We start from the raw sequence: 57,671 nt of genomic DNA on the forward strand, positions 1-57,671 counted from the left end.
AATCAGATTACAATAATGTCAATGAACATAATACTAACCAGCTGGTTTTCAACTTATTTTAAGTGGACACTAGTGATAACTTTTAAAAAAAAAATATGAAAACTAGAAAATTTTTATCAATTGCATTAATGACATTAGTATTTGGAGCTACATCTTTCGCTCAAAAAAGTGTAATGGTTGGAGGAGCAGCGATGTATCCAACTAAAAATATTGTTGAAAATGCGGTAAACTCTAAAGACCATACTACTTTAGTTGCAGCTGTAACAGCAGCTGGTTTAGTTGAAACATTACAAAGTACAGGACCATTCACCGTTTTTGCCCCAACAAATGCTGCGTTTGATAATTTACCAGCAGGAACTGTAACTACATTGTTAAAACCAGAAAACTTAAAGATGTTACAAACAATACTTACGTACCATGTTGTAGCTGGAAAAATGAATGCTTCAGATATTGCTAAAGCAATTAAAATGGGAAAAGGAAAAGCAACCTTAAAAACAGTTAGTGGCGGAAACTTAACTGCTTGGATGAAAGGTAAAGATTTATATATCTCGGATGAAAATGGAGGAAAATCTAAAGTAACAATTGCTGATGTGAACCAATCTAATGGTGTGATTCACGTTATTGATGCAGTTGTATTACCTAAACAATAATTTTTGATTAGAGGTTGATATTTTGTTAGTCTTAAGAGCCCTGCAATTTGCAGGGCTTTTTTGTTATAAAAAAACCCCGATACTAAGTTTTTTAGCATCGGGATTATATTTTACTTAGATAAAATTGAACTTATCTCAAAGTGGCTCCGAGTTCAGTTATAAAATTATTTTGCAACTTGCTCATAATTTTGTCAATTTGCGCATCCGTCAGTGTTTTAGAACAGTCTTGAATAGCGAAACTTAAAGCGTATGATTTTTTCCCTTCAGGAAGATTTTGACCTTGATATACATCAAATAAATTAATGTCTTTTAAAAGTGTTTTTTCTGTCTGACGTGCAATGTTATAAATACTTTCATAAGTTATGTTTTGATCTATAAGCAAAGCCAAATCCCTGCGCACTTCCGGATATTTTGGAATCTCGGTATATTTTATCTTCGCAGAAATTAATTTTAAAATTAGAGCCCAATTAAAATCTGCAAAAAATACTTCTTGTTTGATTCCAAAATGCTTCAATATTGATTTTTTTACCACCCCAAATTCTACCAAAGTATCTTTGTGACATCCAATTGCAATTCCTTCAGAAAAAATATCAGATGTAACAGGTAAATTTTGTGTTTTTTGAATCCCTAATCTTGAAAGGATCCCATGGACATAGCCTTTGAACAAAAAGAAATCAGAGGGTTTTTGAGCGTTAGTCCAATTTTCTTGATTTCTGTTTCCGGAAAGAAATAAAGTCAAATGTTTTTTCTCTTCATAACCAGCAAGATAGTTGTGGTATGATTTTCCAAATTCAAATAATTTTAAATCGGAATTTTTACGATTAATATTATAGGAAACAGCCTCTAATCCGGAGAATAACAGGGATTGTCGCATTGTTGATAAATCAGCACTTAACGGATTCAGCATTGTTACGTTATGTTCTTCTTTAAGTATTTCACTCAGCGCTACATAAGAAGCGGTCGTCAGCGAATTAGCCATCATCTCATTAAATCCTTGAGAATTTAATTGTGTGGCAATCAGATTTTGTATCTTATAGTCTTCGTTTCTGGGAGAATTAGAAACAGTAGCATTCAATTTTTTTGAAAATTTAATGTTATTGTAACCGTAAACCCTTAATATTTCTTCAATTACATCAATTTCTCTTTGTACATCAACCCGGTAAGCCGGAATGGTTAAACCTAAACCTGCGTCAGAAACACTATTGATTTTAATTTCTAATGACGCTAATATTTGTTTGATCGTATCTTTTGGTAATTCCTGACCAATTATTTTAGCGACTTTACTAAAATTTAAAAACACTGAAAAGTCTTCCAATTTTTTTGGATACATATCCACAACATCAGATGTTATTTCGCCTCCTGCTACTTCTTGTATTAATAGAGCTGCTCTTTTTAGGGCGTATGCGGTAATGGTTGGGTCAATTCCTCTTTCAAATCGAAAGGAAGCATCCGTATTCAATTGATGTCTTTTCGCTGTTTTACGAATACTTACGGGATTAAAATAAGCACTTTCCAGAAAAATAGAATTGGTATGTTCACCTACTCCTGATTTTTTTCCGCCAAAAACACCGGCAATACATAAAGGTCCTTTTTCATCACAAATCATTAAATCTTCTTCGTGTAAGGTTCGTTCTACATCATCAAGAGTAATGAATTTAGTTCCGGCAGGAAGTGTTTGTACGAGTATCTTTCCATTAATTTTTGCAGCATCAAAGGCATGAAGTGGTTGACCCAGCTCATGTAAAACATAATTGGTTACATCTACAATATTATTTTTAGGATTGATTCCAATAGCTTTCAATCGGTTTTGCAACCAAGCTGGTGATGGTTTTACCTCTATACCAGAAATGGTTACACCACAATATCTAGGAGCCAGTTTAGACTCTTTGACATCAATATCAATTTTTAAGGTTCTTTTATCTACTCTAAAATTACTTACCGAAGGGGTGATCAGTTCTACATTGACACCGCTTTGCAGCATTCCTGCTCTCAAATCCCGAGCAGTTCCCAAATGGCTCATGGCATCAGCACGATTGGGTGTCAATCCAATTTCGAAAACTTCGTCATTTTCAATTTTAAAAACGGTGGATGCAGGAGTTCCTGCTGCTAAAGCATCGTCCAGTATCATAATTCCGTCATGGCTATCGCCTAGTCCTAGTTCATCTTCTGCACAAATCATTCCGTGACTTTCCTGTCCGCGAATTTTTCCTTTTTTTATTATAAAAGCAATTCCCGAGGCGTCATATAATGTGGTTCCAATAGTAGCAACCGGCACTTTTTGTCCTGCAGCAACATTAGTGGCACCACATACAATCTGTACAGGAACGCCATTTCCTAAATCGACTGTGGTAATTTTTAATCGGTCAGCATCCGGATGTTGGATGCACGTAAGCACGTGTCCCACAACAATGCCTTCTAATCCGCCTTTTACGGATTGGTATTTATCAACAATTTCTACTTCTAACCCTAAATCAGTTAGTAATGCTGCAGTTTCCTCGGATTTCCAGTCTATTTTAATAAATTGTTTTAACCAGTTGTAAGATATTTTCATCTTTTAATTTTAATGAGACTGCAAATATAAGGATTGCAGTTTGGAGTAAGAAACAATTTTTTTGGTTTTTTACAACTCATTTATATGGATTGACTACGTACCAAAAATACAGATAAAGGAATCTTAAATATAATTATATGTGAATTAAACAATAAAATTAGGTTAAAAAAACACATATTTAAATTTAATGCTATTACTTGACTGAATTGTGCTATTCTAAAGAGAAATAGGTAACTATTTTTGATAAAATATAAACAGATAACAATATGGATAACGTAGCACAAAGACCAGAATTTAAGGCAAAATATGATAATTATATTGGGGGAAAGTTTGTTGTACCAATTAAATACTCATGCATTCTTTGATTAATTTATTGATGGTAGCTGCCAGTTCTACATTGTTGTAGAAAAAATAATTTTGGTAGTTTAATTGCCAAAATTGGTCGTTTCCGTCTTTAGGATACCGTTCGTTCAAAAACTGTAAGGTATCTATAATCTTAGTTTGCTCTATGGCCAAAGCCAAACACTGTGTTGGATTTTTTCTTGTAGCCTCCGGGAAATCAATTTTCATTTCTACATTTGAGGGAATCACTACTGTTTCTCCTGGTAAGTACACAAAGCTCGGATCATCAAAAAGATGCATCACTTTTTTACCTCTGAGCATGCTAGTCACTACAAAATCATTAAATTTTAGAGGAACTAATGCCGATGATTCATAAGTTTCAAAAAGATTTAGTTCGCAATGGTTCAAAGAGTAAACCGTTCGGTTCTCCACTAATGTTTTTAACGATTTCTCGTTTGATAAATGCGGTGGGTTGATGAAGGTACGATTACTATTCATAAATTTAAACTTTAAAAAAGGAAAAGTCTAAATTTAAAGTAAATAACTTAAATTTTAGTGCTATTTATGGAATATTTAAATTAATTCTTCGACGTGTTTTTTTATGTTTTCCGCCATTTTTTTAGTGGGCAGATCATTGGCATCCATGCCAAAAGGATCTTCAATTTCTTCGGCAATCAGCTCTAAACTTGCTAAAACATAAAAGATAAATACCACAACCGGAATTACATAATATCCCAAACTGAACACGTATCCAAAAGGCAAAGTCAGTACATAAATAAAAATAAATTTTTTGATAAAAGCACTGTATGAATAGGGGATAGGAGTGTTTTTTATACGTTCACAAGCACCACAAATATCTGTAAACGAATGAACTTCAGTATTTAAAATCAAGAGTTGGTCGCCTGTTATTTTTTTAGAAACATACAAATCATTGATTTTTTGAAACATCATTTTTGCGACCTGATTGGGCTTGTGTTTGTGATGATCAATGTCTAAATCCAGATCGTCAAAAAGTTGCAGGCTGGTGTCACGGTCGTTTAAATGTTTATGTAAAATTGAGGCATACCCGGGAATTATTTTGCGAAAGAAATTACGATCTTTTTCGTCCTGCAACATTGCAGACAATTTAATAGATAAATTACGACTGTTATTTACCAATGATCCCCATAATTTTCTTCCTTCCCACCAGCGATCATAAGCTGTATTGGTTCGGTAGGCTAATAATAATGAAATTACAAAACCCAACATTCCGTGCATTATTGAAATGTTTTTTACGGGACTGTTATCCGGCAAATGCCAATATTCAATTTCCAAATACCCTATTATACCGGAATAAACACCAATAAGTAGCATCATTGGTATCAATTTCCGAAAAGTATCGGCTTTGCTTAAATGGAAAATAAAACTAATCCAATCTTTAGGGTTATACGAAGTCATTCAGATTTTTTATTTGCAAAAATAAACTAAAATGAACTTTCTGGTTCTAAATAAGGAATCAAAATTTTTGACTGTAAACTACCATTCGTTTTGCCTTTAAAATTCGAAAATTGAGCCATGGAAAAAAGAACAAAATTGTGAATTATTGTCAAATTAAAAAATAAGATTTCCCGCCAATTCTCGAAGTGCAATTTCAGATAATTTGCCTTGAAATTGGGCGTTACTATAGCGAACCTTTGCATTAACATAATTCAATTGTGCGGTTCTGAATTCTAGAGTGGTAATGGTTCCAATGCGAAATTTATCTAAAGTTATAGTCAAATTCTGTTGGGCTATTGCTTGATTTTTTTCTTCCAATGTTATCAATTCTAAATTGGTCAAATAGGTTTGATAGGAGGTTGCCAATTGAGCATTTAGTATCAAATTTTGTTGCTGAATTGATATTTTGGAATTTTCAATTTGAATTTTCGCTATTTTTTCATTTCTATTTTGAGAAAAGCCATCAAACAGGTTTAATGTTGCTGTAAAGCCATAATTAAAACCTCTGGATTGCGATTGTGTGACGAAACCAAGACTGGATTGACTTTCTGAAAAGTTATAGGCCGTATTAACTCTGATTGTAGGATAACGTCCTGCTTTGATTTGCTTCAATTGCAATTCAGCTACTCTTTTATTGATGACCTGAGCTTCTAATTGTGGATTTTGCTTTTCGGCCAGCACAGTAAGTTCCGGAAGAAATAACAGTCGGTCTACTGCAAGTACATCGATTACTTTAAAATTAATTTTAAGATCTCTGGCCATAATTTGATTCAGCAGGATTTTGCTGTTAGCATAGAGTTCTTTTTGTCTTAAAAGTGCGACTTGGTCAGTATTTAAATCTACCTGAGCATTCAAAACCTCTAATTTAGATGCTTTTCCGATTGTAAATCGGTTTTGTGCCAAAATTAGTCGCTGATTTGAAATAACAATTGTCGTATCCAGAGCGGCCAATTGTTGTTGTTGCTGCACTAAATCATAATAAGCAGCATTTACGTCACTAATTTTAGTAATTAAGGTCAGCTTTAATTGGGCTTCCCCAAGTTTTTGTAACTCTTTGAGCTGGTTCATTCGGGCAAACATTCGGAATCCGTCAAAAATGGTCCAGTTCAGACCTACACCATAACTCAAACTGTTATTTTTAGCATTGTCTAATTTCGTTTCTGCTCCGTCTTGCCTGGTTTGGGAACTATTTTGAACGCTGTTATTATCCACTACAGAAGCTGTTACGGTGGGTAGCATTCCTGCATTTCCAACCGCTACGTTTGTTTTTTCTATTTTTAAATTATTGGCTGCAATTTTTATTTCGTAATTGTTTTCCAATGCTATCTTTATGGCACTTTCCAATGTTAGCACTTCTTGTGCTTGGGTATTTAAAATACAAAAGAAAATTAAAATTAAACTGCGAAAGAGTATTTTAGTGTTTGTCATAATTGTTTTTTTTGTCACAGATAAATCCTTGTCATTTGTAGCTCCGTTCAAATTATCGAACTTCTTTTTCATATTCTTCAATATGATCAAATTCAGGATAATGTTTTCGAGCTTTAGACCACATTAAGTACATGGCAGGGATTACAAATAAAGTTAGAATTAAAGAGAAAATTGTTCCGCCAACAATGACAACTCCCATTCCAATTCTACTGGTAGATGCTTCTCCTAAAGATAAGGCAATAGGCAAAGCTCCCAATGAAATAGCTAAACTAGTCATTAAAATAGGACGAAGTCTGGATTCAGAAGCTTCTAAAATAGCCTCCAGTTTTGGTTTTCCTTCTTCTCTCAGTTTATTGGCAAACTCAACTATCAAAATCCCATTCTTCGTGACTAATCCAATAAGCATTACCGTTCCAATTTGGCTAAAAATATTCCACGTCTGATCAAACAACCAAAGGGAGAATAAAGCACCTGCAACAGCCATTGGAACTGTCAAAATAATAATTAAAGGATCGATAAAACTCTCAAATTGTGCTGCCAGAATCAAAAATATTAACAGTAAAGCCAATCCAAAAGCAAAAGAGGTATTAGAACTACTCTCTACATAATCCCTGGATTCGCCCCCTAAATCAGTGGTAAAAGTGTCGTCAAGTACTTTCGCTTTAATTTCATTCATAGCATCAATTCCATCACTGATACTTTTTCCCGGTGCTAATCCGGCAGTTACAGTGGCTGACATGTATCGGTTATTGTGGTACAATTGTGGCGGATTGCTCTGTTCTTGAATACTAACAACATTATCCATTTGGATTAATTCTCCACTACTATTTTTTACATACATAGAAGTTAAATCCAAAGGTTTGGATCGATCTTCTTGTTCAAATTGTCCAATGACCTGATATTGTTTTCCATTGCGCATAAAATAACCAAAACGCTGTCCGCTCAAAGAAAGTTGTAAGGTTTGTGCAATATCCATAACAGATATACCTAAACTTTTCGCTTTTTCCCGATCAATAGTAACATTGATTTCGGGTTTGTTAAATTTTAGGTTTACATCGGTAACCGAAAACGTAGGGTTTTTGGCAGCCTCATCCATAAATTCAGGAATCTTTTTTTCTAATTGTTTAAAATTAGGTGCCTGAATAATGTATTCAATCGGTAGACCTCCACGTCTGTTTACTGCAATAGTAGGTTCCTCAATAACTGAAGTCTTAATTTCGGGATATTTTTTTGTTAATCTGTTTAATTTTTCTGCAATTTCCTTTTGAGATTTTTCTCGTTCCCCTGTTTCTGAGAGTGCCATTCGAATCATTCCACTATTTACAGAGGAGGAACCCCAACCCGGTGATGTAATTACTAAAGCAACCTTTTTTTCCGGAATAGAATCATCTACTAATTGTGATAATTCTTGCATAAACCGGTCCGTGTATTCGTAGGACGAACCCTCAGGAGTTGTCATTCTCATAACAAGAGCACTACGGTCATCGTAAGGTGCAGTTTCTTTTTGCAATAAATTAAAAAATACATATATTAATCCAAAACAAGCTATAAGAATGGGAAAACTGATCCATTTTCGTTTCATAAAAGCACTTAATGCACTGGCATAACCACTATTCAATCTTTGGTAAAATGGTTCCGAATAAATATAGAATTTTGATTTTTTTTGTTCCCCGCCTTTCATCAAATAGGCATTTAACATCGGTGTTAATGTTAATGAGACAAAAGCCGAAATTAATACTGCGGCTCCTATGACAACGCCAAACTCCCGAAATAGCCGCCCAACAAATCCTTCCAGAAAAATTACCGGTAAAAATACGGCTGCTAAAGTAATTGAAATCGAGATTACAGCAAAAAAGATCTCATTAGAGCCTTTTATAGCTGCCTCAATTGGAGACATCCCTTCTTCGACCTTCTTAAAAATATTTTCCGTGACAACAATTCCATCATCAACGACCAGGCCTGTAGCAAGAACAATAGCTAATAAAGTCAGTACATTTATCGAGAAACCAAAAAGATACATGATGAAGAACGTTGCAATTAGCGAAACCGGTATGTCAATTAAGGGTCTAATGGCAATAGCCCAATCTCTAAAGAATAAATAAATGATCAGAATTACCAGAATGATAGAAATTAATAAGGTTTCAGCCACTTCAATAACGGATTTTTTTACAAAAATAGTGCTGTCAATAACAATGTTTAATTTAATATCTTTGGGTAAATCCTTTTTTAATTTATCATATTCTTTGTAGAATTCTTTAGAAATATCTAAATAATTTGCACCAGGAAGCGGAACTATAGCTATACCCACTAACGGTAAACCGGATTGCGTCATTTTTGTTTCCAGATTTTCAGGTCCTAAAACCGCTGTACCTATATCACTAAAAAGAACCGTTTTTGCTCCTTCGGAACGAATGATAATATTATTGAACTCTTCGGCTGTAGATAAATTTCCAACTGTTTTTACTGTTAATTCCGTATTATTGCCCGTTATTTTTCCAGAAGGGAGTTCTACATTTTGTTGATTTAAGGCATCTCTAACTTCGGCTACGGAACATCCGTAAGCGGCTAATTTGACAGGATCAATCCATAAACGCATGGCAAATCTCTGTTGTCCCCAAATTTGAACTCCACTGACTCCAGGGATTGTTTCTAATCTTTGGGCAATAACATTTTCAGCATAATCACTTAATTCTAGGGAATTTCTGGAATCACTTTGAACTGTCATCGAAATAATGGCACGACTATCGGCATCTGCTTTAGAGACAACAGGAGGGGAATCAATGTCTTCTGGCAAATTTCGTACTGCCTGAGATACTTTATCCCGAACATCATTGGCGGCAGCTTCAAGATCCTTACCTAAATTAAATTCAATGGTTATGCTGCTGTTTCCTTGGGTACTCGACGAAGTAATATTTCGAATTCCTTCAATAGAATTGATTGCTTTTTCTATAGGCTCGGTAATTTGTGACTCAATAATATCCGCATTTGCTCCGGCATAATTGGTTCGAATCGAAATTTGCGCAGGATCAATAGAAGGAAATTCCCGGACTCCCAAAAAACTATATCCAATTATTCCAAATAACACAATGGAAAGGTTCATTACTATAGTTAATACAGGTCTTTTGATACTTAAAGTTGATAAACTCATTGTTTTAATTTAGTTTTTAATCCCAATAAACAAAGGGATTTAATTTTAAGGGTATTGACCTTAAATATTATTTTTAGCGACAGTTACTTTTACAGGAACATCATTTTTTAAGGACATAATACCACTGGTCAATAAAGTATCACCCGCCTTAAGTCCTGAAAGTACTAAGATGGAAGCATCCGTTCTGGTGGCGGTTTCGACCATCACTTGCTTTGCTTTTCCTCCACTGGAAATAAAAACTTTTTTACCGTTTTGAACCGGAATGATCGCTTCTGTTGGTACTAAGATCGCATCTTTGATAATATCCAAAGGCATTTCTACATCGGCAAAAAGTCCCGGTAATAAGTTACCGTCTTTGTTTTCTGCTAATGCTCGTACTTGTATGGTTCTGGTAGCTACAGACACTCTTGGCTCAATAGCATAAATCATAGCGCTATATTTTTTATTAGATCCGGCTACTGTAAAGTGTAAAGAGGTGTTTTTCTTAATTTGTGTAGCATATTTTTCAGGAATCGAAAAAGTTATTTTTAGCTTGCTGGTGTTCACAAGATTTGCAATCAACATGGAAGGTGTAATATAAATTCCCGGAGAAATAGAACGCAAACCAATTTTTCCTGAGAAGGGCGCTCGTACAGATGTTTTGGCAATTTGAACTTGAATCAACTGGGTTTGGGCTTCTGCTGATTTTAGATCCGCTCGGGCTAAATCATATTCTTCCTGGCTAATGGCTTCTTTTTGAAGTAATAATTGTGCTCTTCTTGCATTTTCTGAAGCTAATCCTTCTCGAGTAGATGCTTGTCTCAATTGGGCTCTTAACTCTAAATCATTCACTTTAAAAAGTACTTGACCTTTGCTAACGCTACTTCCTTCCTCAAAATAAATTCGTTCAACAATTCCTGAAACTTCACTCCGGATTTCAACCTGTTCATTGGCTTCAATAGAACCAGATAACGATAAATTATTATCAAACGTTTGTGGCTCTACAATAATTCCACTGACATTCATTGATTTGATGTTTCCTGATTGATCTTTTGAATCGCCACTTTTACTTTTGTTTTCTTTTATTCGGTAACCAATAAATCCAATGATTCCAATTGTTAGCAAGGCATAAACTAGGTATTTAATTTTCATAGTTATTAAGTAAGATTAGGTCTCAGTTTTTTTAGTTAAAGACAAATTTAGGTTTTAGAAATGAATTAATTGAGGTGTTAATTTTTATTTAACGTTTGTACATACAAATGTCTTGTCCGTAAAAAATACGTTTCTGAATTCTAAATATTTTAGAAATATAGCATTAAAAAAAATGTTTTCGGAAACTCATTAGATTGTAGGACTACAAAAAACGGAAATGGTTTAATTGATAATAGAAAAAATAGTATTTAACGAAACTAAATTAAAAAGTACATACGATCAAAAATTACGTTAGCAAGATAAAATATCAACTTCTCGCCGTTTTAGTTTTAATCAAAAACAAAAGTTGAACATTATTCTCAAAATAAGAATTTAGGTTAGCTAATATAATTCCAGATGTTTTTCTTTTTTGTCATTTCTAAGAAAACAACTCTCAAAGCGGTATGCTCCGGTTTTTGCATCCCTGCATCTTCTTTCAGAAGTTTTAAAGCATAATTTCTGGCTAAAGCCAAAGTATCTCTGTCTCGAACTAAATCGGCAATTTGAAGATTCAGTACGCCGCTTTGTTGTGTTCCCATCAAATCACCCGGACCACGAAGCTTCAAGTCGACTTCCGCAATTTCGAAACCATCGTTTGTTTGCACCATCGTTTCCATTCGGGTTTTACTGTCAGAACTCAATTTGTGACTTGTCATCAGGATGCAATAACTTTGCTCCGCACCACGACCCACGCGACCTCGAAGCTGATGGAGTTGCGACAATCCAAAACGTTCCGCACTTTCAATAATCATCACGCTGGCATTAGGAACATTCACGCCAACTTCAATTACAGTTGTAGCAACCATAATATTGGTTTTCCCTTCTGAAAAGCGTTTCATTTCTGCATCCTTTTCCGCTGGTTTCATCTTTCCGTGCAAAATTGAAATCGAATACTGTGGCAATGGGAAATCTCTGGAAACACTTTCGTAACCGTCCATTAAATCCTTGAAATCCATTTTCTCCGATTCCTGGATGAGCGGATACACAATATAGATTTGGCGACCCAAAGCGATTTCGTCCCGAAGGAATTTCCAAACCTTCAAACGGTTGCTGTCAAAACGATGTACGGTCTGAATCGGTTTTCGTCCCGGAGGCAGTTCATCAATTACTGAAATGTCTAAATCGCCATACAAACTCATTGCCAAAGTGCGGGGAATAGGCGTGGCGGTCATTACCAGAACGTGTGGCGGAATCACATTTTTCTTCCATAATTTAGAGCGTTGCTCTACGCCAAAACGATGTTGCTCATCAATTACAGCCAGTCCTAAATTCTTGAATTTTACTTTATCTTCTAGTAAAGCATGCGTTCCGATGAGGATATGTAACGTACCGTTTTCCAGTTCTTCATGGATAATTCGGCGTTGTGCTATTTTGGTAGAACCTGTTAGGATTCGGATATTTATATTTAAAGTTTCGGCCAATTCGGATAAACCGATAAAATGCTGATTGGCGAGGATTTCTGTTGGTGCCATCAAGCAGGCTTGGAAGCCATTATCAAGCGCCAAAAGCATGCTCATAAAAGCCACAATTGTTTTTCCGGAACCTACATCGCCTTGCAGCAATCGGTTCATTTGGGCGTTGCTTCCCATATCGGTTCGGATTTCTTTTATCACTCTTTTTTGAGCATTTGTCAGTTGAAAAGGCAAATGATGCTGATAAAAATCATTAAAGTTTTCGCCTACAGTTGTAAACGGATGTCCTTTTATTTTATGTTTTCGGATGAGATTCTTCGTGATTAATTGCAACTGAATAAAGAACAATTCTTCGAATATTAATCGGAATTTCGCTTTAGCTAAAACATCAGCACTTTTTGGAAAATGAATGTTGAATAAAGCCGCTTTTTTAGGAATCAGCTTCAATTCGTTAATCAAATAATCCGGTAAAGTTTCCGTGAATAACGCTTGTGTTTCCAGAAACAATTGCTGCATCAGTTTATTAATCACCCGGTTTGAAATTCCGCGATTAGTCAAAGTTTCTGTCGAAGGATACACGGGTTGCATCGCTGAACGCAGACTTTGTTCATGCTCTGTCATCAATTCAATTTCGGGATGCGCCATGTTGAACGCATTTCCAAAAGAGGTGCATTTCCCAAAAACAACACACATTTCATTGAGCTTTAAACTTTCCCGAATCCATTTGTGACCTTGAAACCAAACAAGTTCCATTTGTCCTGTATCATCTACAAAAGTCGCTACCAATCGTTTTTGGTTTTTGCCAAATTCTACAGTTTTGATGTTGATGATTTTACCGATAATCTGAACTTCGGCACTATTATTTTGCAGTTCGTTAATCTTGTAATATCGCGTTCTGTCTATGTATCTATTTGGAAAAAAATTAACCAAATCCACGTACTTATAAATTCCCAATTCCTTACGAAGCAATTCGCCCCGATTGGGACCAACGCCTTTCAAGTATTCGATGGGAGTGAGTAGGAGGTTTTGTTGCATAGTGCGAAGATAGTTTTTTGTTTGGAAATTTGGAAAGTGTAATTGATTCTAAAATGCTTTATTAAAAATGTAAAGTTAAAACTTAACTTAATTGTGAAATTAACACCAAACGCAATACCTTCGTAAAAAAAAGTAATAAATGACAACTCATCTCGCATTACTCCGTGGCATAAATGTTTCCGGTCACAGTATGATAAAAATGGAGGCGCTAAAAACAACTTTGGAAGCCATTGGTTTTCAAAATGTACAAACGTATATTCAATCGGGCAATGTTTTTGTAGATACAGAAGAAGAAAGTTCAGCTGCTGTTGGATTCAAAATAAAACAGGAAATTTTCAAGGCTTTTGGTCATGAAGTGCCGGTTGTAGTCATTAGCTCTGCAGATTTAGAAGCATGTTTCAAGAACAATCCTTTCTTGAAGGAAAAAGATATTGATACTAAGAAGTTATATGTGGCTTTTATTTCGACTACGTTACAAAGTAGCAGTATGAATGATTTGAGAATAAGTCAGTTCAAACCGGATGAAGCCAGTATTGACGGCAGCAGAATTTTTATTAAATACGCTGTTGGCGCCGGAAAAACCCGATTCGATCAAAAATACATCGAGAAGAAGCTAAATGTTATTGCAACAATCCGCAATTGGAATACTGTGACGCAATTACTGAAACTTTACGAGGAAAGATAATAAGACTTTAAAATCTAGTATAACCGCTAATTCGCTAATTTTCAAATGTTATCATCCATTTGAAATTTGCGAATTAGCGGTATTTTTTTAGAGTCAAAACAAGGATGTTTCAGAATCTATTTTTAACTTTAGAAATAAAATATTTATAATTTGACGCAATCTTTTACAGGTAGAATCATTTTAAAAATATCTGTGTAAGCGAAGTCAAATACAATTTTAGTTAAAAAAGTAATTTATAAGTTCTTATTGAACATTTTTATAAGGTTTAGTTTTGGTTAATTTAGGATTATGAAGCATTTTTGCGAAAGAGATCTCAGGAGTTGAAAAATTTTTGGTACTTTTTTTAAAACCTTAATTATAAAAATGAAGCCTATCCGAAAGTACTGAATTTATTAACCATTAAATAGATTATTTTTCAACCAGATCACAATACCAAAAACCAAAATCAAATGCATCAGAAGCGCTCGTGTCACAAGCAGTATCAGATGAATCTTCCTTTTCTGGTTTTTCGTATTTTCTATAAACAACTTCGCCAATTTCGAAATTGATAGGTTTCGAGAAAATGGGACCGTCAAAAGTGAAGGTGTGAAATTCTCCGTTTTCTCCGCAAACATCTACATTTTCAGGTAATTCATTGATGAAATTTTGATCAATCACGCGACCAACGAAGCTTTTATCTAAAAAGCGTTCATTGACGCAAACCACAATTGTTTTAAAACCTAAATTGATAAATTCTTGAATTAAATCATGTGTTGGGATTTTCCAAAGCGGAAAAATACCTTCAAAACCTATTTCGGCTAGTTTGTCTTCTCTGTATTTACGTAAATCTTCTAGGAAAATATCTCCGAAAATAGAATGGGTTACACCTTGGTTTTTAAGTTTTGCCAATGTTTCGCGCATTACCTTTTCGTAGACTTCCATCGTGGGCATTTCGGGAATTAGCATAATTTCAAGCGGTAATCCAATACTTTCGGCTTGTTGCTGCAATAATCCAACTCTTACACCGTGCATTGAAATACGCTGATATTGTTGGTTTACACTTGTGAGTAAACAAGCAATTTCAATTTCGGGATTTTGTAATGTTTTGTACAAGGCGAGAGCCGAATCTTTACCGCTGCTCCAGTTAAATAGTGCTATCTTTTTCAATGTATTTTCATGTTTTTTCTGGAGTCAAACTTACAAAATTTGGCGGTTTAGTTTGCAAAACCTTTGTAACTTTGAAAATTACAGTATTAAATGTATCATAATGAAATACCTATTCTTTTTTATTTCCACGTTCACATTCGCCCAACAAACCCAATTTGTTGATTTTAAATCAGTTTTAGGGAAAATTGTAATAAATCCAATTGAAAGAACTGTTTCTGGTGATGTTAATTATGATTTTAATGTTTTGAAATCTATAGATACCATTAAAATTGATGCCCAAAACATAGAATTTTCAGATGTAAAACTGAACGGAAAACCGATTAATTTTCGCAATACTGAGACACAATTACAAATTATATTTCCGTTCACAAATGGAAAAAACAACCTGACTTTTCAGTATTTTGCAAAGCCAAAACAAACGATGTATTTCGTGGGTTCAGAAGCAAATGATAATTTACAAATTTGGACGCAAGGACAAGGAAAATATACCAGTCATTGGTTTCCGAGTTTTGATGATGTGAATGAAAAAGTGGTTTTCAATTTGAATATTATATTCAAAAAAGAGTATCAGGTAATTTCAAATGGAACTTTGAGATTTAAATCTGGATTTGATGGACTTTCGGTTTGGCAATACCAAATGCAAAAACCAATGAGTTCGTATTTATTGATGCTTACCATCGGTAAATTTGAAAAAAAAATCGAGAAATCAAATTCTGGAATTCCTTTAGAAATGTATTTGGGACTAAAAGACGTTTCCAAATTTGAACCAACCTATCGCAACTCTAAAAAAATGTTTGATTTCTTAGAAAAAGAAATAGGAGTGAAGTATCCTTGGGAAATTTACAAACAAGCACCTGTTCGAGATTTCTTGTATGCCGGAATGGAAAATACATCAGCAACGCTTTTCAACATGCGTTATGTGGTGGATTCTACAGGTTTTGAAGACAGAAGTTACACGAATGTCAATGCGCATGAATTAGCGCATCAGTGGTTTGGGAATTTAGTCACTGCCGAAAGCAGCAAGCATCATTGGTTACAAGAAGGTTTTGCAACGTATTATGCACTTTTAGCCGAAAAAGAAATTTTTGGTGAGGATTATTTTTATTCCAAATTATATGAGTCGGCATCACAATTAAAATACGCTTCCAGAACGGATAGCATTCCGGTTTTGAATGCCAAAGCCAGTTCATTGACTTTTTATCAAAAAGGAGCTTGGGCACTTTTTGTTTTACACAAAGAAATAGGGGATAAGGCGTTTAAAAAAGCGGTAAAAAGTTATTTAGAAAAAAATGCATTTCAAAATGTGAATACAACAGATTTTTTTGCTGAAATCAAAAAAGTATCTAGTTATGATTTAGATAATTTTAGTGAAGTATGGCTTGAAACTACTATTTTCAATACACAACAAGCCAATAGTTTATTGCTTAAAAACAAATCAATTCAGGCGTTGTTTGAAGTCGATAAATTAAAAAACAAACCGTTGTCAGAGAAAAAGGATTTTCTTGAAAAAACAATGCAATCTGACGTCTGTTTTTTGGTAAAAGAAGTTATTTTAAATCAATTAAAAAATGAAAAATGGGAAGATAAAAAAGAACTTCTGGCATTGGCTTTAACAACTGAAAATCTCCAAGTGCGTCAGGCAGTAGCTAGTACTTTGACTAAAATACCCGAAGATTTCCGTTTGCAATATGAGACTTTACTCGATGATCATTCCTATCAAACCCAAGAAATAGCGTTGTATCATTTATGGAATAATTTCCCCGAATATCGCTCTCTTTATTTGGATAAATCCAAAGACTGGATTGGTTTTAATGATTATAATCTTAAAACCTTGTGGCTTAGCTTAGCCTTGTCAAGTCCAGATTATGCATCAGACAAAACGGATTTAATCACGGAATTGGTGAATTATTCTTCTTCAATTTATGAAGCGACAACACGCCAAAATGCTTTGGAAAATCTTCTTACTTTTGGAATAATAAACGACACGGTTTTGAAAAACTTGATCAATGCATCAACACATCAAATGTGGCAGTTTTCAAAATTTGCGAGAGACAACATTAGAACCTTGCTAAAAAACAAAGAAATGCAGCTTTCATTCGAAAGGATTTTACCAAATTTGATTGAAAAGGAGCAATTTCAATTGAAAAGATTGATTTTTTAATTACTTTAACGAGATAATAATATAAGATTTATTATTTCAATATAAAATAGATGAAAGCATTAGTCATTTCAGGGGGTGGTAGTAAAGGAGCATTTGCAGGCGGGGTAGCAGAATTTCTTTTAGAAAAAGAAGCCGATAAATATGATCTTTTCGTCGGAACTTCAACTGGAAGTTTGCTGATTCCTCATTTGGCTTTAAATAAAATTGAAAAAATAAAAGAAATTTTTACCTCTGTAAATCAGTCCAGTATTTTTAGTAGACGTCCTTTTTTTGTAAAAAATAAAAATGGGGTATTTGTTATTTCGATAAACCATTTTAATGTACTAATCAATCTCATCAGAGGGAGTAAGACTTTTGGAGAAAGTCATAGTTTGAGAAAATTAATTCGAAAATCCATTACTCGTGAAGAGTTTAAAGAATTAAAAGCCGGGAGCAAAGATGTTATCATTACCGTTTCCAATTTGAGCACTAATGAAGTGGAGTACAAGTCAATTAAAGATTTTGAATATTCTGAGTTTTGTGATTGGATCTGGATTTCATGTAATTATCTTCCCTTCATGAGTTTGGTTAATAAAAAAGGAAGTGATTATGGCGATGGTGGATTTACCAATTTAGTACCAATTCGAGAAGCCATAAATCGAGGAGCAACAGAAATTGATGTTATTATCTTGCAAACAGAAACCCAAATTAGTAAAAAAATTATCAGTAGAAACCCTTTCTCTTTATTGGTAAATTTATTTGGGACTGTTCTCGAACAGGTAAAGAAAAAGGACATTGCCATTGGTCTTTTGGCAGCAAAGAATAATAATGTAACCATAAATTTTTATTATACTCCAACGCATTTGACTGATAATGCGCTTTTTTTTAACAAAACAGAAATGAAAAAATGGTGGAAACAAGGTTACGAATACGCATTGACTAAAAGTGAAATTATGAGTGATATAAAATAACTCTTACCACAATTGTCCCACTTCGTTTTTAATATAAGCCAATGCTGCAGTGCTTGGAGAAGGTTTCTCTAATAAATCTTCAATGATAATTTCCCGCAAACTATTTGCGTCTTTTACTCTTTCATTAGTTGTTGCCAAACGAATCATTTGAATGGTTGCATTTTTGGCTGTAACAATAATGGACCAACACTCATCCGAAATGTAGATTTGCTGTGCTAAATTGTGTTCATACTCTTGTTCGATTTGTGCAATTACAAAATTGCGATACTCGTTTTTATCTTCTGAAAGAGGGGTAATTCGAACTAAAAGTTTTGAAGGATTGATCCGTTCCATAAACAAAGCCATACGCTCATAAGCCTGCAAGCGCAGAGGCAATAAGTCTTTTTGAGCGTCTTTTTGTAATAACCAGCGTCTTGTATTTTGTTGGTCTTTGAAATAAGCGTTAAATAAATAATAAGCAACACCTCCAGTAATTAGTGAAGGTATTGTGTAGCCCAGAATTTCTATGATTTTTGTAGAATCCATTTTGATGTGAAAATTATTTAGCAAAAATATACTTTTTTGAGTATAAATCAATTTCTATTTAATAGCAATAAATGAAACCGAATGCTATTTTTGTTGTTCGTAATAAGAATATTTTAATTGAATACTATGATGGAGACTTACGTTTTGGCTTTACTTTGTATTGCGGCCTTTGCTGCTGGATTTATTGATGCAATTGTTGGAGGTGGCGGATTGATACAAACGCCTATGGGATTGATTTTATTACCGAATCTTCCTGTTGCAACCGTAATTGGAACCTTGAAAGTTCCTGCTTTTAGTGGTACTTCCTTTGCAGCGTATCAATATCTGAAAAAGGTAGATATGAACTGGAAACTATTGTCGATTATGATGCTTTTGGCCTTTCCATCGGCATTTTTGGGTTCTACTTTATTGACGTATGTGAGCAATGATTTCATGAAACCGTTATTATTGGTGGTTCTTTCTTTTTTAGTTGTTTACACGTACGCCAAGAAAAATTTTGGACAACATATTGAAAAAAATCATTCCCCAAGAACTCAAATTTGTAATGCTATCGGAATCAGTTTTGTAGTTGGTTTATATGATGGATTTATCGGACCGGGAACCGGAAGTTTTTTGGTTGTGGCTTTTATCGCCATTATGGGTTTCGATTTTTTGCACGCTTCCGCAAATGCGAAAATGGTGAATCTGGCGACAAACTTTGGTTCTATATGTTTGTTTATTTTAAAAGGAAAAATTATTTGGGCAATTGCACTACCCATGGCTGCCAGCAATGCGTTAGGCGGATGGATTGGAGCAAAAATAGCCATTAACAAGGGAAATAGTTTTATTCGGATTTTTTTTTTGGTTGTAGTAATCGGGACTTTAATCCGTTTTGCGTACGATGTATTTTTGAGATAATAAATACAAGAATATCTTATTAAGAAGAGTCGCAAAATGAATTAGCCAATTGTTGTTTTTTGGTACTGAAAACCTCATTCAAAATCGCTATTTTTGCATAATAAAACTTAAAATTTTCCATGCACAAATATATCGATCAACTTAATGAAGCCCAACGTGAACCCGTTTTGCAAAAAGACGGACCCATGATAATTATTGCGGGTGCAGGTTCCGGTAAAACGAGGGTGTTGACTATCAGAATTGCTTATTTGATGAGTCAGGGTGTTGATGCGTTTAGTATCTTATCGCTTACTTTTACCAATAAAGCGGCCCGAGAAATGAAAAAAAGAATTTCGGATATCGTGGGAGCCGGAGAGGCAAAAAATCTTTGGATGGGAACATTTCACTCGGTTTTTGCTCGAATTTTACGCTCAGAAGCAGAACATCTTGGTTATCCTTCAAACTTTACCATATATGATTCTCAGGATTCATTGCGTGCCATTTCCGGAATAATCAAGGAAATGCAACTGGATCGTGATGTGTACAAACCCAAACAGGTTTTAAGCCGAATTTCAAATTTCAAAAACAGTTTGATTACGGTAAAAGCATATTTTAATGATCCTGATTTGCAAGAAGCGGATGCAATGTCTAAAAAACCTCGAATGGGCGAAATTTATCAAAATTATGTGGACCGATGTTTCAAAGCAGGCGCCATGGATTTTGATGATTTGTTATTAAAAACCAATGAATTACTGACTCGTTTTCCGGAAGTTCTGGCCAAATATCAAAACCGTTTTCGCTATATTTTGGTAGATGAGTACCAAGATACAAATCACTCGCAATATCTTATTGTTCGGGCTTTATCCGATAAATTTCAGAATATTTGTGTGGTCGGCGATGATGCACAAAGTATTTATGCGTTTCGTGGTGCAAACATCAATAATATACTGAATTTCCAGAAAGATTATGAAGGCGTAAAAACCTTCAGACTAGAACAAAATTACCGTTCGACAAAGAATATTGTTGAAGCAGCAAACACTATTATTGATAAAAATAAAGTAAAACTGGACAAAATCGTTTGGACCGCCAATGATTTTGGTCCCAAAATAAAGGTTCACCGCAGTTTAACAGACAACGAAGAAGGCCGTTTTGTAGCCGGTACGATTTGGGAGCAAAAAATGCAAAATCAAATGCCTAACGGTGCGTTTGCCATTTTGTACCGGACCAATGCACAATCCCGGGCTATGGAAGATGCGCTTAGAAAAAGAGATATTCCGTACCGGATTTATGGTGGACTTTCTTTCTATCAAAGAAAAGAAGTCAAGGATGTTTTGTGTTATTTACGATTGGTTATTAATCCAAAAGATGAAGAAGCTTTAGTTCGGGTAATTAATTATCCGGCACGTGGGATTGGGAATACAACAATCGAAAAACTAACCATTGCAGCCAATCACTACAAACGTTCGATGTTTGAAGTGATGCAAAACATAGAGCGAATTGATTTAAAACTGAATTCCGGAACCAAGCAAAAGCTATTAGATTTTGTTACGATGATTCAGAGTTTTCAGGCTATAAATGAAAATCAGGATGCGTTTTATTTAGCGGATCATGTTGCCAAAAAAACAGGATTAATTCAGGAATTAAAAAAAGATGCTACACCGGAAGGAATGGCTAAAATTCAGAATATTGAGGAATTACTAAACGGTATTAAGGATTTTACAGATGGCCAAAAAGAAGTGGATGGAGCCCGTGGCGCTTTGTCTGAATTTATGGAAGATGTGGCTCTGGCAACTGATTTAGACAAAGACACCAGTGATGAAGACCGCGTGGCGTTGATGACCATTCACTTAGCTAAAGGATTAGAATTTCCTCATGTTTTTGTAGTGGGAATGGAAGAAGATTTGTTTCCGAGTGCCATGAGTATGAGCACGAGAAGCGAACTAGAAGAAGAACGCCGCTTGTTTTATGTGGCTTTGACCCGTGCAGAGCACCAGGCGTATTTGACCTATGCACAATCACGATACCGTTGGGGAAAATTGACTGATAGTGAACCGTCGCGTTTTATTGAGGAAATCGATAGTCAATATCTGGAATACATGACACCTCCTGAAAATAATTACAGGTATAAACCAATGATTGATAGCGATATTTTTGGTGATGTAGATAAATCTAGATTGCGTCTGGCAAAACCAGCTAACGGAACCCCGCCGACCAAATATAATACAGATAATGAACCTAAATCGGATATAAATATTCGTAAATTGAAACCTGTTAGTAATAATGCTGCTTCAGGAAGTGCTAATTTATTCGATAATAAACTGGTTGCTGGTAATATAGTGATGCACGAACGTTTTGGGAAAGGCGAAGTGTTAAACCTTGAAGGAGTGGGAGCCGACAAAAAAGCCGAAATCAAATTTGAAGTAGGCGGAATAAAGAAATTACTGTTGCGTTTTGCTAAACTGGATATTATTGGATGAAAAACTAAAAAAAAATGGCTCAATTTATAAAAATATACGAAGACAAACCTAACGAAGCAGCAATTGCCAAAGTAGTTAAGGTTTTAAAAGAAGGTGGTTTAGTGATCTATCCCACGGATACTGTTTATGGTTTGGGTTGTGATATTACCAATACCAAAGCATTGGAACGCATAGCGAGAATAAAAGGAGTAAAGCTGGATAAAGCTAATTTTTCTTTTGTTTGCCATGATCTAAGCAACATATCGGATTATGTGAGGCAGATAGACACAGCAACTTTCAAATTATTAAAAAGAGCGTTGCCAGGGCCGTATACTTTTATTTTACCTGGAAATAATAGCTTGCCTAAAGAATTTAAAAAGAAAACAACCGTTGGAATTCGGGTTCCAGACAATGCGATTGCTCTAGAAATAGTTAAAGTATTAGGGAATCCTATTGTTTCTACCTCAATTCATGATGAAGATGATGTGATAGAATATACCACGGATCCGGAACTAATTTTTGAGAAATGGCAAAACCTGGTTGATTTAGTTATTGATGGAGGTAATGGAGACAATATAGGATCCACCATTATTGATTTATCGGGTGATGAGCCAGTTGTAGTTAGAGAAGGCAAAGGAAGTTTAGATATTTTATAAGATTTAAATTTTTGGCAAAATAGTTGCCGATTTACCATAAATTTTTGTGTTTCCCAAGAAGTTACAAATCTATAGGCACCAACTTCAAAAAGCCATAATACAAAAACCCTACAAATTTATAAGTAAAAAATCCTTAAACCACTGATTATCAGTGTGTTTAAGGATTTTTGAAGTGACCTTGACTGGATTCAAACCAGTAACCTCTTGAGCCGTAATCAAGTGCGCTATTCAGTTGCGCCACAAGGCCTTTTTTTGCTATTGATGTCTTAATTAAGGCGTCTTAGCGGGTGCAAATATAAGTATAAATGTGTAATTTGCAAGTCTAAAATTGTAAAAAAACAAAAAAATATGCCATTAAAAAAGTATATACGTGATATTCAGGGATTTCCTAAAGAAGGAATTTTGTTTAAAGACATCACTCCGTTACTAATTAATCCCGAAGCAAGGAATAAATGTCTTGAAATACTGGTTGAATCCTTGAAAGATAAAAAAATTGACAAGGTAATAGGAGTAGAAAGTCGTGGATTTTTCTTTGGAATGTTGATTGCACAAGAATTAAATGTTGGTTTTATTCCGGTTCGTAAGCCGAACAAGTTGCCTTACGAAACTATCTCGGCAACGTATGATTTAGAATATGGAACGGATACTTTAGAAATCCATATTGATGCAATTCAAAAAGGAGACCGAATTCTGATTCACGATGATGTATTGGCAACCGGAGGAACCGCAAGAGCAGTTTGTGAATTGGTGGAACAATTAGGTGGTGAAATCGTGCAATGCAATTTCCTGATGGAATTAGCTTTCTTGAATGGAAGGACAAAAATCAAAGGAAATGAAATTTTTGTAGCAATTACATACTAATTTAAGGTTCGTGTGATTACGTAATACTTAAAGCAATAATCGCGATTTGCAATTTCTTGGCTTTAGCCAAATCCAATCCCTGTTTGGTGAAACTCTGTAAAATGATTTTGTTGAGTTGGCCCAAGATTTTATACATATCGTTTTGTTTTGTAAAAAGATAAAAATAAAGAAAGAGGGTAAAGAGGGCTTTGATTGGGTGATGCTTTTTTATCTCTAAAGCACACTATGTTTATATTATAATTAAAAAAGCTATTTTACATAATATAAATTATAGCGCAAAAAAGACACAGTACATTTAGACCAAAAAACTCACCCTGTTTAGTTACATTAAACGATTACAATCCTTCCTTAAATTATTTAACATGAAGGATATCATTTTTACAGTCTTTTGCTATAAATAATTTTACGATTGGCTGACACCATTTCCGATTTCAGACAAATACGTCTCAAAAGCTTAAAATCACATTATTTTGTTATAATTTATGCTGTTTTAATCTAAATATAGGCCATTTTAATGGTTTTAAAGTATTTCTTTGTGTTACGACGCTTTACCTTGGTTTTGGCGGCTAACGTAAAACTAAACTATTAATAGTAACGGAATAATTTTTGATTTAAGAAACAGACGATCCTATATTATTTTTTTAAATCAGATAAAATCAAGTGAGTTGTAGGCTCTCCATAAACTAAAAGCCGATCAATAAATTGTTGTAGGTGCATTTGATCAACTAGAACGACGTTCATAATAATGTTTTGGGGTCCAGTAATTCTAAAAACCTCATTTATCTCTGGAAAATCTTTCAGCTGATCACAAAACAGCTGTAGTTTTCCACTAAATAACTTGAACAGAATAAAAACCTCTAATCCAAATCCCAGTTTTTGGTTGTTCAGCTGAAGTTTATATCCCTGTATAATAGCAGCATCCTCCAGTTTTTGAATGCGTTCTCTTACGGAAGAAGGTGAAAGTCCAATTTGTTTCCCAATTTCTACATAGGAAGCTCTTGAGTTTATTTCTAATTGCTTTATTATTTTTAAATCTAGAGTATCAACCATTAAAAAAGTTTTAAATGCTTAAAATTACAACTTTTTAACGGAAAATTACTTGTTTATTGATGGATTAAATTTAGATATTTATAGTGCTAATAGTACTTTTGAACCATGGATAACACTTTATTACTACTTATAATTGGAATTTTCACAGGATTTTTTATTCAAACTATGATCGGTTTCGGCGGTGCTTTAATAGCTTTACCTTTTTTGTTGTTAGTCATGCCTTTATCTGAAGCAGTTTCGTATCTTTCTATTTTTTATTTGGTCTCCTCTCCTATTTATGTGTATAAAGAATGGGAACATATAGACAAAAGCTTATTAAAAAAAATTGCTTTTTCTTCCTTTTTTGGAGTGCTTACCGGAATAGTGGTTCTAGTTTATGGAAAACCGCTGATCTTAAAGCAGGCGTTGGGTGTTTTTATTATCCTATTTGTATTAAATAGTCTTCGTGTCAAAAAAAAAGTAGTGATTTTAAAAAAAACGAAACACTTTTTGGGTTTTCTAGGAGGTTTCTTCTCTGGTTTATTTTCTACCGGAGGTCCTTTATATGTAATAATTGTTCAGAATGAAACTAACGATATAAAGACATTTAGGGCTACCATGTTTGGTACTTTAGGCCTGGTTACGCTGATGCGAATGCCTGTTTTGGTTTTAGGTGGCGTGATTACTATGAACCAAATTTACAATTCCCTCTATGTTGTGCCTTTTCTTATTCTTGCTTTATTTCTGGGCAAAAAAGTCTATTTAAAACTTAATGAAGCGCTTATAAAAAGAATCATTTTAGGACTATTATTTCTATCAGGAGTATTGCTGGTTTTTAAAGTATAATTATAGAAATTGTATTGACTCTGCTTTTATCACATTACTGGTCAATGACGGTGCTAAATTTATTTTATTTAGCAGCTCTTTGTCCATTATCATAAATCACATTAGTGTGGAAAGTGGTTTGATTCGCATCTTAATTATTTACCTTTGCAAAAAATTAAAAATTGCGACTTAAATGAATAATACCGAAATGAACAAAAAAAAATACATTAAATTAATCCTCATTTTAGGTTCTCTTACCGCACTTGGCCCATTTTCAATTGATATGTATTTACCTGGTTTTGCCGGAATTGCTAAAGATTTGAATACTTCTGTTGCCAATGTGTCCATGACATTATCCAGTTATTTTATTGGAATTTCTGCTGGACAATTGCTTTATGGTCCGTTATTAGATCGTTTTGGCCGAAAAAAACCGCTCTTTATTGGATTATTGGTTTACATATTAGCCTCTTTGGGCTGCGCATTTGTCACTGATATTGATACTTTTATAGGGCTGAGATTCATTCAGGCTGTTGGGAGCTGTGCTGCTACGGTAGCCTCAGTGTCAATGGTTCGGGATTTATTTCCTGTAAAAGAGATACCTAAAGTCTTTTCTTTATTGATGTTGGTTGTAGGGCTTTCGCCAATGCTGGCACCCACTGTAGGCGGTTATGTTACTACTTATTACGGTTGGCATACTGTATTTTTTATACTGATGTGCATGGGAATTGTAATTCTTGTAGCGGCTCAAATTATTTTGCCTAATACTTTCAAACCGGACACTTCTATATCATTAAAGCCAAAACCAATTATTTCTAATTTTATACGCATTGTTAAAGTGCCTCAATTTTACACCTATGCGTTTACAGGAGCAATCGCTTTTTCTGGTTTATTCACGTATGTGGCAGCCTCTCCTATTTTATTTATGGATATTTTCAAAGTAGATGGTACAACGTATGGCTGGATTTTTGCCTTTATGTCTTTGAGTTTTATAAGCGCCAGTCAGCTTAATTCTTTTTTATTGCGGAAATTTACCAGTGAACAAATGATTTTTGGGGCCTTAATTACACAGTCGGTAATCAGTGTTTTATTTCTGACATTAGCAATCAATGATCTTTTAGGTTTGTATGAAACAATCGCCATGCTGTTTTTATTCTTGGCGTGTTTAGGAATCTCTAATCCTAATACAGCAGGACTGACTCTTGCTCCTTTTTCAAGAAATGCAGGAAGCGCGTCTGCCTTGATGGGTGCGATTCAATTGGGATTAGGTGCTTTGGCCTCTTTTGCGGTTGGTGTTTTTGTAAAAAGCTCTATGTTACCAATGGTTTTGATTATGACAACATCAACAATACTGGCATTGATTATTTTAATTATCGGAAAACGAAACATAAAAAAAACCATTACAACTTCAGGTGATGAAATTGTAATAGCTCATTAACAGTTTATGAAAAAGAATGAATTAATTCATTCTTTTTTGTTTTTTTATTGGTTTCTCCGTTTTTGAAAGGACTTCATTTTTTGCTTGAAGCAAGTGATTGGCCAGGACCTTTTCTATTAGTTCGTCTTTCGTCAAATGATGAAAAACTGTTTTTATTTTATCTTTTAATTCTGTAGCGATGTCATGATTGGGTTTTGTCTTGAAGATTTGCTTCGCCCATAACAACGTATTATTTTCTTCAATACTGGCAAGAGTTGGTTTTTTGAATTCTTTGAATTGTATTCCCAATTCTTTTTCGAATTCAGCAATTTCAACTACTTCTTCCGACTGCAATACCGTCAATGAAAGTCCCTTTGCTCCTGCTCTTGCAGTTCTACCGCTACGATGTACGTATGCTTCATACACATCAGGCAAATGATAATTGACTACATAAGAAATTTCTTTTACATCAATTCCTCTTGCTGCTAAATCTGTTGCGACTAATATATTGATATGTCCTTCGCGGAATTGCTCCATGATTCGGTCTCTAATTCCCTGCGATAAACTTCCGTGTAATGCACCAGAAGAAAACCTATTGATTGCCAAGTTTTTAGCTAATTTATTGACTGCTGCTTTTGTTTTACAAAAAATGATCCCGCGTTCACCCTCTTTAGAATTCAGAAAATGCATCAAAACGTCCAGTTTTTCAATAGGATTTACCACAATGTACTGATGATCAATTCCTTGATTACCTACTGTTTCCATATTGGCACTGACATGTACCACATTTTTATTCAAATAGTTTTGAATCAATTGTTTTATGCTTCCGGGCATGGTGGCCGAGAATAAAAAAGTTTTATGTGCTGCTGGCAATTCAGCAATAATTTCATCTAAGCCTTCTTTTAATATAGTCACCATTTCATCGGCTTCATCGAGCACGAGGAATCTGGTTTCTTTTAAGTTTATGGCTTTGCGCTGAATTAAATCAATTAATCTTCCGGGCGTTGCCACTACAATATGTGTAGGTGTTGCAAGGCGTTCTATTTGCGGTTTGATTGGAATTCCTCCGCATGTTGCTGCAATGGAAACTTCAGGCAAAAAGGTGGCAAAAGACTCTAAATTTTTAAATATTTGTTGGCCTAATTCCCGAGTTGGTGCAAGAATTACTGCTTGAATCAAAGGTGATTTTACATCTATTAATTGTAAAATTGGCAATCCAAATGCGGCTGTTTTTCCGGTACCGGTTTTAGCAAGTCCAACTATATCCGTTGTATTTGACAAAAGTAACGGAATCGTTTTTAGCTGAATTTCTGTTGGTACAACAATTTTCAATTCGGTAATCGCTTTTACTATTGGTGCTGAAATTCCTAAATCAGAGAATTGTTTTGGCATTTTTTTTGAATTTTATATTTTATAAAAAATAGTTGTTTTGTAACGGTAATTTTAGCCCCGATAGCAGTGAAAATCCTTTTATTTTTTCTTTAAAAATAAAAGATTGAAACGAATAGCGGGATTAGCTCCTTGAAAAATAAATATTACTCTTCATCCGGTTCGTTCATGATTTTTTCCCGGTATTTTTTCCCGGTCAATAATACCAGTTTTAATTTGTAATCATCTACTAGCCATTCGCGGTAATTTTTACTGCACTGGCTCAAACATTTTGAATAGCGCTTGATGCGGCAATCGATGTCATCATCCAGTTCTTTTCCCAGCGCTTTTGCTTCTTGTAAGGTTTCAGAATTATCCACACACATGGCGGCATGTTGCTCTAGGGATTTTTCTAGCACTACTTTGGAACGTAAATTTTGTTTGATGATGAGTTTGTGTTCTTCATCCACATCAAAGGTTACTACTTCTGTTTTAGTAAATTTAGCGCGTAATTCCGGTGGCATGCTGTATTTAAAATACAATTCTATTTCTGTATCGTCTCGTAAGTTTTCCAGGTAAAACTCCGGAGATTTAAAGATATGCTGCCAGTTTACCGGCTCACTCCACAGGCCAAATCGGGCGGCGTTATTCCCTAAATCGATCACATTGAAAATATCTTTGTTGGGTAATTTTCTGGAACCACGACCGATCATTTGGTAATATAAGGTCAACGATTTTGTTGCTCTGTTCAGGATTATGGTCTCTACGGTAGGCTCATCAAAACCGGTAGTAAGAATTCCCACTGATGTCAATATGGCATCAGGTGTATGCTTGAACCAATGTAAAATATCTTTTCTTTCCTCGTTATTACTGGTGTTATCTAAATGGCGAATGGCATAACCGGCTTCTCTAAACGTTTCGTATACATATAAGGAGGTGTTGATCCCGTTATTGAAAATCAAGGTTTTCTTGCCTAATGATTTCTCCGTGTAGGCATGCAATAACTTTTCCTGCATGGCCATATTGGTGTACAAATCATCAGATGATTTTACGGTATAATCGCCATTGATCCCTACTTTCAGGGAGGTCAGTCCCACATCATAGCTATAGGTAACTGCTTTGGCTAAAAAGCCATTTGTAATCAAGGAACTAATGGTGTCTCCTACGATTAATTCATCGTAGCTTTCATGCATTGGCAATTTGATATTTGAGCTTAAAGGTGTTGCGGTTACCCCTAAAATAAAAGCATTTTTGAAAGAGCTCAATAATTTGCGAAAGGAATTGTAATGTGCCTCATCAATGATTACCAATCCTACATTATCTAAATGCAGTTTTTCATCGTTGATTCGGTTTTTTAAAGTTTCCACCATGGCTACAAAACAGGAATAATCGTTTTGATCCGGAAGTTCTTTTACTTTACTGTTGATAATTTTGTTTTTCACATCAAAACCCTTCAACATTTTTGAGGTTTGCTTACACAACTCAATTCTGTGGGTCAAAACAACTACTTTTTTATCATGTTGCGATAAATAACGGCGCACAATTTCAGAAAAAACCACTGTTTTTCCACCACCGGTGGGCAATTGGTATAACAAATGGTGTTGTGGCGGTGCATTATCAATGCGCTCAAAGATGGCATCTATATCGCCTTTTTGGTACGCATAAAGTTCTTTTTTGTCTTCTATTTCTATTTCTAAAGTGTTTTGGGACATTGCTTATTGTTGGGTTTTTGCAAAAATACGCCTAAAAAACAGTTTAAGTATCAATTTTTATTAAAAATAAACGGAATGATTAAATAAATTTGAATTATGTGAGGATTTAATATTCTAATCGTTCTAAAATGGCATTAAATTCTGGTTCATTGTACCATTTTTGCAAAATAGTTTCAGTGTGTATGGCACTAATTCTGGGTTTAAAATCAGTAAGTATTCCATTTGCAATCAAGAAAACAACGGCTTGCTGAAAGGAATTGTACATGCTTTTGAAAAATAATTCTTGCTTTATATCCTGTTCTGATGAGAATGTTTGTGCTATTTCAATATTGTAAAGCATTACATCCGCAATTACAAAAGGATCTACTCCCAAAAGTGTAAAGTGCTTAATGTATTTTTGGGCAACGGAACGCCTCATTTTAGGTTTGCTACGCCTTCCGGATTTTTTCAGAGGATAATATTCATTGGAAATTTTGAGTTTGCATTCCTGCAAAAGCGTTTCTTCTTTTGGATTAAAAACAAAATCATAATAGACTTTTACAGAACTGAATTTTTCGTACAATTCGAGTATTTGCTCTTCGAGTTGTTCTTTATTCAATTCGGCTACATATTTTTTTAAATCGCGTTTGCTCATTATCAAAGTTTAAGATTACAAAAGTAATTTACTTTAGGAATCAATGCGTGGTAAATCAATGATAATCCTTAATTTTGTCAATTATCACTTAAAAAAAAATAAATGCTTAAGATTTTTAAGGTTACAGCAATAGTAGAAGGTATATCCGCCTTATTGTTATTTTTCTTTGCTATGCCAATGAAATACATTTTTAATGATCCTATTTATGTCAAACACATTGGAATGGCTCACGGCGTATTATTTACTGCTTACATTATCTTGGCAACAATTTTAAAGTTTAGTGAAAAGTGGAATTTTAAAAAGTATTTTATCATTTGTATTGCGTCAATTCCTCCTTTTGGGACTTTTTACATAGAAAAGAAATACTTGCGAAATGTATAAATTAATAGAAAAAATATTCACTTTTCTATATCTAGTACTCAGGAAATGGGGCTTAGGGAACAGTCTGGCTTCTTATTTTAGCTTGGTGCTGAACATTATTGTTTTGTGTGTATTGGCGTATGTCATCTACGTAATTTTTAGACTTGTTTTAGTTACTATTATGGCCGTTATTGCCCAAAAAACCAAAACCAAATTTGATGATTTGCTGGTAACTAACAAAACGGCTAAATACATTGCACATTTAATTCCACTATTGTTTATTTACAAATCTGTTCCAATAATTTTAGATCGATTTGAATATTGGGAAGGCTTTTTTGGGAAATTGGTTGGAATCTACATCATCATTCTGATTTTATGGATTATACGAACTATTTTCAATGCGTTACGTGATTATTTAAAACTAAAACCAAGATACAGTGACAAACCTATTGACAGTTTCATTCAGGTAATCATGATTATGTTGTGGGTAATTGGAATTACATTAATCATTTCAAAATTATTTGAGATTGATAAAAAAGAGCTTTTAACTATTTTAGGAGCCGTTTCAGCGGTAATCATATTAATATTCCGAGATACCATTTTAGGTTTTGTATCTAGTGTTCAAGTATCCATAAACGATATGGTTCGAATTGGCGACTGGATTACGATGGATAAATTTGGTGCTGATGGAGATGTTATCGAGATCAATCTGGCAACGGTAAAAGTTCGAAATTTCGATAATACCACAACCACAATTCCAACCTATAGTTTGAGTTCAGATTCGTTTCAAAACTGGCGCGGAATGCTGAATTCAGATGGCCGACGCATCAAAAGACACATTCTGATAAAAACAAGCAGCATTCGGTTTTTAGAGGAAGCAGAATTAAATGATTTAAAAAAAATTCATCTAATATCGGATTATATTGACAGTCGAAAATTAGAAATAGACGACTATAATTCTAAACATAAAATTGACAAATCCATTGCTATTAATGGGCGAAATTTGACAAACTTAGGTTTATTTCGAAAATACATCACGGAATACCTGTTCAATTATCCAGGATTAAACAAAGACATGTTGATGCTTTGCCGTCAGTTACAATCAACTTCCCATGGTGTACCGCTTGAGGTTTATGCGTTTTCACATGACAAGCGATTTGAAAACTATGAATACATCATGTCGGATATATTTGATCACATCATTGCTTCCATAAAATATTTTGATTTAGAAATTTTTGAAACAACTGCAGAAAGTGAATCTCAGGTTTAATTTTTTTACTTAAAAAGTATAAATGCACTTCGTATCAAATTAATAATCTGTTTTTCACATATTCAATTGCTGTTTTTCCATGTGCCTTAGGTTTTCCATCCGCATCTAAGTTAACCATTGTGGTGTGATCAATTGTAATGATTGTCTCGCGTGTCATCATATTTCGTGCCTCGCATTTCAGCGTGAGTGAGGTTGTGCCAAATTTTAAAACATCAATTCCAATTTCGACAATATCACCTTGTCTGGCCGAACTTCGAAAATTGATTTCCGACATGTATTTGGTTACGATTCTGGTATTTTCTAATTGAATTATGGTATACAAAGCCAATTCTTCATCAATCCAAGCTAATAATTTACCGCCAAATAAAGTTCCGTTAGGATTTAGATCTTCGGGTTTTACCCATTTTCTAGTGTGAAATTTCATATTTTTTCTTTATAAATGTAAAAATACGTATTCTTGACGCAATTTTATTTAATTTTAAAGAAAAAATATGAATGCACGCGATACTTTTTTAAAAGAATTTCGAGGACAAACAATAGGTTCCGTAACCACACAATCCACAACAGAAGAATCATTTCAAAATGAGGTGTTACGCCCCATTCTAAAGTTGCAAAATGACTTATTTGCAGCATCCTTCCTCAATTATGTCAACAAAAATAAAATTGATTTCTACAGTTATACACTTGATAAAAAAGTATCCGTCATGGAAAATGCAATCCAGAAAGACATCAAGTTTAGAAATTCTCTAAAAGGAATGATCATTGGTTTATTTACAGCCGATGAATATGCTGCTTATGTACAAAACTCCTCCAATATCAATAAAAGAATGATGAGCATGCTTGTAGAACGATTAAAAAGTCATGTATCACTGTATGAAATTAATAAAAGCAACTAGCGCTATTTCTTCCTTATTTTAGAAATTTAGGGTTCTCTAATCAAATAGTAATTATAGGAAAGATCCTAAGGCTTATTTTAGGTCTAAAAACCTTATAATTAAAAATATAGAGCTTTTAAAACACGTTGCCTTGTTGTTTATAATTTAAAAAACGGCTCTTTATTCATCCAAATTTTACCATTTAGATCCAATTTATTAATCCTAATCTTTTTTATAATAAATATGGGTTAAGTATAATTTTATCTGCTTTTTGTGTTATTTTTTTCATTATAATTGTTAAAACTAATTTCATGAAGGAAGAGTATTTCAAATGGCATTCCCCTAATTTAAATAGAGAGATAGAAATGTTGGTTTTTGGACATGCCGGATATCCTGTAATTGTATTTCCTACTTCTATGGGGAGTTACCATGAAAATAAAGATATGGGATTGATTGATTCTGCAAAATGGTATCTGGAACAAGGTTTGATCCAAATATTTTGTCCTGATAGCATTGATAAAGACAGTTTTTACAATAAAAATATATATCCTATAAATCGTATAGAAAACCACGTCAGGTACGATAAAATGATTTGTCACGAAATCGTTGAAAAAGTAAAGAACAATACCTCCTCAGGCAGAGTGGCTCTTGCCGGTTGCAGTTTTGGCGGGTATCATGCGGCAAATTTTGCTTTTAGACATCCTGGTTATGTAAGTCATTTGTTTTCTATGAGTGGCGCTTTTAATATCAAGAGTTTTATGGATGGTTTTCATGACGATGATGTGTTTTACAACAGCCCGGAAGATTATTTACATGGACTTAATGATCCGGAATTATGGAAAATGGATATTGTGCTTGGGACGTCTAATTGGGATATTTGTTTTGATGCAAATTTAAAACTAAGTAAAGTGTTGAGCGATAGAAACATCCATCATTGGTTGGATATTCGTCAGGAACGAAAACACGACTGGCCGGTATGGACCGAAATGTTTCCACATTATTTATCCAGAATAAAAATTTTTTAAAATTATAAACATATCAAGATGAAAAAAATTGGAATTTTATTTGGAATGGAAGATACATTTCCACAAGCCTTCATAGATCGTGTCAATTCAAAAAACGAAAAAGAAATCATAGCTGAAGCTGTGGTTATTGATAAAGTAGTTCAAAATCAAGACAGAGAATATGCCGTAATTATTGATCGCATTTCGCAAGATGTCCCTTTCTATCGTGCATATTTAAAAAATGCTGCTTTAACAGGGACGAATGTGATCAACAATCCTTTTTGGTGGAGTGCTGATGATAAATTTTTTAATAATTCATTGGCCGATACTTTGGGAGTTCCGTTACCTAATACGGTACTTCTCCCATCGGCAGAACATCCTACGGATACGACCGGAAAATCATTCCGAAACCTAAAATACCCAATGGATTGGGAAGAAATTTTTCATTATATTGGTTTTCCAGCTTATATGAAACCGTATGCCGGAGGTGGCTGGAAAAATGTGTATCGATTAGAAAATGTCGAAGAATTTTGGGAGAAACATAGGGAAACGGGGCAACTGGTGATGATGCTACAGGAAGAAATTGTTTTTACAGAGTATTTCAGAGTCTATTGTTTGGGTTGCAAAGCCGTTAGGATTATGCAATACGAACCCAGAAATCCGCATCATTTGCGTTATGTACTTGATGGGCCGCCTGTGGATAAAAAATTATTAGCTACTATTAAGGATTATACTTTACGTCTTTGCAAAGGATTGGGTTATGATTTTAATACGGTTGAATTTGCAGTCCGTGATGGTATTCCCTATGCGATAGATTTTGGAAATCCCGCACCAGATGCTGAATTAACTTCGGTAGGTGCAGAAAACTTTGAGTGGGTTGTAGAGGAAGCAGCAAAAATGGCAATTGCTGCTGCAAAAAAACAGAAATCCAGAAAGATGAATTTGACTTGGGGAACATTTATGAAAGATGCAGTAAAATAGTTTTCAGTCATAGTATTCAGTAAACAGACTGTAAACATTGACTGCGACTGAACACTAAAACAATAATTATGTTAAAGAAATTACCTGTTTTTACCCTCGGTGTAGAAGAAGAATATCAAATTATAGATCCTGTAACCAGAGATTTACGGTCGCATTTATCCAAAATTGTAGATGGTGCGAAGATCATTTTGAATGAGCAGGTAAAGGCTGAAATGCATCAATCTGTGGTCGAAGTGGTACCAATATTTGCAATAATGTGAATGATGCCAAAAATGAGATTCGGTTTTTACGTTCTAAAATCGTTGAATTAGCGGACAAACAAGATCTTATTGTGGGGGGTGCCGGGACGCATCCTTTCTCGAAATGGCAGGATCAACCGATAACTGATGATCCTCGCTATCACGATATTGTCAATGAATTGCAAGATGCAGCGCGTTCTAATTTAATTTTTGGAATGCATTGTCATGTAGGAATTGAAAATCGGGAGATTGGCTTGCAATTAATGAATCAGGCCACATATTTTTTGCCGCATATTTTTGCGCTTTCAACGAACTCTCCTTTTTGGGAGGGAAGAAAAACAGGTTATAAGTCCTTTAGAACGAAAGTTTTTGACAAGTTTCCAAGGACAGGTTTGCCGGAATATTTTGATTCGGTGAGTTCGTATGAGAATTATTTGGATACATTAATAAAGACTAATTGCATCGATAATCCAAAGAAAATCTGGTGGGATTTACGGTTGCATCCTTTTTACAATACGATTGAATTCAGGATTTGTGATATGTCATTGACAGTGGATGAAACCATTTGCATTGTTGCTATTATTCAGGCAATTGTAGCTAAACTCTACAAATTGAACATGAACAATACTAGCTTTAATGTGTATCGACTGGCTTTGATAAAAGAAAATAAATTTCGGGCGGCACGTTACGGAATTGAGAATAGTATGATCGATTTTGGTTTGCAAAAAGAAGTAGAAACAAAAATGCTTATTCTGGAACTGCTTGATTTCATTGATGATGTGGTGGATGAATTAGGAAGTCGTGCTGATATAAATTATGTCCATGAAATTTTAAAAAACGGTACCGGTGCTGATAAGCAACTGGCTATTTTTCAAGAAACGGGCGATCTTTCCTGTGTGGTTGACTTCATAACAGGAGAATTTACGAAAGGATTATAAAATATAAAGTACCTTTGTTCATTGTTTTTTAAAAAAAGTATGTCTAATAAAATTATAAAAATAGCCCTTCTGGACATGTACAATGGTGAACCCAACCAGGGAATGCGATGTATTATTGATGTTGTCAATAGGTTTAGTCCCGTTGTTAGTTTTGAAATATTTGATGTTCGGGTAAAATGTGAATTGCCGGACAAGAATAAATTTGACATTTATATTTCAACTGGAGGACCTGGAAATCCCTTAATTGGTGATGGAAACTGGGATGTAAAATACTATGAATTTATCGATTCCTTGAATAAATGGAATACTGAAAATAGTATTAAAAAACATGTTTTGTTCATTTGTCATTCTTTTCAAATGGCGTGTTTGCATTTTGGATTGGCTACGGTTACCAAACGAAATGACACTTCTTTTGGGGTGATGACCATTCATAAAACTAAAGAAGGACTTGTGGATCCCTTGTTCGAGGGATTAGCAGACCCTTTTTATGCGATAGATTCCAGAGACTATCAAGTGGTTCAACCCAAGTTAAGTATTTTTGCGAAAAAAGGAGCCAAAATTATTTCATTAGAGAAAATTAGGGATCATGTACAATACGAACGCGCAATTATGGCCGTGCGTTTTACCGATTATTTTGTGGGTACTCAATTTCACCCGGAAGCGGATCCCATTAGTTTTGTTTCTCATTTAAGAAATAAAGAAGCAAAGGAAAAGATTAAGAATATGAAAGGAAAAAAGAAGTTCAGAAACATGCTGGAGGATTTATTAGATGATGATAAAATATACAGAACTAATGAAACTTTGATTCCTAATTTCCTTCGAATAGCAATTAATGACTTGCTAAAAACAAAGAAGACACTTTCTAATTAATACGATTTCAAAATGATTTCAAAATATCGGAAGTTATTTAATACTCAATTTACAGAAAAAAAATATCAGGAATTCAAAGATGATATTGCTTCCGATTTTAATTACCTGCCTACTTTCCGGTTAGGCGAAACCCCCTTTTTTATTTCGAAGGAGCTTAAAGCACAATTGATTGAAGGCTGTAATGATGTTATAGCTTTCATTCAGAAAAACGACTTTAAATCACTTACAAATAAATCCTTAGAACTAAATAATACTGTTCCTAATGAGGATGAACATACTACCTTTTTAGCAATTGATTTTGGAATTTGTGAAGAAGACGGAGTACTTATTCCCAAACTAATTGAAGTACAGGGATTCCCCTCTTTGTACAATTATCAAATGCATTTGTACGAAAAATTCAAAAATCATTATCCATTTCTTAACGAATTAACTCCATTTATTAATGCTATTGAACCACAGGAATATCTTACTATTTTAGAAGAAGCGATTTGCAACCATCATCCAAAAGAAAATGTTATTCTTCTTGAAATAGAACCCGAAAAACAAAATACCAAGATTGATTTTTATTACTGCAAAAGAGACATTGGCATCCCTATAGTTTGTGTTACTGAACTCATAAAAAAAGGAAAACAACTGTTTTACAAAAATGCAACAGGCAATGAAATATTGGTAAAAAGAGTTTACAATCGGGTTATTTTTGATGAATTGGATTTGAGAACAGATTTAAGACTTAATTTTAGTTTTTCAGATGATTTGGATGTGGAATGGGCGGGACATCCCAACTGGTTTTTCAGAATCAGTAAATTTATTTTACCTTTCTTAAAAGGAAAATATTGTATTGAAACGACACTATTGAGTGACTTGGCAGTAATTCCTCAGGATTTAGAAAACTATGTTTTGAAACCGCTTTTTTCTTTTTCAGGAACGGGCGTTATTTTTCATGTCACAAAAAAAGATATTGAAGCCGTTGTAGATAAAGAATTATATATTCTTCAAAAAAAAGTAAATTATCTTCCTATTGTACACGCTCCTGAAGGGAAAGTAAAAGCTGAAGTCCGAATCTTGTGTGTTTGGAAAAAAGGTGATGCCGCACCTACTCTACTCTGCAACTTAGTCCGCTTGAGTCGTGGCGAGATGATTGGCGTGAAATTCAATAAAGATAAAGATTGGGTTGGTGGCACTTTAGGTTTATTTGAAAGGTAGACAATACTTCCCCTTTGTAACTTTCAAAAATTCCATTTTTTAGCGGGTTGCACATTTAAATTACTTCCTATTTTTAAAATATAAAAACTTCTTTTTTACTACAAAACAGGAAATATATAGTAGATTATTTGAATGGTTATTTAAGTAATACCGTCATTTTAACACATTGAAATGGTGTGAAAAGAAAATACAGTTGTATTTTATAATTAAAACCTTGTTAATTTTACATTAAAAATAATTTAAAAATCGTTTTTTATTCTTTTTTGCTTCTTCAAACATTTTTTTTTTCTTGATTTAATTGATTCCAACTGCTGTTTAATGAATTTTTGAAAGTGATTCCCTTAATAATTTGAAAAATATGGAATTATTCAATATTTTAACATAAAAAAAATTAACCTGTTTTTTTTTTCTTTATTATTGTAATGTTATAATAAATTAAGAAGAATCAATAATTTTAATAATTAGCAAATGAATAGAAGAGAAGCACTTAAAAGCGTTGCATTTTTGATGGGAAGCGCAATCTCAGCAACAACAATGGGCGTTTTATTTGAAAGTTTTACTTTGCCTGAAAAAGAAAAAAATAGCGTGTCTTTTTCTGCTGCAGATGAAGAAATTTTGGCTGAATTTGCCGATATCATTATACCTACTACAGCCTCTTCGGCAGGAGCAAAAGCTGCAGGATTGGGTGCTTTTATTCCAATGATTATTAGAGAATGTTATCCTGCAAAAATGCAAGAAATTTTTGCTTCCGGGATGCAGGAAATGCAAGCAAAATGCGTTAAAGATTTCAATAAGAATTTCTTATCAATGTCAGTTGAAGAGCGTCAGCAATTAATGACTTCATTACGAGATGAGGCAATTGCAACTGATAAAGCACCTTCATTCTTTTTGATTGCTAGAGATTTAACTCTTCTTGGCTATTATTCTTCAGAAATAGGTTGTACACAAGCACGCGAATACCTTCCAGTTCCGGGACGCTACGATGGTAGTGCAGACTACAAACCCGGACAAAAAGCTTGGGCAACCAACTAATTGTTACTAGAACCTTTTGTTATAAACTATTTTATTAAATAAAAAATACTACCCGTGAATATAAATACCAATTTGAAAGAGGAAAATACGTATGATGCTATTGTTGTAGGATCTGGAATTAGTGGTGGTTGGGCTGCAAAAGAACTTACCGAAAAAGGATTAAAAGTTTTGATGTTAGAACGCGGAATGAATATTGAGCACATCAAAGATTATGAATCGGCCATGAAAGCACCATGGGAATTTGAACGCGCTGGCAAGCTTACCGAAGAACAAAAAAGAACCCATCCTGTTCAAACAAGAGATTATCCATACAATGAAGCTACCGAAAAATGGTGGGTGAATGACTTGGAATGTCCCTATACAGAAGACAAACGTTTTGATTGGTACAGAGGATTTCATGTGGGTGGAAAATCTTTAATGTGGGGCCGTCAAAGTTACCGTTTTAGTGACCATAATTTTGAAGATAATGCCAAAGATGGTCATGGAAATGACTGGCCTATTCGATATAAAGACCTTACCAAGTGGTATGATTATGTAGAGAAATTCGCAGGAATAAGTGGGCAAGCTGAAAATTGGCCCCTATTACCGGATGGTAAATTTTTGCCTCCAATGGATTTAAATTGTGTTGAAAAATCAGTTAAAGAAAGATTAGAAAAACATTATAATAAAACCCGTATTCTTACAATTGGTCGTACTGCTAACTTAACTGTACCCCACAAAGGGCGTGGCAGCTGTCAGTACAGAAATTTATGCAGTCGAGGCTGTCCATTTGGCGCCTATTTTAGCACCCAATCTTCTACACTACCTGCTGCAATGGCAACCAATAGATTGACCGTGAGACCCTACTCTATTGTGAATCATATTATTTATGATAAAGACACTAAAAAAGCAAAGGGTGTTATGGTTATTGATGCAGAAACAAATGAAACCATGGAGTTTTATGCTAAAATTGTTTTTGTAAACGCATCCACCTTAGGATCAACATTCCTTTTATTAAATTCAACTTCAGAAGCGCATCCGAATGGAATGGGTAATGCCAGCGGACAATTAGGCCATAATCTTATGGACCATCATTTCCGTTGTGGTGCAGAAGGAACAGCTGAAGGTTTTGAAGATAAATACACGTACGGAAGAAGAGCTAATGGTATTTATATTCCAAGATATCAGAATGTAGGTGGTGATAAACGAGATTATTTAAGAGGTTTTGGGTACCAAGGAGGTGCCAGCAGAGGATCTTGGCATAAAGAAGTTGCCGAATTGGCTTTTGGTGAAAACTTTAAATCGACTATGTCATTACCTGCTGATTCCTGGAGTATGGGATTAGGTGGTTTTGGAGAAATGCTGCCGTATTACGAAAACAAAGTGTACATCGATCATAGCAAAAAAGACAAATGGGGACAACCAGTTTTAGCTATTGATTGTGAATACAAAGAAAATGAAGCAAAAATGCGGGAAGATATGATGAATGATGCCGCAGAAATGCTGGAAGCATCTGGAATCAAAAATGTGCAAACCTATGATAACGATTGTTATCCTGGAATGGCTATACACGAAATGGGTACTGCCAGAATGGGTAATGACCCCAAGGATTCCGTTTTAAATAAATGGAATCAATTGCACGAAGTTAGTAATGTATTTGTTACCGATGGTTCTTGTATGCCTTCTATTGCGTGTCAAAATCCATCATTAACATTTATGGCTTTGACGGCTCGTGCCTGCGATTATGCAGTAAAAGAATTAAAAAAAGGAAATATTTAGGTTCATCATTATGAGAAAATTAAGAATGGGAATGGTCGGTGGTGGTCAAGATGCTTTTATAGGTGCAATTCACCGCTTAGCCGCCAATATGGATGGACTAATTGAATTAAAGTGTGGTGCATTAAGTATAAAACCAGAAACCGCAATTGCATCTGGTAAAGCCTTGTTTCTTCCGGAATCAAGAACATATTTAACGTATGACGAAATGATTAAAGCGGAAGCGGCTTTACCTGCTGACGAAAGAATCGATTTTGTTACTATTGTTACTCCAAATTTTGCTCATTTTGCACCTGCAATGATGGCTTTGGAGCATGGTTTTAATGTAGTAATTGAAAAACCAATGACTTTTTCATTGGAAGAAGCAAAACTATTGAAACAAAAAGTAGAAGAGACAGGATTACTACTTTGTTTAACACATACGTACTCCGGGTATCCAATGGTCAAACAAGCGAAAGCTATGGTCAGCGAAGGAAAATTGGGTAAAATTAGAAAAGTTTTAGTAGAATATCCCCAAGGATGGTTAAGTACACTATCCGAAAGAGAGGGAAACGCACAAGCTGCATGGCGAACAGATCCTAAAAAATCCGGAAAAAGTTCTGTAATGGGAGATATTGGTACGCACGCCTCTCATTTAGCCGAATATATCACCGGAGCTAAAATTACCGATGTTTGTGCAGAATTAAACACATTAGTTGAAGGCCGCATAATGGACGATGATGGAGCTGTACTATTGAAATTTGACAATGGTGCTAAAGGCGTTTTAATAGCATCACAAGTAGCAGCTGGAGAAGAAAACGCTTTAAAAATCAGAGTTTATGGCGAAAAAGGTGGAATCGAATGGTTTCAACATGATCCAAACACTTTAACGGTTAGGTGGTTAGATGAACCAACTCAGGTTTTAAGAGCTGGATCTAACTATGCACATTTATCTTCATTTGCAACACACAATTGTAGAACTCCAGGCGGACATCCAGAAGGATATTTAGAGGCATTTGCTAATATTTACCGCAACTTTGCTTTAACGCTTGGTTGTAAATTAGAGGGCACAGCACCTACTGCTGAAATGTTAGACTTTCCTTCTGTTGAAGATGGAGTGAGAGGAATGGCATTTATAGATAACGTAGTCGCATCATCACAATCGGATAAAAAATGGACTCCCTACGTTTTGTAATTTATTAGGAATTCGTAGACCTCTTATATACCAAATATTATGACAACAATTCAAGGGCCTGCGGTCTTTTTAGCACAGTTTATTGATGATAAAGCTCCTTTTAATTCCTTAGATGGGATTTGTAAATGGGCTGCTGATTTAGGCTTTAAAGGGATTCAAATGCCAACATTAGATACCCGTTTCATTGATTTACAAAAAGCGGCAGAAAGTAAAACCTATGCGGATGAACTAAAAGGAACAATTGCTTCTTACGGACTAGAAATCACTGAATTATCAACCCATTTACAAGGGCAGTTAGTGGCTGTTCATCCTGCTTACGATGATTTTTTTGATTCCTTTGCCCCTGTAAATGTTCATGGAAATCCTAAAGCAAGGCAAGAATGGGCTGTGCAACAATTGAAATATGCGGCTAAAGCTTCTCAAAATTTAGGGTTAAATGCACATGCCACTTTTAGTGGTTCTCTACTTTGGCAGTATTTTCATCCTTGGCCACAACGGCCTCCGGGTTTAGTGGAAGATGGTTTTGCCGAATTGGCTAAACGCTGGTTGCCCATTTTAAATGAGTTTGATCAAAATGGTGTTGACCTTTGTTACGAAATTCATCCCGGAGAAGATTTATTTGATGGGGAAACCTATGAAATGTTTTTGAAAGCGGTGAATAATCACTCCAGAGCTTGCTTGTTGTACGATCCATCGCATTTTGTTTTACAACAATTAGATTACATCCAATATATCGATTTTTATCATGAACGGATTAAAGCATTTCACGTAAAGGATGCCGAGTTTAATCCTACAGGAAAGCAAGGTACTTTTGGAGGCTACCAAAGCTGGGCAAATCGTGCCGGTCGGTATCGTTCTCTAGGCGATGGTCAGATTGATTTTAAAACGATATTCAGCAAACTAGCCCAATATGATTTCAAAGGATGGGCAGTAATGGAATGGGAATGCTGCATTAAAAATCAGGAAGATGGAGCGCGTGAAGGTGCTGAATTTATAAAAAATCATATTATAAAAGTTACTGATAAAGCATTTGATGATTTTGCTGCAGTAGAAACAAATCTGGCTTTTAACAAAAAAAACTTAGGATTATAAAAACTTAAATACAATAAAATGAAATTAAAATATTTCTTTTTTGGGGTTGCACTAATTAGTTTAACCTCATTTTCTAATGATAATTCAGAAGAAAAATATATTGAAACTACTGCGCATTCAAACCTTGTTGTTCAAACTTCTGAAGGAGAAAAATTAATAGCTAAATCCGATTGCATCGGATGTCATAAATTAGACAAAAAACTAATTGGTCCCTCCTACTTAGACATTGCTAAAAAATATGCTTTAAATGATAAAAATGTTGCCTATTTATCCGGTAAAATAATAAAAGGTGGCTCTGGGGTTTGGGGTTCAATTCCCATGTCTGCGCATGCTTCACTGAAAAAGAATGAGGCAAATTCTATGGCAAAGTATATTTTATCCTTAAAAAAGTAAATCAAAAGGCGCTTTTAAAGAATCAATATAATTCTAGAATGTCGAAAATAAAATCATGATGTTACACAATTTTTTGCTACTAACTAAACTGGATTAAAATAATGAAACAAAAAGAAGAAGAAGATAAAATTACAAATAACCGTCGTGATTTTATAAAAACAACCGCTATAGCTGCAGCGGCTTTTATGATTGTTCCCCGTCATGTTCTAGGACGAGGATTTGTTGCGCCAAGCGATCGTTTATCAATAGCCAGTATTGGTGTTGGTGGACAAGGTAAATTTGATGTCAGTATGTTTGCCAGAAGTGGAAAAGCGGATATATCGTTTTTATGTGATGTAGATACCAGAAGAGCAGCTGCAAGTGTAAATGCATTTCCTAAAGCTAAATTTTATACCGATTGGCGTGAAATGTTAGACAAAGAACATAAAAATTTCGATGCCGTTTCAGTTTCAACTCCAGATCATAATCATGCTATTCAAGCACTTGCTGCTATGCAATTAGGAAAACATGTGTATGTTCAAAAACCTATGGCACATGATATTTACGAAGCTCGAATTTTGACACAAGCTGCTACAAAATATAAAGTGGTAACCCAAATGGGAAATCAAGGTGCCTCCAATGATGGTACCAGAATAATGAAAGAATGGTATGAAGCAGGTTTAATAGGCGATGTTCACACGATTCATGCTTGGACAGACCGTCCGGTTTGGCCTCAAGGGATTCCTTGGTCTGCTAATAAAGCGGATATTCCAAAAGAATTAGATTGGGATTTATGGTTGGGAACAGCTCCTTACAAAGAGTATGTAAATAAATTAGTGCCTTTTAACTGGCGCGGTTGGTGGGATTATGGAACAGGTGCATTAGGCGATATGGGCTGTCACTTGTTAGAAGCACCTTTTAGTGTATTAAATTTAAAATATGCTAAAGATGTTCAATGTAGTGTAGGTTCTGTATATGTAGATGAGTTTAAAAGAGGATATTTTCCTGAGAGTTGTCCTCCCTCCAGTCATGTTACCTTAACTTTTCCAAAAACGGAGAAAACAAACGGTGACGTTGCAGTACACTGGATGGATGGTGGAATTCAGCCGGAAAGACCTTCCGAATTAGGTTCGAATGAAATTTTTGGAGACGGTGGAAATGGTACCTTATTCACAGGAACAAAAGGAAAAATGATGTGTGATACCTACGGTTTAAATCCACGTTTGCTTCCTCTAAGCAAAAATGAAAATCTCCAAGTTGCTCAAAAATACGCAAGAGTGATCGATGGTTCCGGAGGACATTACAAGCAATGGATTGAAGCCTCTATTGCTGGTTATGGAAAAAAAGAATTAAGTTCTCCTTTTGAAATTGCCGGCCCTTTAACTGAAGCTTTATTGATGGCAAATCTTGCGATCAGAGGATACGATGTGATGCGAGAAGAGCTTGGAGAAGAAGTGTACCCAGGACGTTCAGCAAAATTATTATGGGATAATGATGCCATGAGAATTACAAATTTTGATGAAGTGAACCAATTTGTGAAACGGGATTATCGTCAAGGTTGGAAAGCTTTAACTTTATAAGCAAGATTAATTATTAATTCAAAAATTCAAAAATGATTAAAAATATTTGTACTTCATTACTTGTTATGATACTGATTCAAACCGCAAATGCACAGCAAGCGCCCATACCAAAAGGATTTAAATCCATATTTGACGGACAATCCACAACGGGATGGCACAGTTACGGAAAAACAACAGCTGGTTCCGGTTGGAAAACAGAAGAGGGTGTGTTGCATTTTGATCCTACAGCTGCCCAAAACGGTCAAGGAGGCGATTTGGTAACTAATGCAGAATACGAGAATTTTCATCTAAAACTAGAATGGAAAGTCGCGGAAAATGCCAATAGCGGTATTATTTTTTATGTAAACGAGGATTTGACAAAATTCAAAAATACTTATGAAACGGGTCTGGAAATGCAAGTATTGGACAATGACGGTCATTCTGACGGAAAAATTGAAAAACACCGTTCAGGTGATTTATATGATTTAATAAAAAGCACCTCAGAACCAGTAAAACCAGTAGGAGAATGGAATTCTGTTGACATAGTATGTAAATTTGGAAAACTGACAATGTTATTGAATGGCGTAAAAGTAGTTGAAACTACGCTTTGGGATGCTAATTTTAAAACATTGGTAGCCGGAAGTAAATTTGCTACTTGGCCAGGTTTTGCTGCATTCAAAAAAGGTAAAATTGCACTACAAGATCATGGAGATAATGTATGGTTCAGAAACATTATGATCAAAGAATGGAATACTATGAAAATTACAACCGGATGTGAAGCGGGTATGTAATTGATCTCTAAAAAATAAAAAAACAACCAAAACCAAAAAATAAAAAACCACTGACTAATGAATAGTACCATCCGAATTAAATTATCCATAATGATGTTCCTGGAATTTTTTATCTGGGGCGCATGGTTTGTAACCCTGGGCACATTTTTGGGTAATAATCTAAAAGCATCAGGATCAGAAACTGCTGCAATTTTTTCAACACAATCATGGGGCGCAATTATTGCTCCTTTTATTATAGGTTTAATAGCGGATCGTTATTTTAATGCGGAGAAAATTTTAGGAATACTTCATCTTGTTGGGGCATTTTTAATGTACCAAATGTATCAGTCAGAAGAAGTTGGGATGTTCTACACCTACGTTCTGAGTTACATGATTTTATACATGCCCACATTAGCATTAGTCAATTCAGTTTCTTTTAATCAAATGAAAGATCCGGAGAAAGAGTTCGCAAATATCAGAGTTTGGGGAACTATAGGTTGGATTTTAGCAGGATTATCTATTAGCTTTATATTTCATTGGGATACTGCGGAAGCAATTTCTCAAGGATTTCTTAAAAACACCTTCCTTTTAGCAGGAATAGCCGCTTTAATTTTAGGTATATTCAGTTTTTCTTTACCAAAAACACCACCAAAAGTAAGTGAAGAAAAAATAAAAATTGGAGATATCATAGGTCTTGATGCTTTAAAATTGCTGAAAGATAAAAACTTCGCCATCTTTTTTATATCGTCAATCCTGATTTGTATACCTCTTGCCTTTTATTACCAAAATGCACATCCATTTTTGACAGAATCAGGCGTTGAAAATCCTACTGGAAAAATGGCAATAGGTCAAATATCCGAAGCATTATTCTTATTATTGATTCCTGTATTTTTTACCCGTTTTGGTTTCAAAAAAACGATCTTAATCGGGATGTTAGCATGGGCAATTCGTTATGTTTTATTCGCTTATGGCAATGATTTAAGCTTTATGCTTATTATAGGTATTGCGCTGCACGGTATCTGTTATGATTTCTTTTTCGTTTCGGGCCAAATTTACACCAATTCAAAAGCGGGAGAAAAATATAAAAGTGCTGCTCAGGGGTTGATAACTCTGGCCACTTACGGTGTTGGAATGTTGATTGGTTTTGCAGTTGCAGGATGGATAACGGACAATTATAAAATGGCAGATGGGGCTGTAAACTGGCAAATGGTGTGGATTATTCCTGCTGGAATTGCGTTTGCTGTATTCTTACTTTTTGCCCTTTTATTTAATGAAAAAAACAAAGGAGAAGAATCCACTTCTGCTGTATAAAAATTAAAAATGAGTGCTAATTTAAATAGAAGATCTGCCATAAAAGGAATAGTAGCCGGAACAGTTGCGATGGGAATTCCTGCTGGATTTTCTGCTTTGGCTATGCCAAAAAAGGAAACAGCAACACCATTGGGTAAATTGAAAGGAAATATAAATCACTCCGTTTCTCGGTGGTGTTTTAATGACATAGATTTAGATACGCTTTGCATTGAATCCAAAAAGATGGGGATTACTGGGATTGATTTAGTAGGTCCTAAAGATTGGCCAACATTGAAGAAATATGATCTTGTTTCTACAATGTGCAACGGTGCAGAAATTAATTTATTGGATGGTTTTAATGATATTAAATTTCATGAAACACTCTTGAAAAATTATATGGAAATGATTCCACTGGTGGCAAAAGCCGGTTATAAAAATCTGATTTGTTTTAGCGGAAGCCGAAGAGGCAAAACAGATGAAGAAGGTTGGAACAATTGTATTGTTGGTTTGCAAAAACTAATTCCATTGGCTGAAAAGCATAATGTGATTTTAGTAATGGAATTACTAAACAGCAAAATTGATCATAAAGATTACCAATGTGACCGAACATCTTGGGGAGTGGAATTAGCGAAACGTTTGAACTCTGAGAATTTCAAATTGCTTTACGATATTTATCACATGCAAATTGATGAAGGAGATGTGATTAGAAACATAAGAGACAACCATCACTACATTACACATTATCATACCGCCGGCGTTCCAGGACGAAATGAAATTGATGATACTCAGGAACTAAATTACACTGCAATTATGAAAGCAATTGCAAAAACTGGTTTTAAGGGATTTGTGGGTCAAGAATTTGTACCTAAAAACCCGGACAAACTGGCTTCATTGAAACAGGCCATAGCAATTTGTGATATTTAACTACTCTAAAAAATAACCCATGATAAAAAGACGAGAATTTTTAATTAATGCTGGTTTAGCATTAGGCGCATTAGCCATTGCTCCTTCATTTGCTTTTGACTCTAAAAAAAGAGCCATTGGGATTCAATTATGGACACTGCGCGATACGTTACCCAAAGATGTTAAAGGTGTTTTAGCACAAGTTGGAAAAGCTGGATTTACTGAAGTAGAAACTTTTGGTTATTCAGTAGACAAAGGCTTTTTTGGAACTTCGGTCCGCGATTTTAAATCAATATTAGATGATAATGGTCTAAAAGCCACGAGTAATCATTTTGATTTTAATTCGATGATCAAAGACGGTTCAACTGATCTTGTACAATCCTATGTTGAAACAGCCAACTATTTAGGAAGTGAATATGTAACAGTACCTTACATCGTTTCAGAATTGCGCGGAACTACTGGTGATGCCTATAAAAAATTAGCCTTACAAATTAATAAAGTGGGTGAGCTTTGTAAAGCTGGAGGTTTAAAATTAGCGTATCACAATCACGATTTCGAATTTACTAAATTCGGTTCAACGAATGGATATGAAATTTTATTAAACGAAACGGATAAAAACTTGGTTGATTTTGAAATGGATTTATACTGGGTCATTCGTGCTGGACATGATCCATTGGAATTATTCAAAAAATATCCGGGACGTTTCAAAATGTGGCACGTAAAAGATATGGATAAAGTAAATCCGGATTGGAATGCAGAAATTGGCACAGGAACAATAGATTTCAAGGGTATTTTTGCTCAGGCGGAACGTGCCGGACTGAAACGTTTCTTTTTGGAACATGAATCGAACTATAAACCAAATCCAATAGAATCTGCTGTAACCAGTTTTAATTACATTAAGAAAAACTTAATCTAAACATTTTGGAAAATATTTTATAAAAAAAAGAGGCTGTTTTTTTGAGACAGCCTCCTATTTAAAAGTAATTCTAAGTAAGTCGAAAGTTTAAAAGTCGTAAAGTCAAAAGAATTAACTTTAAGTAAAATAGCTTTAAATCAGATTGTTACATAATTTTATCCTGATTTTAAAATACGACATTATACCATGGTTATTACTTAGTCATATTTTATTTTACAGAAAAAGGTATATTCCAATTGCCCCAGCTCAAAACAACAGTATTAGCACGGATCGTATAAACTAATTTTTCAGCAGCTGAAGCAGCAACTTCTTGCTTAACGGTAATACGTAGTTGGTCTTCTTTTTCTTTATACTTATATGCTCCCCACTGTTTGGCTTCTTTATTAAAAATAAGCACGCATTCTTTTTCATTTGGTATAACAAAAAAAGAGTATTTACCGGCTGGCAATTTAGTACCTTCAATTGTCAACTCTTTATCTGTTTCAAATGTTGTTGCGTCATTTGCTCCGGCACGCCAAACTTTATTAAACGGAACTAATTTTCCCCAAATTTCTCTTCCGTTGACTGATGGACTCCCATAATTGAGGGTAATTGTAGCACCATTAATTTCCCCTGTGGCTACTTCTTTGCTGCTGGTAGGTTTTCCTTGAGCAGCTATACAATTTACAATTAATAAGGCAATAAACGAAAAATGCATTTTTCTAAATAATTTCATGATTTAAAATGTTTTAGTTATCGTATAAAAGTAAAACAAGTAGCTTTTAATTCCTTTAAATCCGTACTTATTTTATGAAAAGATTAAGGATTTTATAATTTAATTGTTTTGCCGCAATAATGGCGGTGTTATAATTTTTAAATTTGTTATTTTTACAATCGATACTTATTTATTCCATAAATTATGAATTCAATTGCTGAGCACATTGCTGACTTTTTAAAAGCATACCCACCGTTTAACTACTTAACTTTTGAAGAATTATCTGAAATAGCAGCAAATATTCGCGTTGTAAATTTAGAAAAACACAAAACATTATTTCAAATAAATGATCTTTTGCATGACAGTTTTTATGTGGTGGCTTCCGGTGTTATCAATTTATCGGTCATAGCAGATGCTGAGGAAACGCTATTAAATAAATGTACCGAAGGCGATATTTTTGGCCTGCGTCCCTTTTTTGCCAAAAATAATTATATGATGACGGCCAAAGCAAGAGAAGAAAGCATTGTTTATGCTATTCCCATTGCTACTTTCAGGCCTTTTGTAGCTAATAATTCTGAAGTTTTAAACTTTTTATTAGAAAGTTTTGCCGTAAACACCCGAAATCCAAAAGATAAAGAAAATTTAATTGGAAAATTAATTTCTGATAATGTATTCTATTCGGATCAGCAATCTGAAATGCAATATTTTCAATCGCTAGCCTATAATACAGCTCCCTTAAAAACGACCAGTACAGCAATTGTAAAAGACGTGGCTCAAATAATGACCGAATCGTTAAAAAACAATATCCTCGTATGTGATAATACTATCCCTTTGGGCATTATTACTGATGCGGATATGCGATCAAAAATTGCTACCGGCAGATATCCAGTAACCGTTACGGTAGATAAAATTATGTCCTCCCCTGTTATCACGGTGGTTGAAAACGTTTCTCTGGCAGAAGCGCAGTTACTGATGCTAAAACACAATGTGACTCATTTGTGTGTAACTCAGGATGGAACGGATAAATCCAGTGTGAAAGGAATCATTTCTGAGCACGATTTGATTGTGGCTCAAGCAAATAATCCCGGAGTTTTAATAAAAGAAATCAAACGGTGTCAATCACCAAAAGAACTAAAACAAATACGGGAACGATTAACAGATCTGATTCAGACTTCAATTTCTAAAAATATTCCGCTATCACACGTTTTTAATATTGCCAGCGAAATTAATTTGGCAGTCATTAAACGCTCGGTGGAATTATCCATTTTGGATTTAGGTTCCCCTCCTGCCCGTTTTGCATGGTTAAGTATTGGCAGTCAAGGACGAAAAGAACAGCTTTTATTAACGGATCAAGATAGTATTTTGATTTTTGAAGATGTGGCTGCTGATAAATATCGTGACGTAAAAGACTATTTTCTTAAACTTGGAAAAAAAACCACAGCCACTCTAGAAAAAATCGGCTATGAATTCTGTCCAAATGGTCACATGGGAAGTACTATGCTTTGGTGTAAATCATTGACGGACTGGATCAAACAATATGACAGCTGGATGAATACTCCTGGTGAGAACAGCACTGATTTGAGCAGTATTTTCTTTGATTATGAAATTATTTTTGGAGAGCAAAAAATTGAAGATGCGATAAGTAATGTAGTCTTTAAAAACGCCAAAAACAATACGTTATTTTTTGATTTCTTAGGAAATGATGCCTTAAGAAAAAACGCTCCACTTAGTTTTTTCAAAAAATTCAATGTCGAAGAAGAAGGTAGAAATAAAGATAAATTTGATATTAAAACTAAGGCTTTAATGCCATTGATTGATGGCGCCCGTTTGTTTACTTTGAGTTTCGACATCCGAGGAATTAACAATACGTTTCAACGATTCAAACAATTATCAATTACGGATCCCAAACATGCTGAAATTTATCTCAATTGTGCCGAAGCTTTTTTGACTTTATCAAAATTCCGAACCTTAGAAGGGTTAAAAAATGATGATTCAGGCCAATTTATAAATTTGGAGGAATTATCAAAAATTGACCGAGAAAAACTGAAAAATGCTTTACTCCCTATGAGAGAACTGGAAGAATTAATAAAAAGTAAATTTCAACTTACTCAATTTTCATAATTATGTTAGACTGGATAAAAAAGATTAATAAAGAATATCCTGATTTTTGGAAAACCTATCTTTCTAAATTTGAGAAAAAGTCATCCCGCTTTGTGGTGGTATCAACAGAAACTTCTGGTTTGAATCCAGATAAAGATGTTATTTTATCAATAGGCTCTTTTTCAGTAATTGATAATAGTATTGTCATAGGTGATAATTTTGAAGCTGTTTTATTACAGTATAAATTTTTTCATGATAATGGACTTTCTAATACGTTTTTGGTAGAAAGTAAAATGAAAAAATTAGGAGAAGCAGATGCCATAAAATTATTCATTGAATTTATTGGGAACTCCATTTTAGTTGGGCATCACATTGATTTTGATGTGGAAATGATCAATGCGGTCTTGGAAAGACTAGACTGTGGCAGATTAAAAAATGAGGCGCTGGATATTGATGTCATGCACAGAAAACTACTTGATATCAATGACAAACAATTTTCTCTGGAGGAACTTTGTGCGGCTTATAATATTCCGGTAAGTGAACGGAATTCAGCTGCTGAGGATGCTTATAAAACCGCTTTGTTGTTTTTGAAATTAAAATCAAGACTGGGGATTAAGTGATTTAAATTTTGGTTGCCATATTGCATACAATTGATTTTAAACACCTTATTATTACTAGGTTTGCCTCTATTTCTATAAAGTATTGTCATTCCGACGAAGGGGGAATCACATATGTAGCTCCATTTATAGCATTTCAATTTTGTCCTTTTAGCGCATTTTGGAGGAATGAAACTTTCTAATTCATAATCTTAAGACAATACCGAAATAAAAATTCCCTTAACTCTAAAATCAACTAAATTTTCTGAATCTAATACGATGTTTTCATATTCTGATTCAAAAGATAATGGCTTCAAGGTTATGGATTCATGGCTCCAATTTTCATTACTAATTTTCTTTTTACTATGATATTCTTTTACTGTATATCCTGAACCAAAATCTGCATCTTGAATGTCAGTGCTTTCAACTAAAACAATCTTACCTTCTCTACTGCCACCGCTATCTTTTTGAAATAAACAATAGGAGCCATTAGGAATTATTTTATTCATCGATTCTCCCACTACTTTACATACAAAATAGCCTTCTTTTACTGAAGTATTAAAGGGTAACTCGACCCATTCAAAATCAGAATGAACTTGTAAATCGCTAAATGAACCTGCTGCAGCTGAAATATTTACTAATGGAACTGAATTCACAAACGGTTTTACCTCCTCAAAAGGTACGATTCTGAACGGAAAATCTTTTTTATAAACATCAATATGCTTTTTTAAATAGTTTCTTAAAGAAGTATCACAAGCATAAACATAAGTACCTCTGATTCCTCGATACATTATAGTTTTGTATATATTTATTACGTAAGCCTTAAGATCATCTTTATTTGAGATCCCTTTTTTTCCATTTTTATCAAAATACAACTTCGGATTAATTTCAATTTCTTGTGTGAATTCATTGAAAATTATTTCTTTTCCAAAAATAACTCCTGTATAATTTAAATCATATCCTTGTGTCGTGTGAATACAGCCAACTTCTTTAAAAGCATTTGGTGAATTAACCCAGTCCTTAGGGGTTTGATTCCATTGAAATTGTAAACCATCAATTTCAATATCCATTACAGTTTTATCTTTTTCGGATAACCAAGGCCAAGAATATCCAGCAACTAAACGACACAACCCATTTATTTCTTCCTTCTTTGCAAGTTCGCTATAAAGATCTTTTAAAGAATCAAAAACAATTAACTCATACTCATTTGGTGAATAAATAGTTTTCTCCAAGCGATTTACATGAAGTAATTGATCTACAAAACGAATATAATCATTTCCGCCTTTAACTCTCATCTGAGACGTTAACTCGATTTTCAAAGTATCATCTTGATTCAAAAGTCTGGTAAATTGATCCTCATTTATATCGGAAGGTTTTACTGATTGCGCTGAATCATAAAAGAAAATTTGATTCTTACTATTCGCAATTATCCAGTCTAGCTCTGTTCCGGTGTCATCTAATCCTAATTTTTGATTATTTTTCCGGAAGGCTCCCATCCAACTTATATTTTTATATTGCCGTAACCGATGCGCTTCGTCTACTATTAATAAATCATATTTGTCATTGAGTTTAAAGGTATCCGATGGATTTAAAACCATAGACGCTTTTAAACCAGGAATTTTTTTGAAAACATTTTGTAATGATTCTCTTAAAGAAGTCATGGCGATAACCAATCCAATTTTTGCTTTTGGATATTTATTTTGAAAAGCAATAATGAAATTGATCTCCTTGAGCTCTTCATCACTAAAATCTTCAAAATTAGCATCCGAAATATCTGAATTAAGTAATTTAATTAAATAAGTAGCCAAAATTGTTTTTCCAGTTCCAGCACTCCCTTTTATAAAAATTCTATTGGATTTTTTGATACACAATCCATCAAGAATTTGAAGAACAGAACTATATTGATCTTCATTTAAAGATTTATAAGGGGAATATTTAAAAAGTTCTGAATTCTCAACATCTTCCAGTGACTTGCTAACTATCTTTTTATCAATTAGTTTTTTCCAAATTTCTTTAAAAAGATCTTTGTACAAATCTTGTTGGTAATAATTATGATTGACTAAACCGTAATTTCCATTTTGAAGTTCGTAAGTTCCTTCAGAAGTGATGTATTGAATCAAGTTTGATTCAATATCAAGAGTTGCTGATTTATTGAATTTATCACTCCCAATTATTGAAATTTTTGTAAATGCATCTGCTTTTTTTGGATTTGCCAGGTGATTTTTGATTCTACTAGAAGCATTTGTTGATTCTCCTACATAGGCAATTCGTTTAGTTTCATTTTGTATAAAGTAAACCAAAGGCCATTGATTTTTTACCCAAGGATTTTGAGCTATTTTAGGCAATGAATCTTTATTAAAATCATATTGTTCAGAAACCTCAATAGACAATTCAAATGATTGCATCATAATTCATCATATTTGGTTGCGTTCCCTTTTGCTTTATCTATTGGATAGTTAGCTGCATTTTGCGTAATCTTTTGAAGTACAATTTCTTTTACATCTAAATTGTATTTTTCGGCTAACAAAAAAGCGTATGCAAAAACATCTGCCAATTCTTGTTTTAGTTTATCAATATTTACATCTTCTGCTTTTTTCCACAGAAACAATTCATTTAATTCTGCTGCTTCAATAGATAGAGCTAAAGCCAAATCTTTCGAATTATGAAATTGTTCCCAATCTCTTTCATTTCTAAATTTTATTAATTCTTGAATAATGCTCGGAATATCATTCATTTTATTTCGATTTAAAAAGTGTCAATGCTACTTTATATTCCTCTTCAAAAGGCAATTGCAACTGAGAAACCATTTCAGGAACAGCTAACATCCAACTCACATAATAATATGCTAAAATGTGATAACCCGAAAACCGTTTGTTTGGAATGCTACCTACGATGTAGTTTTTTTGATTTGGGTCAAAACCTTGTGTCCCTTGCATTGCGATTTCAAAGGCTATTTTCTTGACTTCCTCTAGCGGTACATCCTTAAAATACTGCAAAGCATCAACCATAAACATCGTGACTGCCATATTAGTCCCAATATGTTCTTGGTTTTTGAGAAACTGTTCCATTTCCTTCTCTTTGAAAGCAGTATCGTCGTGTAGACCAAAAGGATCTTTTTCTAATTTTTCAATAAAAGTATCTACATCAGATCGTTTGCGGTATTCGTCCTCATTTTCCAATTCAAAATAAGAGTCAATCTGTAAATCTTCGGCCCAATGTTGTACCAATTCATATTCTTCGGCAGGTTTACGATTGTCTTTGTATTCGAGAAATTCAGCATAAAAATCTTCGGCTTTGCGCAATTCGGCTGGAGTGGCATTAAAATCGTTTATAAAATCTAAACCAAATAATGCTTTAAACTGTAAGGCATTTACTAAGTTGTAAATCTTAGATTTAGAAAGTAGTGTTGCAGGTGAAAATTCAATAACAGTCACATCAGTTACGGCTTTCAAGCCTTCTTGAATCAAAGCGTAAAGCGACAGGAATTGATACGATCTCAATTGGGGAAATTCGTTGTAAATAAAATCCTCAATGAATAAATCTATTGGAGTATTGTAGGCTTGCAAATTTAACCCGTCAAATAAACCAGTACAGAATTGAGTAATCGATTGCTCTGGAATATTCATTCCATGCAACTTGGCAATAGTAGGTTGTACCGTTTTCAAAAAAACAGCTCTGTTTTGTGGAGTAGCCGTAAAAAGCTGATTTAATCCCCGTTTTCTCGCTTGAATTACAAAATCAAGATGCGCTAATTCGTGCAGAACCAAGTGTGCTACGGCAGGATAATTGGGTTTATACCGAACGATGTGCTTAATCCGATTGTAGTTTTCAGCAAACTCAATCTTGGCTGCCGTTGGAATTTCAGAATCTACTAGAACATCAATTTCTTTTCCGCAATCAAATTCTAATTGATGCTTGTATTCTGCAAAAAGCGAATTACCATCAGTGTTAGAAATAATTTTATTGGCAACATCAAAAGCCTGATTTACTGAATTCTTGTACAGTATATCTTTATTCTTATTAACTTTGATACACTGAATACAACAGTTAAAGGCAACTTGCAAATCATTTTTTTCCTCAGCAAGGAGTGCTAAAAGAAAATGTCCATTAGAATACTCAGGGTCTGCCTGAATGGCGCTTTGTGCATATTTCATGGCTTTTTCAAGATTATTTTCTTGAAATAATAAATAGCCAATATTCGTAATCCCGATAGCATCTTTTGGATTCACCACCAAAGCCTGATCATAGTACAACATTGCCGTAGGAATATCATTCTTGAACTTAGCAAAAATATTTCCCATCATCAGCAACGCCCAATGATTCTTAGAATCCCAGCGCAATGCATCAATCAGACTATTTATCGCTGCATCCTGATGACCTTGATCAGACAGGATTTGTCCCATAATTCGATGGAATTCCGAATTGGTAGGATTGTTCTCGATAAGATTTTGTAAAATGGGTTTTGCTTCTTGATAGTTTCCTTTTTCACAAAGGGCTACCGTTTTGCGGAAATCATTTTCTTGAAGCAGGATTGCCGAAGTGTCAATGGTTATGGTAACCCAATCCTCAGTAATGGAAACTTTTGGGGAAAAAGAACCAAAAGTATAATACGATTCTAATTCACTGATTAATAGTGAATTACCCCCCCCCCCAACTAATTTCGGGAAAAGCGTAAATAGAAAATCGTCTATTTTATGAATGATTTGCATTAAATATAAATTGCTATACGTTATAAAAGATACTTTTTGTTGTTTTTAAAATTGCAACAGGTTCAAATGTAACCATTGTTTATAAATCTCACCCTATTGTATGAAAAAAAAAGTGCTTTTTGCAAAAAAATCATAGGGTTATTCCTTTCCAAAAACGACCGTGATGGCTGATGGAAACGGGTTTCTCCATTTTAGAATGCGCATCAATACGGTAAGGAATTCCATTTTTTTTAAAGATAGCATCGGCGGAATTCAAGTTTTCAATTTTTTTGAAATACTCTTTCCCGGCAACAGCAATGGTATGAATGCAATCCTGATCTATTTTAGTTTGGGTAAAATATATTTTTCCTTTGATACAAACAGTTCCTAATGTTGTGTTTTCGTAAAAACATTCCAGTTGCAAAGGAAAAAAACCTCGAATTCCTGTTTCCCTATTGTAGATTTTATAAGCCGCCTCTT

Annotated in this window: 49 protein-coding genes, 1 tRNA gene and 1 pseudogene (1 of these 51 running past the window's edge); 30 read left to right on the forward strand and 21 right to left on the reverse strand. The window is 34.4% G+C overall.

Going from position 1 to position 57,671, the window contains the following annotated elements:
* Positions 1 to 95: 95 nt before the first annotated feature.
* Positions 96 to 650: a fasciclin domain-containing protein gene (locus EKL97_RS06585; protein ID WP_126459586.1), complete on the forward strand. Its 555-nt coding sequence runs from the start codon at positions 96 to 98 to the stop codon at positions 648 to 650.
* A 130-nt stretch (positions 651 to 780) separates the two neighbouring features.
* On the opposite strand, the gene pheT is transcribed toward EKL97_RS06585, so the two are convergent.
* The 7 genes from pheT to recG all read right to left on the reverse strand — a co-directional run bounded on the left by pheT (position 781) and on the right by recG (position 13,212).
* Complete coding sequence (gene pheT / locus EKL97_RS06590; RefSeq protein ID WP_126568495.1) at positions 781 to 3,201, reverse strand: phenylalanine--tRNA ligase subunit beta; 2,421 nt, start codon at positions 3,199 to 3,201, stop codon at positions 781 to 783.
* A 342-nt stretch (positions 3,202 to 3,543) separates the two neighbouring features.
* Complete coding sequence (locus EKL97_RS06595; protein ID WP_233584077.1) at positions 3,544 to 4,041, reverse strand: AraC family transcriptional regulator; 498 nt, start codon at positions 4,039 to 4,041, stop codon at positions 3,544 to 3,546.
* Between the two features lie 75 nt (positions 4,042 to 4,116).
* Positions 4,117 to 4,980: a bestrophin family protein gene (locus tag EKL97_RS06600; protein ID WP_126568496.1), complete on the reverse strand. Its 864-nt coding sequence runs from the start codon at positions 4,978 to 4,980 to the stop codon at positions 4,117 to 4,119.
* Between the two features lie 153 nt (positions 4,981 to 5,133).
* A complete protein-coding gene (locus EKL97_RS06605; protein WP_126561609.1) occupies positions 5,134 to 6,447 on the reverse strand; it encodes a TolC family protein in 1,314 nt (437 codons plus the stop codon).
* Positions 6,448 to 6,499: 52 nt separating this feature from the next.
* Entirely contained in the window at positions 6,500 to 9,595 is a 3,096-nt protein-coding gene (locus tag EKL97_RS06610; protein ID WP_126568497.1) for an efflux RND transporter permease subunit, read from the reverse strand.
* Between the two features lie 60 nt (positions 9,596 to 9,655).
* Positions 9,656 to 10,726, reverse strand: a complete 1,071-nt coding sequence (locus tag EKL97_RS06615) for an efflux RND transporter periplasmic adaptor subunit (protein WP_126451460.1) — start codon at positions 10,724 to 10,726, stop codon at positions 9,656 to 9,658.
* A gap of 377 nt (positions 10,727 to 11,103) precedes the next feature.
* A complete protein-coding gene (recG, locus tag EKL97_RS06620) occupies positions 11,104 to 13,212 on the reverse strand; it encodes an ATP-dependent DNA helicase RecG (RefSeq protein WP_126568498.1) in 2,109 nt (702 codons plus the stop codon).
* A gap of 139 nt (positions 13,213 to 13,351) precedes the next feature.
* Between recG and EKL97_RS06625 the strand changes: the two genes are divergently transcribed.
* Positions 13,352 to 13,897 (forward strand): DUF1697 domain-containing protein, encoded by a 546-nt coding sequence (locus EKL97_RS06625; RefSeq protein ID WP_126459600.1) that lies wholly within the window; start codon positions 13,352 to 13,354, stop codon positions 13,895 to 13,897.
* Positions 13,898 to 14,305: 408 nt separating this feature from the next.
* Here the strand turns inward: EKL97_RS06625 and EKL97_RS06630 are convergent, their stop codons facing one another.
* Positions 14,306 to 15,043 carry a diphthine--ammonia ligase gene (locus EKL97_RS06630; protein WP_126568499.1) on the reverse strand — a complete coding sequence of 246 codons (738 nt, stop codon included), beginning with the start codon at positions 15,041 to 15,043 and terminating at the stop codon, positions 14,306 to 14,308.
* Between the two features lie 100 nt (positions 15,044 to 15,143).
* Here EKL97_RS06630 and EKL97_RS06635 point away from each other — a divergent pair, with 100 nt between their 5' ends.
* Positions 15,144 to 17,204: a M1 family metallopeptidase gene (locus EKL97_RS06635; protein ID WP_126568500.1), complete on the forward strand. Its 2,061-nt coding sequence runs from the start codon at positions 15,144 to 15,146 to the stop codon at positions 17,202 to 17,204.
* A gap of 50 nt (positions 17,205 to 17,254) precedes the next feature.
* Entirely contained in the window at positions 17,255 to 18,154 is a 900-nt protein-coding gene (locus EKL97_RS06640; protein ID WP_126459609.1) for a patatin family protein, read from the forward strand.
* Positions 18,155 to 18,157: 3 nt separating this feature from the next.
* On the opposite strand, the gene EKL97_RS06645 is transcribed toward EKL97_RS06640, so the two are convergent.
* Positions 18,158 to 18,679 (reverse strand): hypothetical protein, encoded by a 522-nt coding sequence (locus EKL97_RS06645; RefSeq protein ID WP_126514826.1) that lies wholly within the window; start codon positions 18,677 to 18,679, stop codon positions 18,158 to 18,160.
* A gap of 129 nt (positions 18,680 to 18,808) precedes the next feature.
* On the opposite strand from EKL97_RS06645, the gene EKL97_RS06650 reads away from it, so the two are divergent.
* The 3 genes from EKL97_RS06650 (at position 18,809) to EKL97_RS06660 (ending at position 22,667) form a co-directional block, all read left to right on the forward strand.
* The gene (locus tag EKL97_RS06650) at positions 18,809 to 19,576 is read left to right on the forward strand and encodes a sulfite exporter TauE/SafE family protein (RefSeq protein ID WP_126568555.1); all 768 of its coding nucleotides are present in this window, start codon (positions 18,809 to 18,811) and stop codon (positions 19,574 to 19,576) included.
* A 119-nt stretch (positions 19,577 to 19,695) separates the two neighbouring features.
* Complete coding sequence (locus EKL97_RS06655; protein ID WP_126568501.1) at positions 19,696 to 22,032, forward strand: ATP-dependent helicase; 2,337 nt, start codon at positions 19,696 to 19,698, stop codon at positions 22,030 to 22,032.
* Positions 22,033 to 22,046: 14 nt separating this feature from the next.
* Positions 22,047 to 22,667 carry an L-threonylcarbamoyladenylate synthase gene (locus EKL97_RS06660; RefSeq protein WP_126568502.1) on the forward strand — a complete coding sequence of 207 codons (621 nt, stop codon included), beginning with the start codon at positions 22,047 to 22,049 and terminating at the stop codon, positions 22,665 to 22,667.
* Positions 22,668 to 22,840: 173 nt separating this feature from the next.
* On the opposite strand, the gene EKL97_RS06665 is transcribed toward EKL97_RS06660, so the two are convergent.
* Positions 22,841 to 22,914: transfer RNA gene (locus tag EKL97_RS06665), tRNA-Arg, on the reverse strand.
* 101 nt (positions 22,915 to 23,015) lie between these two features.
* Between EKL97_RS06665 and EKL97_RS06670 the strand changes: the two genes are divergently transcribed.
* Complete coding sequence (locus tag EKL97_RS06670) at positions 23,016 to 23,528, forward strand: adenine phosphoribosyltransferase (protein ID WP_126561571.1); 513 nt, start codon at positions 23,016 to 23,018, stop codon at positions 23,526 to 23,528.
* Between the two features lie 16 nt (positions 23,529 to 23,544).
* Here EKL97_RS06670 and EKL97_RS06675 read toward each other — a convergent pair whose 3' ends face one another.
* Entirely contained in the window at positions 23,545 to 23,664 is a 120-nt protein-coding gene (locus tag EKL97_RS06675) for an SsrA-binding protein (protein WP_197037188.1), read from the reverse strand.
* Between the two features lie 497 nt (positions 23,665 to 24,161).
* On the reverse strand, positions 24,162 to 24,578 hold the full coding sequence (locus tag EKL97_RS06680) for an Lrp/AsnC family transcriptional regulator (protein ID WP_126459625.1): 417 nt from the start codon (positions 24,576 to 24,578) through the stop codon (positions 24,162 to 24,164).
* A gap of 105 nt (positions 24,579 to 24,683) precedes the next feature.
* Between EKL97_RS06680 and EKL97_RS06685 the strand changes: the two genes are divergently transcribed.
* A complete protein-coding gene (locus tag EKL97_RS06685) occupies positions 24,684 to 25,403 on the forward strand; it encodes a sulfite exporter TauE/SafE family protein (RefSeq protein WP_197037189.1) in 720 nt (239 codons plus the stop codon).
* Positions 25,404 to 25,590: 187 nt separating this feature from the next.
* Positions 25,591 to 26,817, forward strand: a complete 1,227-nt coding sequence (locus EKL97_RS06690) for a multidrug effflux MFS transporter (protein WP_126568556.1) — start codon at positions 25,591 to 25,593, stop codon at positions 26,815 to 26,817.
* Between the two features lie 21 nt (positions 26,818 to 26,838).
* Here EKL97_RS06690 and EKL97_RS06695 read toward each other — a convergent pair whose 3' ends face one another.
* The 3 genes from EKL97_RS06695 to EKL97_RS06705 all read right to left on the reverse strand — a co-directional run bounded on the left by EKL97_RS06695 (position 26,839) and on the right by EKL97_RS06705 (position 30,510).
* On the reverse strand, positions 26,839 to 28,188 hold the full coding sequence (locus EKL97_RS06695) for a DEAD/DEAH box helicase (protein ID WP_126568503.1): 1,350 nt from the start codon (positions 28,186 to 28,188) through the stop codon (positions 26,839 to 26,841).
* A 143-nt stretch (positions 28,189 to 28,331) separates the two neighbouring features.
* Positions 28,332 to 29,876, reverse strand: a complete 1,545-nt coding sequence (locus tag EKL97_RS06700) for a DEAD/DEAH box helicase (RefSeq protein WP_126553275.1) — start codon at positions 29,874 to 29,876, stop codon at positions 28,332 to 28,334.
* A 106-nt stretch (positions 29,877 to 29,982) separates the two neighbouring features.
* Positions 29,983 to 30,510 (reverse strand): DUF6155 family protein, encoded by a 528-nt coding sequence (locus EKL97_RS06705; protein ID WP_126568504.1) that lies wholly within the window; start codon positions 30,508 to 30,510, stop codon positions 29,983 to 29,985.
* A 102-nt stretch (positions 30,511 to 30,612) separates the two neighbouring features.
* Between EKL97_RS06705 and EKL97_RS06710 the strand changes: the two genes are divergently transcribed.
* Both EKL97_RS06710 and EKL97_RS06715 read left to right on the forward strand, forming a co-directional pair.
* Positions 30,613 to 30,891, forward strand: coding sequence for a DUF3817 domain-containing protein (locus EKL97_RS06710; RefSeq protein WP_126459634.1), 279 nt, complete (start codon positions 30,613 to 30,615; stop codon positions 30,889 to 30,891).
* Positions 30,884 to 32,140: a mechanosensitive ion channel family protein gene (locus EKL97_RS06715; protein WP_126553271.1), complete on the forward strand. Its 1,257-nt coding sequence runs from the start codon at positions 30,884 to 30,886 to the stop codon at positions 32,138 to 32,140. Before EKL97_RS06710 ends, EKL97_RS06715 begins: the two co-directional genes overlap by 8 nt.
* A 34-nt stretch (positions 32,141 to 32,174) precedes the next feature.
* Here EKL97_RS06715 and EKL97_RS06720 read toward each other — a convergent pair whose 3' ends face one another.
* Positions 32,175 to 32,564: an acyl-CoA thioesterase gene (locus tag EKL97_RS06720; protein WP_126451631.1), complete on the reverse strand. Its 390-nt coding sequence runs from the start codon at positions 32,562 to 32,564 to the stop codon at positions 32,175 to 32,177.
* Positions 32,565 to 32,631: 67 nt separating this feature from the next.
* Here EKL97_RS06720 and EKL97_RS06725 point away from each other — a divergent pair, with 67 nt between their 5' ends.
* The 16 genes and pseudogenes from EKL97_RS06725 to EKL97_RS06800 all read left to right on the forward strand — a co-directional run bounded on the left by EKL97_RS06725 (position 32,632) and on the right by EKL97_RS06800 (position 49,113).
* Entirely contained in the window at positions 32,632 to 33,036 is a 405-nt protein-coding gene (locus EKL97_RS06725) for a glyoxalase (protein WP_126561575.1), read from the forward strand.
* 290 nt (positions 33,037 to 33,326) lie between these two features.
* The gene (locus EKL97_RS06730) at positions 33,327 to 34,040 is read left to right on the forward strand and encodes an esterase family protein (RefSeq protein WP_126568505.1); all 714 of its coding nucleotides are present in this window, start codon (positions 33,327 to 33,329) and stop codon (positions 34,038 to 34,040) included.
* A gap of 18 nt (positions 34,041 to 34,058) precedes the next feature.
* Positions 34,059 to 35,000, forward strand: coding sequence for a RimK family alpha-L-glutamate ligase (locus EKL97_RS06735; RefSeq protein WP_126568506.1), 942 nt, complete (start codon positions 34,059 to 34,061; stop codon positions 34,998 to 35,000).
* 68 nt (positions 35,001 to 35,068) lie between these two features.
* Positions 35,069 to 36,177, forward strand: a pseudogene (locus EKL97_RS06740) (carboxylate-amine ligase).
* 39 nt (positions 36,178 to 36,216) lie between these two features.
* Positions 36,217 to 37,047 (forward strand): type 1 glutamine amidotransferase, encoded by an 831-nt coding sequence (locus EKL97_RS06745; protein WP_126459653.1) that lies wholly within the window; start codon positions 36,217 to 36,219, stop codon positions 37,045 to 37,047.
* Between the two features lie 12 nt (positions 37,048 to 37,059).
* Entirely contained in the window at positions 37,060 to 38,250 is a 1,191-nt protein-coding gene (locus EKL97_RS06750; RefSeq protein ID WP_126568507.1) for a hypothetical protein, read from the forward strand.
* A gap of 468 nt (positions 38,251 to 38,718) precedes the next feature.
* A complete protein-coding gene (locus EKL97_RS06755; protein ID WP_126451624.1) occupies positions 38,719 to 39,282 on the forward strand; it encodes a gluconate 2-dehydrogenase subunit 3 family protein in 564 nt (187 codons plus the stop codon).
* Between the two features lie 54 nt (positions 39,283 to 39,336).
* Positions 39,337 to 41,040 (forward strand): GMC oxidoreductase, encoded by a 1,704-nt coding sequence (locus EKL97_RS06760; RefSeq protein ID WP_126451623.1) that lies wholly within the window; start codon positions 39,337 to 39,339, stop codon positions 41,038 to 41,040.
* A gap of 10 nt (positions 41,041 to 41,050) precedes the next feature.
* A complete protein-coding gene (locus EKL97_RS06765; protein WP_233588558.1) occupies positions 41,051 to 42,211 on the forward strand; it encodes a Gfo/Idh/MocA family protein in 1,161 nt (386 codons plus the stop codon).
* Positions 42,212 to 42,250: 39 nt separating this feature from the next.
* On the forward strand, positions 42,251 to 43,303 hold the full coding sequence (locus tag EKL97_RS06770) for a sugar phosphate isomerase/epimerase family protein (RefSeq protein WP_126568508.1): 1,053 nt from the start codon (positions 42,251 to 42,253) through the stop codon (positions 43,301 to 43,303).
* Between the two features lie 18 nt (positions 43,304 to 43,321).
* Positions 43,322 to 43,696, forward strand: coding sequence for a c-type cytochrome (locus EKL97_RS06775; RefSeq protein WP_126451621.1), 375 nt, complete (start codon positions 43,322 to 43,324; stop codon positions 43,694 to 43,696).
* A 101-nt stretch (positions 43,697 to 43,797) separates the two neighbouring features.
* The gene (locus EKL97_RS06780) at positions 43,798 to 45,255 is read left to right on the forward strand and encodes a Gfo/Idh/MocA family protein (RefSeq protein WP_126568509.1); all 1,458 of its coding nucleotides are present in this window, start codon (positions 43,798 to 43,800) and stop codon (positions 45,253 to 45,255) included.
* 32 nt (positions 45,256 to 45,287) lie between these two features.
* Entirely contained in the window at positions 45,288 to 46,025 is a 738-nt protein-coding gene (locus EKL97_RS06785) for a DUF1080 domain-containing protein (RefSeq protein WP_126459675.1), read from the forward strand.
* A gap of 57 nt (positions 46,026 to 46,082) precedes the next feature.
* A complete protein-coding gene (locus EKL97_RS06790) occupies positions 46,083 to 47,315 on the forward strand; it encodes a nucleoside permease (protein WP_126568510.1) in 1,233 nt (410 codons plus the stop codon).
* A gap of 9 nt (positions 47,316 to 47,324) precedes the next feature.
* On the forward strand, positions 47,325 to 48,218 hold the full coding sequence (locus EKL97_RS06795) for a hydroxypyruvate isomerase family protein (protein WP_126553255.1): 894 nt from the start codon (positions 47,325 to 47,327) through the stop codon (positions 48,216 to 48,218).
* 19 nt (positions 48,219 to 48,237) lie between these two features.
* Positions 48,238 to 49,113, forward strand: a complete 876-nt coding sequence (locus EKL97_RS06800) for a sugar phosphate isomerase/epimerase family protein (RefSeq protein ID WP_126451616.1) — start codon at positions 48,238 to 48,240, stop codon at positions 49,111 to 49,113.
* 208 nt (positions 49,114 to 49,321) lie between these two features.
* Here EKL97_RS06800 and EKL97_RS06805 read toward each other — a convergent pair whose 3' ends face one another.
* Positions 49,322 to 49,828 (reverse strand): DUF2911 domain-containing protein, encoded by a 507-nt coding sequence (locus EKL97_RS06805; protein WP_126568511.1) that lies wholly within the window; start codon positions 49,826 to 49,828, stop codon positions 49,322 to 49,324.
* A 183-nt stretch (positions 49,829 to 50,011) separates the two neighbouring features.
* Between EKL97_RS06805 and EKL97_RS06810 the strand changes: the two genes are divergently transcribed.
* A complete protein-coding gene (locus EKL97_RS06810; RefSeq protein ID WP_126553251.1) occupies positions 50,012 to 51,928 on the forward strand; it encodes a DUF294 nucleotidyltransferase-like domain-containing protein in 1,917 nt (638 codons plus the stop codon).
* A 2-nt stretch (positions 51,929 to 51,930) separates the two neighbouring features.
* Positions 51,931 to 52,527 (forward strand): 3'-5' exonuclease, encoded by a 597-nt coding sequence (locus EKL97_RS06815; RefSeq protein WP_126451613.1) that lies wholly within the window; start codon positions 51,931 to 51,933, stop codon positions 52,525 to 52,527.
* 188 nt (positions 52,528 to 52,715) lie between these two features.
* On the opposite strand, the gene EKL97_RS06820 is transcribed toward EKL97_RS06815, so the two are convergent.
* The 4 genes from EKL97_RS06820 to EKL97_RS06835 form a co-directional block, all read right to left on the reverse strand.
* Complete coding sequence (locus EKL97_RS06820) at positions 52,716 to 54,911, reverse strand: DNA/RNA helicase domain-containing protein (protein WP_126568512.1); 2,196 nt, start codon at positions 54,909 to 54,911, stop codon at positions 52,716 to 52,718.
* The gene (locus tag EKL97_RS06825; protein WP_126459696.1) at positions 54,908 to 55,237 is read right to left on the reverse strand and encodes a nucleotide pyrophosphohydrolase; all 330 of its coding nucleotides are present in this window, start codon (positions 55,235 to 55,237) and stop codon (positions 54,908 to 54,910) included. Before EKL97_RS06825 ends, EKL97_RS06820 begins: the two co-directional genes overlap by 4 nt.
* Position 55,238: 1 nt before the next feature.
* Positions 55,239 to 57,212: a tetratricopeptide repeat protein gene (locus EKL97_RS06830; RefSeq protein ID WP_126568513.1), complete on the reverse strand. Its 1,974-nt coding sequence runs from the start codon at positions 57,210 to 57,212 to the stop codon at positions 55,239 to 55,241.
* A 130-nt stretch (positions 57,213 to 57,342) separates the two neighbouring features.
* Positions 57,343 to 57,671, reverse strand: partial view of a 4'-phosphopantetheinyl transferase superfamily protein gene (locus EKL97_RS06835; RefSeq protein ID WP_126568514.1) — the 3' portion only. 157 nt of this gene lie beyond the right edge of the window; 329 of the gene's 486 nt are visible here — the last part of the coding sequence; the start codon falls outside the window, past its right edge; its stop codon occupies positions 57,343 to 57,345.

The organism is Flavobacterium sp. LS1P28, from assembly GCF_003970335.1.
GTDB lineage: Bacteria > Bacteroidota > Bacteroidia > Flavobacteriales > Flavobacteriaceae > Flavobacterium.

Excerpts from the sequence above, each read along its gene's own strand:
- EKL97_RS06720 (WP_126451631.1), bottom strand. The coding sequence starts at position 32,564 with ATGAAATTTCACACTAGAAAATGGGTAAAACCCGAAGATCTAAATCCT.
- EKL97_RS06810 (WP_126553251.1), top strand. The coding sequence starts at position 50,012 with ATGAATTCAATTGCTGAGCACATTGCTGACTTTTTAAAAGCATACCCA.
- EKL97_RS06640 (WP_126459609.1), top strand. The coding sequence starts at position 17,255 with ATGAAAGCATTAGTCATTTCAGGGGGTGGTAGTAAAGGAGCATTTGCA.
- EKL97_RS06800 (WP_126451616.1), top strand. The coding sequence starts at position 48,238 with ATGATAAAAAGACGAGAATTTTTAATTAATGCTGGTTTAGCATTAGGC.
- EKL97_RS06660 (WP_126568502.1), top strand. The coding sequence starts at position 22,047 with ATGGCTCAATTTATAAAAATATACGAAGACAAACCTAACGAAGCAGCA.
- EKL97_RS06725 (WP_126561575.1), top strand. The coding sequence starts at position 32,632 with ATGAATGCACGCGATACTTTTTTAAAAGAATTTCGAGGACAAACAATA.
- EKL97_RS06780 (WP_126568509.1), top strand. The coding sequence starts at position 43,798 with ATGAAACAAAAAGAAGAAGAAGATAAAATTACAAATAACCGTCGTGAT.
- EKL97_RS06700 (WP_126553275.1), bottom strand. The coding sequence starts at position 29,876 with ATGTCCCAAAACACTTTAGAAATAGAAATAGAAGACAAAAAAGAACTT.
- EKL97_RS06695 (WP_126568503.1), bottom strand. The coding sequence starts at position 28,188 with ATGCCAAAACAATTCTCTGATTTAGGAATTTCAGCACCAATAGTAAAA.
- EKL97_RS06675 (WP_197037188.1), bottom strand. The coding sequence starts at position 23,664 with ATGTATAAAATCTTGGGCCAACTCAACAAAATCATTTTACAGAGTTTC.
- EKL97_RS06730 (WP_126568505.1), top strand. The coding sequence starts at position 33,327 with ATGAAGGAAGAGTATTTCAAATGGCATTCCCCTAATTTAAATAGAGAG.
- EKL97_RS06645 (WP_126514826.1), bottom strand. The coding sequence starts at position 18,679 with ATGGATTCTACAAAAATCATAGAAATTCTGGGCTACACAATACCTTCA.
- EKL97_RS06680 (WP_126459625.1), bottom strand. The coding sequence starts at position 24,578 with ATGGTTGATACTCTAGATTTAAAAATAATAAAGCAATTAGAAATAAAC.
- EKL97_RS06705 (WP_126568504.1), bottom strand. The coding sequence starts at position 30,510 with ATGAGCAAACGCGATTTAAAAAAATATGTAGCCGAATTGAATAAAGAA.
- EKL97_RS06685 (WP_197037189.1), top strand. The coding sequence starts at position 24,684 with ATGGATAACACTTTATTACTACTTATAATTGGAATTTTCACAGGATTT.
- EKL97_RS06670 (WP_126561571.1), top strand. The coding sequence starts at position 23,016 with ATGCCATTAAAAAAGTATATACGTGATATTCAGGGATTTCCTAAAGAA.
- EKL97_RS06770 (WP_126568508.1), top strand. The coding sequence starts at position 42,251 with ATGACAACAATTCAAGGGCCTGCGGTCTTTTTAGCACAGTTTATTGAT.
- EKL97_RS06775 (WP_126451621.1), top strand. The coding sequence starts at position 43,322 with ATGAAATTAAAATATTTCTTTTTTGGGGTTGCACTAATTAGTTTAACC.
- EKL97_RS06795 (WP_126553255.1), top strand. The coding sequence starts at position 47,325 with ATGAGTGCTAATTTAAATAGAAGATCTGCCATAAAAGGAATAGTAGCC.
- EKL97_RS06815 (WP_126451613.1), top strand. The coding sequence starts at position 51,931 with ATGTTAGACTGGATAAAAAAGATTAATAAAGAATATCCTGATTTTTGG.
- EKL97_RS06635 (WP_126568500.1), top strand. The coding sequence starts at position 15,144 with ATGAAATACCTATTCTTTTTTATTTCCACGTTCACATTCGCCCAACAA.
- EKL97_RS06750 (WP_126568507.1), top strand. The coding sequence starts at position 37,060 with ATGATTTCAAAATATCGGAAGTTATTTAATACTCAATTTACAGAAAAA.
- EKL97_RS06830 (WP_126568513.1), bottom strand. The coding sequence starts at position 57,212 with ATGCAAATCATTCATAAAATAGACGATTTTCTATTTACGCTTTTCCCG.
- EKL97_RS06755 (WP_126451624.1), top strand. The coding sequence starts at position 38,719 with ATGAATAGAAGAGAAGCACTTAAAAGCGTTGCATTTTTGATGGGAAGC.
- EKL97_RS06745 (WP_126459653.1), top strand. The coding sequence starts at position 36,217 with ATGTCTAATAAAATTATAAAAATAGCCCTTCTGGACATGTACAATGGT.
- EKL97_RS06585 (WP_126459586.1), top strand. The coding sequence starts at position 96 with ATGAAAACTAGAAAATTTTTATCAATTGCATTAATGACATTAGTATTT.
- pheT (WP_126568495.1), bottom strand. The coding sequence starts at position 3,201 with ATGAAAATATCTTACAACTGGTTAAAACAATTTATTAAAATAGACTGG.
- EKL97_RS06625 (WP_126459600.1), top strand. The coding sequence starts at position 13,352 with ATGACAACTCATCTCGCATTACTCCGTGGCATAAATGTTTCCGGTCAC.
- EKL97_RS06615 (WP_126451460.1), bottom strand. The coding sequence starts at position 10,726 with ATGAAAATTAAATACCTAGTTTATGCCTTGCTAACAATTGGAATCATT.
- EKL97_RS06595 (WP_233584077.1), bottom strand. The coding sequence starts at position 4,041 with ATGAATAGTAATCGTACCTTCATCAACCCACCGCATTTATCAAACGAG.
- EKL97_RS06710 (WP_126459634.1), top strand. The coding sequence starts at position 30,613 with ATGCTTAAGATTTTTAAGGTTACAGCAATAGTAGAAGGTATATCCGCC.
- EKL97_RS06715 (WP_126553271.1), top strand. The coding sequence starts at position 30,884 with ATGTATAAATTAATAGAAAAAATATTCACTTTTCTATATCTAGTACTC.
- EKL97_RS06610 (WP_126568497.1), bottom strand. The coding sequence starts at position 9,595 with ATGAGTTTATCAACTTTAAGTATCAAAAGACCTGTATTAACTATAGTA.
- recG (WP_126568498.1), bottom strand. The coding sequence starts at position 13,212 with ATGCAACAAAACCTCCTACTCACTCCCATCGAATACTTGAAAGGCGTT.
- EKL97_RS06605 (WP_126561609.1), bottom strand. The coding sequence starts at position 6,447 with ATGACAAACACTAAAATACTCTTTCGCAGTTTAATTTTAATTTTCTTT.
- EKL97_RS06600 (WP_126568496.1), bottom strand. The coding sequence starts at position 4,980 with ATGACTTCGTATAACCCTAAAGATTGGATTAGTTTTATTTTCCATTTA.
- EKL97_RS06805 (WP_126568511.1), bottom strand. The coding sequence starts at position 49,828 with ATGAAATTATTTAGAAAAATGCATTTTTCGTTTATTGCCTTATTAATT.
- EKL97_RS06825 (WP_126459696.1), bottom strand. The coding sequence starts at position 55,237 with ATGAATGATATTCCGAGCATTATTCAAGAATTAATAAAATTTAGAAAT.
- EKL97_RS06785 (WP_126459675.1), top strand. The coding sequence starts at position 45,288 with ATGATTAAAAATATTTGTACTTCATTACTTGTTATGATACTGATTCAA.
- EKL97_RS06820 (WP_126568512.1), bottom strand. The coding sequence starts at position 54,911 with ATGATGCAATCATTTGAATTGTCTATTGAGGTTTCTGAACAATATGAT.
- EKL97_RS06690 (WP_126568556.1), top strand. The coding sequence starts at position 25,591 with ATGAACAAAAAAAAATACATTAAATTAATCCTCATTTTAGGTTCTCTT.
- EKL97_RS06650 (WP_126568555.1), top strand. The coding sequence starts at position 18,809 with ATGGAGACTTACGTTTTGGCTTTACTTTGTATTGCGGCCTTTGCTGCT.
- EKL97_RS06790 (WP_126568510.1), top strand. The coding sequence starts at position 46,083 with ATGAATAGTACCATCCGAATTAAATTATCCATAATGATGTTCCTGGAA.
- EKL97_RS06655 (WP_126568501.1), top strand. The coding sequence starts at position 19,696 with ATGCACAAATATATCGATCAACTTAATGAAGCCCAACGTGAACCCGTT.
- EKL97_RS06735 (WP_126568506.1), top strand. The coding sequence starts at position 34,059 with ATGAAAAAAATTGGAATTTTATTTGGAATGGAAGATACATTTCCACAA.
- EKL97_RS06765 (WP_233588558.1), top strand. The coding sequence starts at position 41,051 with ATGAGAAAATTAAGAATGGGAATGGTCGGTGGTGGTCAAGATGCTTTT.